General features: G+C 63.4%; 49 protein-coding genes. 23 read left to right on the top strand and 26 right to left on the bottom strand.

Annotation, left to right across the window (positions count from 1 at the left end; genetic code table 11):
• Window positions 1-108 precede the first annotated feature (108 nt).
• A complete protein-coding gene (locus FJ548_RS19795) occupies window positions 109-693 on the top strand; it encodes a hypothetical protein (protein ID WP_140761548.1) in 585 nt (194 codons plus the stop codon).
• Window positions 694-813: 120 nt separating this feature from the next.
• Window positions 814-2157, top strand: a complete 1344-nt coding sequence (locus FJ548_RS19790; protein WP_140778757.1) for a hypothetical protein — start codon at window positions 814-816, stop codon at window positions 2155-2157.
• A 327-nt stretch (window positions 2158-2484) separates the two neighbouring features.
• Here the strand turns inward: FJ548_RS19790 and FJ548_RS19785 are convergent, their stop codons facing one another.
• From FJ548_RS19785 to paoA, 3 genes are read right to left on the bottom strand one after another with little or no spacing between them, the layout of a single operon-like run.
• Entirely contained in the window at window positions 2485-4647 is a 2163-nt protein-coding gene (locus FJ548_RS19785) for a xanthine dehydrogenase family protein molybdopterin-binding subunit (RefSeq protein ID WP_140778756.1), read from the bottom strand.
• On the bottom strand, window positions 4644-5615 hold the full coding sequence (locus tag FJ548_RS19780) for a xanthine dehydrogenase family protein subunit M (RefSeq protein WP_140613155.1): 972 nt from the start codon (window positions 5613-5615) through the stop codon (window positions 4644-4646). Before FJ548_RS19780 ends, FJ548_RS19785 begins: the two co-directional genes overlap by 4 nt.
• Complete coding sequence (paoA, locus tag FJ548_RS19775; protein WP_140613144.1) at window positions 5612-6226, bottom strand: aldehyde dehydrogenase iron-sulfur subunit PaoA; 615 nt, start codon at window positions 6224-6226, stop codon at window positions 5612-5614. Before paoA ends, FJ548_RS19780 begins: the two co-directional genes overlap by 4 nt.
• Before the next feature lie 249 nt (window positions 6227-6475).
• Between paoA and FJ548_RS19770 the strand changes: the two genes are divergently transcribed.
• Together FJ548_RS19770 and FJ548_RS19765 are read left to right on the top strand one after the other, a co-directional pair.
• Window positions 6476-7069, top strand: coding sequence for a TetR/AcrR family transcriptional regulator (locus tag FJ548_RS19770; RefSeq protein WP_210240573.1), 594 nt, complete (start codon window positions 6476-6478; stop codon window positions 7067-7069).
• A gap of 108 nt (window positions 7070-7177) precedes the next feature.
• Window positions 7178-7729, top strand: a complete 552-nt coding sequence (locus FJ548_RS19765; protein ID WP_140778755.1) for a flavin reductase family protein — start codon at window positions 7178-7180, stop codon at window positions 7727-7729.
• Window positions 7730-7917: 188 nt separating this feature from the next.
• Here FJ548_RS19765 and FJ548_RS19760 read toward each other — a convergent pair whose 3' ends face one another.
• The 6 genes from FJ548_RS19760 to FJ548_RS19730 all read right to left on the bottom strand — a co-directional run bounded on the left by FJ548_RS19760 (window position 7918) and on the right by FJ548_RS19730 (window position 15934).
• Complete coding sequence (locus tag FJ548_RS19760; protein WP_140778754.1) at window positions 7918-9237, bottom strand: HlyD family type I secretion periplasmic adaptor subunit; 1320 nt, start codon at window positions 9235-9237, stop codon at window positions 7918-7920.
• Window positions 9238-9240: 3 nt separating this feature from the next.
• Window positions 9241-10989, bottom strand: coding sequence for a type I secretion system permease/ATPase (locus tag FJ548_RS19755; RefSeq protein ID WP_140778753.1), 1749 nt, complete (start codon window positions 10987-10989; stop codon window positions 9241-9243).
• Window positions 10990-11035: 46 nt separating this feature from the next.
• The gene (locus tag FJ548_RS19750) at window positions 11036-12502 is read right to left on the bottom strand and encodes a family 16 glycosylhydrolase (RefSeq protein ID WP_140778752.1); all 1467 of its coding nucleotides are present in this window, start codon (window positions 12500-12502) and stop codon (window positions 11036-11038) included.
• Between the two features lie 384 nt (window positions 12503-12886).
• Window positions 12887-13681, bottom strand: a complete 795-nt coding sequence (locus FJ548_RS19745) for an HdeD family acid-resistance protein (RefSeq protein ID WP_246678718.1) — start codon at window positions 13679-13681, stop codon at window positions 12887-12889.
• Window positions 13682-13878: 197 nt separating this feature from the next.
• Complete coding sequence (locus tag FJ548_RS19740; protein WP_140693204.1) at window positions 13879-14184, bottom strand: preprotein translocase subunit YajC; 306 nt, start codon at window positions 14182-14184, stop codon at window positions 13879-13881.
• 745 nt (window positions 14185-14929) lie between these two features.
• Complete coding sequence (locus FJ548_RS19730; protein ID WP_140778751.1) at window positions 14930-15934, bottom strand: L,D-transpeptidase; 1005 nt, start codon at window positions 15932-15934, stop codon at window positions 14930-14932.
• A gap of 447 nt (window positions 15935-16381) precedes the next feature.
• Between FJ548_RS19730 and FJ548_RS19725 the strand changes: the two genes are divergently transcribed.
• Window positions 16382-17377 (top strand): YihY/virulence factor BrkB family protein, encoded by a 996-nt coding sequence (locus FJ548_RS19725; protein ID WP_140613136.1) that lies wholly within the window; start codon window positions 16382-16384, stop codon window positions 17375-17377.
• Between the two features lie 269 nt (window positions 17378-17646).
• Here the strand turns inward: FJ548_RS19725 and FJ548_RS19720 are convergent, their stop codons facing one another.
• Window positions 17647-18102 (bottom strand): phasin, encoded by a 456-nt coding sequence (locus tag FJ548_RS19720; protein WP_140613153.1) that lies wholly within the window; start codon window positions 18100-18102, stop codon window positions 17647-17649.
• A gap of 275 nt (window positions 18103-18377) precedes the next feature.
• On the opposite strand from FJ548_RS19720, the gene FJ548_RS19715 reads away from it, so the two are divergent.
• Window positions 18378-19289, top strand: coding sequence for a hypothetical protein (locus FJ548_RS19715; RefSeq protein WP_140778762.1), 912 nt, complete (start codon window positions 18378-18380; stop codon window positions 19287-19289).
• A gap of 31 nt (window positions 19290-19320) precedes the next feature.
• Here the strand turns inward: FJ548_RS19715 and FJ548_RS19710 are convergent, their stop codons facing one another.
• Complete coding sequence (locus FJ548_RS19710; protein WP_140778750.1) at window positions 19321-19521, bottom strand: DUF2905 domain-containing protein; 201 nt, start codon at window positions 19519-19521, stop codon at window positions 19321-19323.
• An 817-nt stretch (window positions 19522-20338) separates the two neighbouring features.
• On the opposite strand from FJ548_RS19710, the gene FJ548_RS19705 reads away from it, so the two are divergent.
• The 4 genes from FJ548_RS19705 to FJ548_RS19690 all read left to right on the top strand — a co-directional run bounded on the left by FJ548_RS19705 (window position 20339) and on the right by FJ548_RS19690 (window position 24091).
• Window positions 20339-21835 (top strand): aldehyde dehydrogenase family protein, encoded by a 1497-nt coding sequence (locus FJ548_RS19705; protein ID WP_140778749.1) that lies wholly within the window; start codon window positions 20339-20341, stop codon window positions 21833-21835.
• Window positions 21836-21997: 162 nt separating this feature from the next.
• Window positions 21998-22273 carry a hypothetical protein gene (locus FJ548_RS19700; protein ID WP_140778761.1) on the top strand — a complete coding sequence of 92 codons (276 nt, stop codon included), beginning with the start codon at window positions 21998-22000 and terminating at the stop codon, window positions 22271-22273.
• Window positions 22274-22369: 96 nt separating this feature from the next.
• Window positions 22370-23392: an LLM class flavin-dependent oxidoreductase gene (locus FJ548_RS19695; RefSeq protein ID WP_140778748.1), complete on the top strand. Its 1023-nt coding sequence runs from the start codon at window positions 22370-22372 to the stop codon at window positions 23390-23392.
• 51 nt (window positions 23393-23443) lie between these two features.
• Window positions 23444-24091 carry a ThuA domain-containing protein gene (locus FJ548_RS19690; protein ID WP_140778747.1) on the top strand — a complete coding sequence of 216 codons (648 nt, stop codon included), beginning with the start codon at window positions 23444-23446 and terminating at the stop codon, window positions 24089-24091.
• Window positions 24092-24380: 289 nt separating this feature from the next.
• Here FJ548_RS19690 and FJ548_RS19685 read toward each other — a convergent pair whose 3' ends face one another.
• Window positions 24381-26408, bottom strand: a complete 2028-nt coding sequence (locus FJ548_RS19685; RefSeq protein ID WP_140778746.1) for an amidase — start codon at window positions 26406-26408, stop codon at window positions 24381-24383.
• 148 nt (window positions 26409-26556) lie between these two features.
• Window positions 26557-27465 (bottom strand): LysR substrate-binding domain-containing protein, encoded by a 909-nt coding sequence (locus FJ548_RS19680; protein WP_140778745.1) that lies wholly within the window; start codon window positions 27463-27465, stop codon window positions 26557-26559.
• Between the two features lie 82 nt (window positions 27466-27547).
• Here FJ548_RS19680 and FJ548_RS19675 point away from each other — a divergent pair, with 82 nt between their 5' ends.
• From FJ548_RS19675 to FJ548_RS19665, 3 genes are all read left to right on the top strand, one after another.
• Window positions 27548-28378, top strand: coding sequence for a class I SAM-dependent methyltransferase (locus tag FJ548_RS19675; protein WP_140778744.1), 831 nt, complete (start codon window positions 27548-27550; stop codon window positions 28376-28378).
• Window positions 28379-28391: 13 nt separating this feature from the next.
• Entirely contained in the window at window positions 28392-28901 is a 510-nt protein-coding gene (locus FJ548_RS19670; RefSeq protein WP_140693180.1) for a hypothetical protein, read from the top strand.
• 69 nt (window positions 28902-28970) lie between these two features.
• Window positions 28971-29165: a hypothetical protein gene (locus tag FJ548_RS19665; protein WP_140778743.1), complete on the top strand. Its 195-nt coding sequence runs from the start codon at window positions 28971-28973 to the stop codon at window positions 29163-29165.
• Window positions 29166-29198: 33 nt separating this feature from the next.
• Here FJ548_RS19665 and FJ548_RS19660 read toward each other — a convergent pair whose 3' ends face one another.
• From FJ548_RS19660 to FJ548_RS19650, 3 genes are all read right to left on the bottom strand, one after another.
• Complete coding sequence (locus tag FJ548_RS19660) at window positions 29199-30413, bottom strand: alpha-D-ribose 1-methylphosphonate 5-triphosphate diphosphatase (protein WP_140778742.1); 1215 nt, start codon at window positions 30411-30413, stop codon at window positions 29199-29201.
• Window positions 30414-30544: 131 nt separating this feature from the next.
• Entirely contained in the window at window positions 30545-31549 is a 1005-nt protein-coding gene (locus tag FJ548_RS19655) for an NADP-dependent oxidoreductase (protein ID WP_140778741.1), read from the bottom strand.
• Window positions 31550-31863: 314 nt separating this feature from the next.
• The gene (locus FJ548_RS19650) at window positions 31864-32586 is read right to left on the bottom strand and encodes an alpha/beta hydrolase (protein WP_140778760.1); all 723 of its coding nucleotides are present in this window, start codon (window positions 32584-32586) and stop codon (window positions 31864-31866) included.
• A 290-nt stretch (window positions 32587-32876) separates the two neighbouring features.
• Between FJ548_RS19650 and FJ548_RS19645 the strand changes: the two genes are divergently transcribed.
• A complete protein-coding gene (locus tag FJ548_RS19645; RefSeq protein WP_140778740.1) occupies window positions 32877-34418 on the top strand; it encodes a winged helix-turn-helix domain-containing tetratricopeptide repeat protein in 1542 nt (513 codons plus the stop codon).
• Between the two features lie 138 nt (window positions 34419-34556).
• On the opposite strand, the gene FJ548_RS19640 is transcribed toward FJ548_RS19645, so the two are convergent.
• The 3 genes from FJ548_RS19640 to FJ548_RS19630 all read right to left on the bottom strand — a co-directional run bounded on the left by FJ548_RS19640 (window position 34557) and on the right by FJ548_RS19630 (window position 39062).
• Window positions 34557-36791 (bottom strand): mechanosensitive ion channel family protein, encoded by a 2235-nt coding sequence (locus tag FJ548_RS19640; RefSeq protein WP_140778739.1) that lies wholly within the window; start codon window positions 36789-36791, stop codon window positions 34557-34559.
• A gap of 314 nt (window positions 36792-37105) precedes the next feature.
• Complete coding sequence (locus FJ548_RS19635) at window positions 37106-38254, bottom strand: amidohydrolase (protein WP_140778738.1); 1149 nt, start codon at window positions 38252-38254, stop codon at window positions 37106-37108.
• A 364-nt stretch (window positions 38255-38618) separates the two neighbouring features.
• Window positions 38619-39062: an SRPBCC family protein gene (locus FJ548_RS19630; protein WP_140778737.1), complete on the bottom strand. Its 444-nt coding sequence runs from the start codon at window positions 39060-39062 to the stop codon at window positions 38619-38621.
• Between the two features lie 269 nt (window positions 39063-39331).
• On the opposite strand from FJ548_RS19630, the gene FJ548_RS19625 reads away from it, so the two are divergent.
• The 4 genes from FJ548_RS19625 to FJ548_RS19610 all read left to right on the top strand — a co-directional run bounded on the left by FJ548_RS19625 (window position 39332) and on the right by FJ548_RS19610 (window position 43349).
• On the top strand, window positions 39332-40192 hold the full coding sequence (locus FJ548_RS19625; protein WP_140613545.1) for a xanthine dehydrogenase family protein subunit M: 861 nt from the start codon (window positions 39332-39334) through the stop codon (window positions 40190-40192).
• A complete protein-coding gene (locus FJ548_RS19620; RefSeq protein ID WP_140613544.1) occupies window positions 40192-40668 on the top strand; it encodes a (2Fe-2S)-binding protein in 477 nt (158 codons plus the stop codon). The genes FJ548_RS19625 and FJ548_RS19620 overlap by 1 nt, the downstream gene beginning before the upstream one ends.
• A 2-nt stretch (window positions 40669-40670) precedes the next feature.
• Window positions 40671-42935, top strand: a complete 2265-nt coding sequence (locus FJ548_RS19615) for a xanthine dehydrogenase family protein molybdopterin-binding subunit (RefSeq protein WP_140778736.1) — start codon at window positions 40671-40673, stop codon at window positions 42933-42935.
• 168 nt (window positions 42936-43103) lie between these two features.
• The gene (locus FJ548_RS19610) at window positions 43104-43349 is read left to right on the top strand and encodes a MoaD/ThiS family protein (protein ID WP_140778735.1); all 246 of its coding nucleotides are present in this window, start codon (window positions 43104-43106) and stop codon (window positions 43347-43349) included.
• Between the two features lie 10 nt (window positions 43350-43359).
• Here the strand turns inward: FJ548_RS19610 and FJ548_RS19605 are convergent, their stop codons facing one another.
• The 3 genes from FJ548_RS19605 to FJ548_RS19590 all read right to left on the bottom strand — a co-directional run bounded on the left by FJ548_RS19605 (window position 43360) and on the right by FJ548_RS19590 (window position 48062).
• Window positions 43360-43881 carry a hypothetical protein gene (locus tag FJ548_RS19605; protein ID WP_140778734.1) on the bottom strand — a complete coding sequence of 174 codons (522 nt, stop codon included), beginning with the start codon at window positions 43879-43881 and terminating at the stop codon, window positions 43360-43362.
• A 360-nt stretch (window positions 43882-44241) separates the two neighbouring features.
• A complete protein-coding gene (locus FJ548_RS19595; protein ID WP_140778733.1) occupies window positions 44242-44934 on the bottom strand; it encodes a hypothetical protein in 693 nt (230 codons plus the stop codon).
• Window positions 44931-48062: an N-6 DNA methylase gene (locus FJ548_RS19590; RefSeq protein WP_181168851.1), complete on the bottom strand. Its 3132-nt coding sequence runs from the start codon at window positions 48060-48062 to the stop codon at window positions 44931-44933. The genes FJ548_RS19595 and FJ548_RS19590 overlap by 4 nt, the downstream gene beginning before the upstream one ends.
• Window positions 48063-48243: 181 nt before the next feature.
• Here FJ548_RS19590 and FJ548_RS19585 point away from each other — a divergent pair, with 181 nt between their 5' ends.
• Window positions 48244-49092 (top strand): WYL domain-containing protein, encoded by an 849-nt coding sequence (locus FJ548_RS19585; RefSeq protein WP_181168850.1) that lies wholly within the window; start codon window positions 48244-48246, stop codon window positions 49090-49092.
• Between the two features lie 339 nt (window positions 49093-49431).
• Here the strand turns inward: FJ548_RS19585 and FJ548_RS19575 are convergent, their stop codons facing one another.
• A complete protein-coding gene (locus FJ548_RS19575) occupies window positions 49432-50403 on the bottom strand; it encodes an ornithine cyclodeaminase family protein (RefSeq protein ID WP_140778730.1) in 972 nt (323 codons plus the stop codon).
• Window positions 50404-50925: 522 nt separating this feature from the next.
• Complete coding sequence (locus FJ548_RS19565; RefSeq protein WP_246678716.1) at window positions 50926-52800, bottom strand: GGDEF domain-containing phosphodiesterase; 1875 nt, start codon at window positions 52798-52800, stop codon at window positions 50926-50928.
• 324 nt (window positions 52801-53124) lie between these two features.
• Between FJ548_RS19565 and FJ548_RS29930 the strand changes: the two genes are divergently transcribed.
• Window positions 53125-53289: a hypothetical protein gene (locus tag FJ548_RS29930; RefSeq protein WP_181168849.1), complete on the top strand. Its 165-nt coding sequence runs from the start codon at window positions 53125-53127 to the stop codon at window positions 53287-53289.
• A 304-nt stretch (window positions 53290-53593) separates the two neighbouring features.
• Window positions 53594-54034 (top strand): hypothetical protein, encoded by a 441-nt coding sequence (locus FJ548_RS19560; RefSeq protein WP_140778727.1) that lies wholly within the window; start codon window positions 53594-53596, stop codon window positions 54032-54034.
• Between the two features lie 16 nt (window positions 54035-54050).
• On the opposite strand, the gene FJ548_RS19555 is transcribed toward FJ548_RS19560, so the two are convergent.
• Both FJ548_RS19555 and FJ548_RS19550 read right to left on the bottom strand, forming a co-directional pair.
• A complete protein-coding gene (locus FJ548_RS19555) occupies window positions 54051-54587 on the bottom strand; it encodes a hypothetical protein (protein ID WP_140778726.1) in 537 nt (178 codons plus the stop codon).
• Complete coding sequence (locus FJ548_RS19550) at window positions 54584-55417, bottom strand: SPFH domain-containing protein (RefSeq protein ID WP_140611881.1); 834 nt, start codon at window positions 55415-55417, stop codon at window positions 54584-54586. Before FJ548_RS19550 ends, FJ548_RS19555 begins: the two co-directional genes overlap by 4 nt.
• Before the next feature lie 96 nt (window positions 55418-55513).
• Between FJ548_RS19550 and FJ548_RS19545 the strand changes: the two genes are divergently transcribed.
• Both FJ548_RS19545 and FJ548_RS19540 read left to right on the top strand, forming a co-directional pair.
• Entirely contained in the window at window positions 55514-56161 is a 648-nt protein-coding gene (locus tag FJ548_RS19545; protein ID WP_140778725.1) for a hypothetical protein, read from the top strand.
• 156 nt (window positions 56162-56317) lie between these two features.
• The gene (locus FJ548_RS19540) at window positions 56318-56737 is read left to right on the top strand and encodes a DOPA 4,5-dioxygenase family protein (RefSeq protein ID WP_140778724.1); all 420 of its coding nucleotides are present in this window, start codon (window positions 56318-56320) and stop codon (window positions 56735-56737) included.
• The last annotated feature ends 35 nt before the right edge of the window (window positions 56738-56772 follow it).

Below are 56772 nucleotides of genomic sequence, written 5' to 3'. Positions count from 1 at the left end.
TTTGCGATAGTTTTCGTAGGCAGGCAAGGGTCCAGCTATCTCCAAGGGCTGATAGACTCCCATCCAGACGCGACGTGCGAAGGTGAATTGTTCTCGCCGACGGCACGCTTGCTGGCTGACGTGCTCAGGCGACGCACCATATCGTTCAGGAACTCCCGCCAGAAAGACGCCGCGACTTACCTTGAGAAAAGGCTGCACAGGAAGAACAGCGACGTCATCGGATTCAAGATGCCATATCTCTCGCTGATAGAACATCCTGATGCGAGGGACGCGTTTAAGACTTTTGGGTACAGGATTATCCGCCTTTCTCGCGAGAATCTCCTGGATCAGTACATTTCGTACAAGCTTGCGACTATCAATGGTGCCTGGAGGTCTGATCGCGGCTCAATGACCGTCAACTGCTTCACTGCGGAGCCGGCAGATGTGGAAGAAGCGTTCAAACGATGGACCGAATGGAATTTGGAGCTCTCAAGGATGGTAGAGACTCTGCCCAATCTGCATGTTACTTACGAGGAGTTGGTAGACGGGCCAGGTGTGTCTCGCTCGCTGGAGTTCCTCAATTTGCGCCAAGTTTCGCTCCATAGTCCGTTCAGGAGGCAGCGGTCCGGTACCCAATCTGAAATCATCAAGAACTATGCCCAGTTGAAGGAGCATTTTGCCCGGACAGAATGGGTAAGTCATTTCGTTGGATGAGTGCTGTTCCGAACGCTGCCTGTTATGGGATCGAGAGCGACGAGCGCGGGGTTTGGCCTCGCTACGGACCTCCGCCCCGAGCCCTCGAAGACCATTCGGCGGCCGTATGAGCGCGCGGCAATGACCGAACTCTCCGGCGTGCTTAGGAGAGCGAAGCTGCCTTCCATGTTGAGGGCCAGCGGAGCGGCGGCGGCCGGCCGAATAGCAATACTGGCAGCCGGACTAGGCAGCTCGCTTCTTCTCCCCCTCGCCTTACCGCAAGACAAGGTTGGCATCTACTTCATCGCTCAGATTCTCACAGCCGGGTTCGCAATTCTGGCGATGATGGGTCTTACGTTCACGGCGCCGGCACTGGTTTCGGCCGCCGCGGCGCGAGGCGATTTCGGACGTGCGCGTGACGCCATCATGCGGATCCAAGGAATCGTCGGCGGGTTTGGCCTCATAGTCGCGTGCGCCTTTTGGCTTGCAGACCGGTGGATTCCCTCAGGGGCAAACGTCACGGCTTGGAGCGGAGTGCTGGCAATAGTTGCGCTGCAAATTCCGTGCGCCGCACTTGGAGCAGTCCAGGTGGAATTGCTCAGAGCAATTCACTCGATCAGGAGTTCGGCGTTTCTTATGGCGTTTCCGAGCACCGCGGTTGCCCTCTTTCTAGCTTTCGCCCTAACCACTCGACTGCAACCAAGCTTGCATCAGGTGCTCCTTTGCAGTTTTGCTGGATACGCAATTGCCGCGGGGGTTGGAGCGTTCAGCATTTCCTCGTCGTGCCGGCGCTGGAGCCAAGTGGCCAAAGAGCCCATTGGCGCTGGAGCGATCATCCGCCGGACCCTGCCCAATCTGGCGACAACGTTAGTATTGTTTGGGTTGTCTCAGGTGGACATGATCCTGTTGACGCTGCTCAGCAGTCTACAGGAGATCGCGCAATACGGCATCGCCCTACGGATTTCGACAGTGCTCATAATGCCGCTGAGCATAGCCAATTCGGCCTTTGCGCCCTCAGCCGTTCACCTTTGGACACTCGACGATCGTACAGGACTCCAGAAGGCGCTGCGGCTCCTGGTCTCAGTGGCGACCCTGCTGACTTTTCTCATGTATGCCGGCCTCGCGGTGCTCGGCTACACCTTGGTCCATCTTTGGAATCCACATTATGAAAACTCTCTTTGGCTCGCCCTGATCCTGGGCGCCGGTCAACTAGGGCATGTTCTCGGCGGTTCATCGGGCATTTTGCTGATGGTTCTGGGCGACGAAAAAGTCGCCTTCCGTATCACTCTCGTCACAGGTGTAGCGACAGTTGCTCTATGTAGCGTCGGCATTTTGGTCGGAGGACCTTATTTGCTCGCCGCCGCAGCGGCCGCGTGCAACGTGCTTCAGGTCTTCTTCTTCGCGAGGCGGGTTCGGGAAAGATTCAAGGTAGACGCTACATTCAAGTCGCTCTTTCGTAAAAAAGTCCCAACATCAGAGGTCTAGCCAGACAGTTTCTGACGTGATGTTTGCGTCAACGTTCTGAGCATCGGACGGCAAGGCGTCCTTTCGGGCTCCGACTCCGATAATACCAATGCTCTTTTATCTGCTCCTTCGTTGGTCTTGGGCCTGATTTGCTTGAGGATCGGCAGAGGCCTGGCGGCGGGCCGGGGCGCTACGCCAAACCTGCTCACCCACAGTGCCGCAACGATCATCCAGCCGATATTGATTTGTGCGCGGCGGGCCGAGCTTGCGGCCCGCCGCCGATCCGGCGCAGGATCCGCAGTCCCCGCGCCTAGCGCTCCTCGTCCGGTTGCTTTGGCCGCTGAGTGGTCACGCTGCCGTCCTCATCGGCGGAAGTCCCGGGAGCAGCTTGGCCAGGGTGATCGGAAAATCCCGGACTCGTATCCCGGTGGCGTTGAATACCGCGTTGCTGACCGCCGCTCCCGTGCCGCAGACTCCAAGTTCCCCAACGCCCTTGATGCCGAGATGGTTGGCGTGTTCGTCATAGTCGTCGAGCAGCACCGTCTCGATGGCCGGAATATCGGCGTGCACCGGCATCAGATATTCGGCGAGATCGCCGTTCACCCAATTGCCGTGGCGCCGATCAACATGGGCGGCCTCGTGCAGTGCCGAGCCGACGCCCCAGATCATGCCGCCCATCAACTGCGAGCGCGCCGTCTTGGCGTTGATAATGCGGCCCGCCGCGAACACGCCGGTCATGCGCCGCAAACGGATTTCGCCGGTTGCGACATCGACAAGGACTTCCGCGAACGCCGCGCCATAGGTGTTCTGGGAATAATTCTTGAAGTTCGGATCGTCGGCTTGGCCAATAGTTTGTCCTGTGGCTTCAAGGCCTTGTGGAAACCAGCGGCCGACATCGGCGAGGATGTCGTTGGGAACGGCCCCCGGACCAGCAGCTTCGGCGATCTTGTTCCTGATCTCTTGGCAGGCCCGGTCGACCGCGATCGACAGGTTGGACGCTCCCCAGGAGCCGCCGGCGCCGGCGCTCGGCGGAAAATCCGAATGCGCCAGTTGTGCCGTCACCAGATTCACGCCGATCCCCAACGCTTCCGCCGCGATTTGGCAGGCGATGGTGTACGTGCCGGTGCCGATGTCGGGCGTGTCGGAGCGCACGATCACACGGCCGTCCGGCTCGATGCGGACGATGGCGCCCGTCGGCCCCTGAAAATGCATTCGGATTCCCGCCGCCATGCCGTAGCCGACCAGATGATTTCCCTCGCGACGGCTACCTGGCGTCTTCGGCCGCTGGTCCCAGCCGAAGCGCTTGGCACCTTCGCGAAGGCAGTCCGCGAGCCGCCGTCCGTTCAGCGGCACGCCCAGCTCAGGATCGGTCGCGGTGTCGTTCTTGAGCCGCAATTCCACGGGATCGATATCGAGCGCATAGGCCAGCTCGTCCATTGCGGTTTCGAAGGCCAGCAGGCCCGGCAGTTCGCCGGGGCCGCGCACCGCTTCAGCCGCTTTGAGATCGAGATTGGTGATCGAGTGCCGAGTCAGGCGGTTCGGCGCGGCATAGAGCGAGCGCGCCACTGTCGCGGCCTGCTCGATCCACGGTTCCCCTTCAGTCGCCTGAAGATTGACGTCGTGTCCGAGGCCGGTGAGTTGGCCGTCCGGTGTCGCCGCCAGGCGCACGCGGTGGATCATTTCTGGCCGATGCCCGGTGAGGGTGAAGACCTGCCGGCGCGTTAAGGCGACCTTGACCGGGTGGGCCAGCGCGCGCGCGGCCAGCGCCGCGAGAACGGCCTCGGCGTGGAGATAAAGCTTGGAGCCGAACCCACCGCCGACAAAGGCCGCGTCGACGGTCACCTGATCGGCCGTCAATCCCAGCGTTTCGGCAAGGGCGATGCGATTTTGCGCGACGGTCTGCGTCGCCAGATAGACGGTGAGATGGTTGTCGCGCCAGTCGGCGAGACAGGCATGCGGCTCCATCGGCTGCGAGAAGTGGTATGGCGTCGTGTAGGTCTGGTCGACGGTCACCGGTCCGGCCGACATCGCTGCCTCCAGGTCACCGAAGCGCGTCTCGCCCGGAAGGCCGATGCTGAGGGTCGCTTGCGGTTCTGCCCGATCGGCGTGAGTGGCAAGATCGAAGGCGCCGTCTTCATGCGTATAGGTCACTTTCACAAGATCCGCGGCGGCGCGAGCTTGTTCGAAGGTGTCCGCGACGACAAACGCCACCGGCTCGCCAAAATACGCGATCCGGTCGCTGGTCAGCTGCGGATGCGGCCGGTCGAAGATCGTCGGCTTGTTGACGAACGCCCCCTGTTTGGGAACGTTTCGATGGGTCAGCACCAGGCGCACGCCAAGTGCCATTTCGGCTTCCGCGGTGTCGATGTGGGTGATCTTGCCCTTTCCGATCGCCGCGCCGCGGATGAAACCGTAGAACGGTTGGCCCGGGTCCTGCCGCTCGTAGGAATACACAGCGCGCCCGGTGACTTTTAGCGGGCCGTCGATGCGGTTGATGCCGGGGCCGATCATCTGGAAGCTCCTTCGCGTGCGTGTTCGAGAGTAGCCGAGAGTGTCCGTCGGACGAGCGGCAGCTTGTAGGCGTTCTGTCCGGTTGGCCTGGCGCCGGCGAGCACAATGTCGGCGATCGAGTCGGCGTCGGCGACGGTCCGCTCGGCCTGTTCGACGCGCCAAGGCTTGTGTGCGAGACCGCCGAAGGCAAGCCGGTCGACGGTGAGGTGGCCCTCCTCGACCTTGGCAATCAACGCCACCGAGACCGTGGCGAACGCGTATGACGCGCGTTCACGGACCTTGCGATAAAGCTGCACGCCACCGCGTGGTTTCGGCAGCGTCACCGCGGTGATCAACTCGCCCGGCTCCAGTACGGTCTCGATATGCGGCGTATTGCCCGGCAGGCGATGGAAGTCGGCAATCGGAATGCTGCGCGTTGCCCCTCCTGGCGCCGCAGTTTCCACGGCCGCGTCCAGCACCCGCATGGCGACAGCCATGTCTGAAGGATGCGTCGCGATGCAAGCTTCGCTGGCGCCGAGAATAGCGTGATTGGCGTTGAGCCCCCCGATCGCGGCGCAGCCCATGCCCGGCGAGCGTTTGTTGCATGGCATATCGGTGTCGTAGAAAAAGGGGCACCGTGTTCGTTGCAGCAAATTGCCGGCAGTTGTCGCCTTGTTGCGGAGCTGCCCGGAGGCGCCGGAGACAATCGCCCTGGACAGCACGCCGTAATCCCCGCGGATCCGAGGATCGGCAGCAAGATCGGTGTTGCGGACAAGCGCGCCGATGCGCAGGCCGCCCTGGTCGGTTGGCTCAATCCGATCGAGGCCGATGTTGTTGACGTCGACAAGATGCGTGGGCGTTTCGATCTGGAGCTTCATCAGATCCAGCAGATTGGTGCCGCCGGCAATGAATTTTGAGCCAGGAGTACGCGCCGCCGCGGCCGCGGCCTCGGCCGCGCTGGCCGGGCGTTCGTAGGTGAAGGCTTTCATGGCCGTCCTCCTGCAACCGTGTGGATCGCTTCGATGATGTTGGGATATGCGGCGCAGCGGCAAATGTTGCCGCTCATGCGTTCACGGATTTCCGTTTCGTTCAGCACGACTGGTGCAGTGAGATCGGCCGTGACATGGCTTGGAATGCTGGCTGCGGCTTCGTTCAGCATTGCCACCGCCGAACAGATCTGCCCCGGCGTGCAGTAGCCGCACTGAAAGCCGTCGTGATCGACGAAGGCGGCCTGCATCGGATGCATCCGATCGGGCGTGCCCAGTCCCTCGACGGTCGTGATCGCGTCGCCCTCATGCATGACGGCGAGGGTGAGGCAGCTGTTGATACGCTGCCCATTGACCAGGACGGTACAGGCGCCGCACTGGCCCTGGTCGCAACCCTTCTTGCTCCCCGTAAGATGCAAGTGTTCGCGCAGGGCGTCGAGCAGCGTCGTGCGGGGATCAAGCTCGAGCGCGTGAATTTCGCCGTTGACCCGAAGCTCCACCGAGTATCGCTTGGATGTGCCGCTTTGGTTACCCGCAATGTGGGTCGGTGAATTGTCCGCAGCCGCCGAACTCGGCTGTTTGCGACCGCGTGTCCGCATATGAACTGAAGCCATGCATCGTCCTCCGTTCAGGACGGTCAGACCGCAGCACCTGCTTCATTCACCAGGATCTGCGGAGACCGCGCTTTGCCCAGGTAGCCCGTTGCAAAAGCTACGATACGTAGCGTACACTTGTCAACCACGATACGTAGCGTACACTTATCAAGCCGATTCGGGGGTTTGGGCGGGATCAGAGGCGCGAGTCTGCTGCTTGCTTTGGCCAGACGGACCGCATGGGAAGCGACGATGCAAAGGAATGTTCGATTGGAAACGGCGAAGGTCGCGCATCCGCGCCAGCGCGGCGCGGATGCGACGGCGGCGATTCTGCGCGCCGCGCTGGACCTGGGCGAAGAGGTAGGATTCGACGCCCTGACGATTGAAGGCATCGCGGAAAGGACTGGCGTAGCCAAGACGACCATCTACCGCCGATGGCCGAATGTCTCGGCAATCGTGATGGATGCGTTTCTCACCGAAGTGACAAAGGCGGCGCCAATCCAGGAGAAGGCGACTGCGCGCGCGAGCTTTGCGGCGTCCATGAAACTGCTGGCACGGGCTTACCGCGGTAAGCAGGGCAGGATCATGCGGCCGCTGCTGGGCCGTGCGCAAACCGATGAAAGGCTGCTGGATGCCGTAAAGATGCGTTGGGTCGAGCCGCGGCGGCGGATTGCCCGCGAGATCGTTCGGCGCGGCATGGCGAACGGTGAACTGAGACCCGGATTGGATCCGGATGTCGTGCTCGATGCTCTATATGGCCCGATCTATCACCGGCTGCTCGTTCCACACGCCAACTCCGACATCTCCGACGCCTACATCGAGGCGGTCGTTGAGACCGTATTTGGTGGTCTGACGGCACGCTGAGCCGGCCACCCCGGTGGGGCGGCATCGCGCCTTGCCTGTCCGCGGTTGTTGTGTCGGCGTCGCGGCTAAGGATCTTGCGGGCGCCATCAAATCGCAAGGAGAACTCACATGAAGGAAATGCCCGCATCCCATGCCTACCGACTGCTCGAACCTGGCCCCATCGTCCTGGTCACGACCGCTCTAAATGGCAAACCGAACGTGATGACGATGGGCTTCCACATGATGGTCCAACACGCGCCGCCGCTGATTGGATGCGTCATCGGACCCTGGGACCATAGCTACGGAGCCTTGCGCGAAACCCGCGAATGCGTGATTGCGATCCCCACGGTCGATCTTGCCCGTACGGTCGTGGACATAGGCAACTGCTCGGGCAAGGAGGTCGACAAATTCGAGAAATTCGGGCTGTCACGCCTTCCCGCCCGGGACGTGGGGGCGCCTCTTATCGGCGAATGTCTCGCCAATATCGAGTGTCGAATTGCCGACGACAGCATGGTCGAGACCTACAACTTGTTCCTTCTCGAGGCTGTCAGGATCTGGATCGATCCCGACCGGGAGGAGCGGCGGACACTACACCACAGGGGAGATGGGTCCTTCACCGCAGACGGCGAGGTCGTCGACCTGCGCGAGCGGATGGTAAAATGGCGGGATCTTCCTGCCTGACCACCAGAAGCCTTCGCGCCTCTGCTCGCCGTTGCCGCTCGTCGATTGCGCCTTGCGAGCTCGGAGCGCGGTTCGTCTACGCGATGGTCTCGCCCTCAAACAAGATATCCCGGCGCACGGTCGAAGGCAGCGGCCGTCCGTCGCGGTCGACTTCCGAAATGGCGCCGTAGTGGCGTCCGCCGCGACGCCTACTGCTCCGTGAAGGCGCGGGCGAATGAATCGAGCATCGGCCGCGCGAGATATTCGAAGAAGGTCCGGTCACCGGTGTTGATGAAGGCCTCGACCGGTGTTCCAGGATAGAGCTGCTCGGCCCTCACGCCGGGCGGCAGGGCGTCGGCAATCTTCAGCTTGGCACGAAAATAGGGTTCGTGCGTTGCCTCGTCGATCAGCCGGTCCGCGGAAATCTGCGTCACTGTGGCTGAAACCTCGGGCGTCAGGCGCGAGTTCAAGGCGGACAATCTGAGCTTCGCCGGCTGGCCGACGCGAACCAGGTCGACGTCTCGCGGTCGCAGCCGCGCGTCGACGATCAGGCCCGATGCGGTGGGCAGGATCTCCATGATTTTCTCGCCGGGGGCGATCACGCTGCCCTTCGAGTTGTAGGTCGACGATACCACGATCCCGGCGGTCGGCGCCTTGATCGTCGTACGCTCGAGCACCGCCTCGGCCGTCCGCGTCTGTTCCCCGATATCGGCGAGCTTGGTGCGAAGCTCATCCAGCTTGGTCAACGCGTCCTCGACCCGCTGCGTCGTCAGGCGTTCGGTCTGGTCCTGGGCTTCGACGATCTGCGTCTTGGCCGAGGCGAGGTCCGCCTCCAGCGCCCCGGCCTGGCCGACGAGGTCGGCCTCGCTGCGCAGAAGCTGCGAATATTCGGTGCGGTTGGTGAGGCCCCTGTCGAGGAGGTTCGTCTTGATTTCGAGTTCTTTCTTAACCACGCCGGCCTGCTGCTGGATGGCCTGTTGCTGGGCGTTCAATCCCTGCAGCGACTCGCGATGCATGGCGACCCGTTGCGCGAGAATCGATTGCTCCGACCGGAACCGGGCGAGCCTGGCGGCGAACTCTTTCTGCTGCTCCCCGACCAGGGCTTCGAAGTCGTGCTGGAACGGCGTCGGCGCCGCCTCGGTGATCGGCGCCAGCCTGTCCAGTCCGTCGCGCTCGGCCTCCAGCCGCGCCGCGCTTGCCCTGAGGGCGATCGACTGCCGCGTCAGCCGGTTGAGCTCGGCCTGCGCGGCTGTCTTGTCGAGCAGGACCAGATCCTGGCCCTGCCGCACGCGGTCGCCTTCATGGGCCAGCAGCTTGTCCACGATGCCGCCCTCGGGATGCTGGATGAGGATGTTTCCGCCTGTCGCCGAGATCGTGCCCTGCGTGATCACCGCGCCGGACAAGGGCGCGGTCGCCGCCCAATAGCCGAAGCAGCCGACCAGCAGCGCTATCGCCGCATAGCCGGTGAGCGCGACGCGCCGGAAGTTGGTGCGTGGCTGGCCTTCCCAGGCAAGGCTTTGCGTGGTCATCGTCTACGATCCGAAGCGGGCGTTATGCGTGCGGATCATCGTGGCGAACGAGCCTGTCACCGCCGTGTTCGCCGGCGCGGGAGAGCCCTTGGCGGCGACCGGTGGCTTAAGCACGTCGCTGTGCGGGCCGAAGGCCTCGATCACGCCGCCGCGCAGCAGCATCACGCGGTCGCAGGCCATGGCGATCGAAGGCCGGTGCGTGATCACGATGGTCGTGACGCCGGCCTCGCGCGCGGCCGCGAGCATCACCTGGAGGGCGGCTTCGCCCGTGCCGTCGAGATGGGCGCTGGGCTCGTCCAGCAAAAGCAGCCGCGGATTGCCGTAAAGCGCGCGCGCCAGGCCGATGCGCTGGCGCTCGCCGCCCGATAGCGTCCGGTCCGGCGGACCGATCCTGGTCTGATAGCTGTCCGGCTGCGCTAGGATCATCTCGTGGGCCTCGGCGCGCTTGGCTGCCTCGACGATCGAGACGTCGTCCGCGTCAGGCTCGAAGCGGGCGACATTGTCCGCGATCGATCCGGGGAAGAGATCCACCTCCTGCGCGAGATAGCCGATATGCCTTCCGAGCTGGTTTTCGTCCCATGTCCTGAGGTCGGCGCCGTCGATCCTGACGAAGCCGCTGGTCGGCTGCGCGGCGCCGACGAGCAACCGCGCCAGCGTCGATTTGCCGGCGCCGCTCGGGCCCACGATGGCCACCGCTTCGCCGGCGCCAATGCGGAAGTTCAGCCGCTTGATGATGGGCGCGGCGCCCGGCCGGGCATTCGGCGCGACGAAGATCAGGTCCTCCACCGAAATCGCGCCCGACGGGTCCGGCAAGGTCAGCTTGCGGGTCTGTGCCGGATGCTCGACAAGCGCTTTTTCCAGGCGCTGCCACGCTCGCCTGGCGTCGACGATCTGCCGCCACGACCCGATCAACTGGTCGAGCGGCTGCAATGCGCGCGCCGACACCAGCGAGGACGCGAAGATCATGCCTGCGGTCATCTTGCCTCCCAGCACCAGCCATGCGCCGGCGCCCAGTATCGCAAGCTGCAGCATCATGCGCAGCGCCCGAGAAATTCCGCTGAAGATCGCATTGGCACTCGAACAGCGGTCGTGCAGGGTGAGCGCTTCCCCGACATGCCGTCCCCACACCCCTGCGGCGTTCTTAACCATGCCCATGGCGCGCAGCGTTTCGGCATTGCGAGTGAAGGCCTGCTCCGACTGGCTGGCCAGAGCCGAGCGTTCCGTGGACAGGGCATCGTTGCGGCCAATGGCGAGCTGGTTTGCGATGACCAGCACGAAGAGCACCACCGCTCCGGCGAGCGTCAGCCAGAACAGGACCGGATGGATGAGGTAGATGAGAGCGAGGAAGAGGGGAGCGAAGGGCAGGTCGAACAGCACCGCCACGCCACGTGACCTGATGAAGGAGCAGACCGAGGCGAGGTCGCGCAGCGGCGACAGGCTTGCGCCTGCATATCCAGCGCTGAGCGAGGCGGCGAACGTCCTTGCCCCCAGCCTCCTGTCGACGGTGGCCGCGACGCGCTGCGTGTAGATGGCGCGGACCGCGTCCAGGAAGCCGAGGAAGGTAAGCGCCAGGACCGCGATGGCCGACAGATAGATGAGCGTCTCAACGCTGGAGGAGGGCAGGACGCGATCATAGACTTGCAGCAGGTAGAGCGGGGTGACCAGGAGCAGGATGTTGATGAGCAGCGAGAAGAGCCCGACATCGGCGACGACGCGACGGAAAACAGGCCGCAAACCCGACTGTCCAGTCATTCCCGCACTCCCTGTCGAACCCACGGCATGGGGCTGGTCACACGCTTCAGGCCGAATGCTCGCCCGCCATGCCCAAATGGTGTGTGCTGGTCGCCGTGTGGCTGGCCAATTCGAGAGCGTGGCTTGTCGTGTCGTTCAGCGTGTAGGCGCGGATGTAGTCGATCTTCATCTCGGCCGGCGTGGCGAGATGATCCGGCGGTGTGCCGGCGGCGCCGCCGATCGCGAGATTGGCCAGCATGTACATGGGGCTGTGCATGTCGGCCGGCGTGGCTGCCTTGGCGACTTCCATGCCGTCATACGTCCAGACAAGCTCATCGGGAGTCCAAAGCACGCCATAGGTGTGGAAGCCTCCCGTATCCATCACGTTCACCGTGGACGAAACCTCCGTGTGCTGGCCCGTGGCATTCGAATGCGCCGTCATATAGAGCGTGTTCGGATCCTGGCCGCGCGCTTCCACGGCATCCAGCTCCGGAGGCCACGAGCCGTTTTCGGGAAGAAGCCAGAAGGCTGGCCAGGCCCCGGCCGTATGGGGCAACTCGGCCCGCATTTCGAAATAGCCATAAGTCTGGGAGAAGGATTCATGCGTCGTCAGCAGTCCGGATGTGTATCCGTAGTTGTTGATGAGGGGCTTGATGTCGGCGGGCGCCTGCGCCGCGGTGATGGTGAGAACTCCGCCCTGCACGCTGAACGGATGCACCGAGCTGGTCGGGGCGTAATTGGTGTTGATATACCATTGCAGCTCGCTGTTGGCGGTCAGGGTGCTTCCATTCGGTTGGCCCCACCAGAAATTGGAATTCCAGGTGCCGCTATGGCCGTTCCAGAGGCTGAGCGAGTTGAAGTCGTCATTGAAGGATAGCGTCATGCCGGACTTGTCGATCGGCAGTTCGAACTGGCTGGGCTGCAGCTTGTCGATGGTCGTGTTCTTGAACTCGAGGATCTCGCCGGATCCGAGGTTCAGCACAACATTCGGCCCCGCCTGGATCATTTTGGAGTGGATGGCATCGAACGAAGTGAAACCGTAGCCATCGAGGCGGACGGTATCGTTCGCGGCGAAATTGACGATCAGATCACTTCCATTGCCCTTCGAGACGATAAAAGTGTCGCCGCCGCCACCACCATCGATCAGGACATCGTTCCCCCGGCCGCCGTCCAGCGTCTGGCCGCCGGCCGTGGCGGTGATGATGTTGTCCAGCGCATTGCCGAACGCAAAATTGTGGGGGTTGGTGACGACGAGGTTCTCGACATTATCCGGCAGCGTGTAGCTCATCCATGTGTTGATGGTGTCGATGCCCTGCCCGGGGTGCTCGACCACCTTGTTGATCGCCGAATAGAGATAATAGATGTCATCGCCCGCACCGCCGTACATGGTGACATTGACGCCGCCGGCGCCCCAGATGGAGTCGTTGCCGGCGGTGCCATACAATACCGGCCCAGACCCGGCCGCCGAAAACCAATGGTTGGAAGCGCCGCTATAGGGGAGAGGGACGCCTAGCGCGTTGACGACGAAGCTCATGGGACAATCCTTCCTCGTGGTGCTTGGCCGCCCCGCCGCTCGATGAAAAGTTCAAGCGACCGCTTCAAGCAAACCTATAACTCACCTTATCGTTCCAACGAACAAGTAAACAGTACAGGTAAAAAATATCTTATCTTTCGGTCGGGGCTCCGTATGAATGGAATAGGCGATATCTAACGCAATTATGACGTTAGACTCGTCAATTTTACTCAATTTTACCTAATATTGTTGGTTTCTCCAAGGAAACTATACAGCCATCCGTAGATGGACGCACTTGTTGCAGCCGGGTCTTTTGATCTAAGCGGAAGGGTCGAAATCGGCTGGGTTGCCGCAGCGCCGCTCACCTGGAAGGCGGACGTCGGCTCGAGAAGTCCGCATTGTCGTTCAACTCTTCCGTATCTGCCAAGCGAGGTAAGCAGTCGCCGCGCCCACGCTGATCAGCTCTATCCCCAACAGCAGCCCAATCAGCCACATGGCCGTCAGGGGAATCCTGATCCACACTATCAGGGAAAGAAGAATCCCAATCAGTCCACTCCCCAGGACCCAACCCCAGTTGGGAAAGGGACGGATGGTGAGGGCGAAAACCACCTTCGAGATGCCCTCGATCATGAAGAAGACGATCAGCAGCAAGGTGATGGTCAGCAGGCCGTTTCCAGGATGGCGCAGAAAAAGCAGACCAATCATCACGGCAAGGATGACGGAGATGAGTTGCAACCAGAAATGAGGCACGTGGCCCGCGCCGACCAGGCTTATGCCTTGCAGGGCGCCGCTGATGATCAGCAGCCACCCGAGCAGGACCACCACGGCCACCGACGAGATCATAGGAAAGATCACGGCTAGAATTCCGGCCGTGACCAGCAGCACGCCCTCTACCAGATACCAAAGCGAGTACCGCTTGACGGTCTGCCGCATGGCCTCGCGAAAGATCTCCGCGGCGGCATCCAACGAGTTCGACTCGGCCCGCCTCCAAAAACCGTCTGTATCCACGATAGCTTCAAGCCGGTCCGCATGCGCCTTTGCAATTTTCAGGAGAGTTGCCGCCGTTTCCTGGGCTGTCCATCCGCGCGCTTGTGACGCTGCGACCAGTTCCTCGAAGGCGGGCTCCAACGCGACCTCACAGTTGACTTCCCGACCGGGGCTGTTCTCTCGCAGGATTGGCAGTTCAACCTTCGGGGACATGCAAAGGAAGTGGATCGCGGACGAAAGGTTCCGGGGCGCCTCGATAGTTGATCGGATTCTGAAAGGGGCCGGCTTATTGGCCAGCGTGGCGTCGCCCGCGGTGATCGAGCGCGGTCCTCCGCGCCTGAAATGGGTGTTCCGTTTTACGGTGCCCGCCTCGAACTCCCGGAGGTTTTTCCAACTTTCTGCCTCGCACCTCAGTCCGCTGACGTTCGGCGGTGCTTCCTCAGCCTCGTGATCGCGGACTTGTCGACGGTGACCACGCCGCCGCAGTCGATCCGCACGGTGAGCTTATTGGCTTCGCGATCAATACGGATGACGTCCCCAACAAGCACAACCTTGTCTCCGGCGCGGGTCTTGGGCGGCGGGTCGATCGCATAAGGATGGCCATACGATGGAATGCCGGCTATGGCGCGTCCGCTGGGGAGAATGCTTATGACGGTACTCGTCAGCGCGACTTCGTCACCGATCTCGTATTCCTCAGGCGTGTTGTATGGGAGCATGGTCTTCCTCCCGATGCTTTTCCCAATAATGTCGGCAAATTGAGTTGGTTGCCTGAAATCGCCTTTGTACGGTTCCGCACAGACGGGTCTTCGAAGCACTGGCTTGGCAGCGTCAATGGACAGGTGCAGCGCCTTGCCGGCCCTTGCGCACGCGTTCGCATGGAAACGGCGGACTGGGTCCGCCATCGGATTCAGTCAATGGAGTTGCGCAGGAATCGCTATGCGATCCTCTCCGCTGCAACGACAAGCACGCGTCATCTGCGCGTTTAGCTGCCAACGCTGCTCCGGTCAGTCGTCGGGCTCGAATGTCTTTGCGACGTCGTCGATCTTACGCCAGTCATTGCCGTGGCGCCGCAAAACATCCCGAGCTTGCTTGGGTGACAGGTTCGTCGTGGCGGTAAGGTGCTTAACCTCGGCGTCCTCGCCTTTCAGGGGTCGGGTGCGAGGTTGCGCATTGTCGTCAGGTGGCGGTGGCGCTTCCACCGATCGGTCTTTTTTTCGCAACGTAGACACTCCTTTAGCCCAATTAATCGGCGAACAAGGAAAAGGTTGCGGATGACGATCCGGCCCAGATCTCCCGACGTGACCCGAGACATCCGCAAAACACCTGCCGCGCCAAAAGAAGGCAACTCGGCAGATCCGGCCCGGACGCGCTGACCGGGACCGGGTCGTGATAAGTGTCGCGGAAGCCGCCGAGTTTCTGCCGCGAAACTGGCCCGCACGCACCGGCCTCAGGAACGCAAGGCTAGTGAGACCCTTCGCCGCCAGCGTCCGCCAACCCCTCCGTGAAGCTGACCTTGGTCCCCTGCTGGACCATGGAGCCGAGGTCTTCCGCATCCCAGTTGGTCAGCCGGATGCAGCCGTGCGAGAAGGTTGTGCCGATCTTGCCCGGTTCGGGCGTGCCGTGAATACCATAGCTTTCGATGGAGAGGTCGATCCAGATCGATCCCACGGGATTGTTCGGCCCGGCAGCGATGGTGAACGGGCGCCTGGTCTTGACACCCTTGAAAGCAAAATGCGGATCATAATGGTAGGTGGGGTTGTGAACCACGCGTTTGACTTCCGCCATGCCGCTTGGTGCAGGTTTCTCCTCGCTCCCGATCGAGGCAGGGTAGACCGCGAGCCATTTGCCCGAAGGATCGAGCACGCGCACCAGACGAGCGCCTTTGTCGACCTCGACGTTCGCGACAGCGGCGGGAGGGCCGTCCCGGCCAACATCCGGCACCACCAACATTGTGCCGGCCTTCCTGAAGCCGATGCCCGGATTGAGCCTTCTGAGCAATTGTTCGCTGATGTGAAAGCGCTCCGCCAGCTTCTCCACCGCGTTGCGATAGCCGAGCCTCGGTAGACGGGCCATCTTCTCCATACGGCTCGGAATGCGCTTGGTGAAGGGCCCGCGCACGTCCTTGCGCGTCACCTCATAGGTTACCAGCACAGGATTGGTGGAGGTTGCCATGAGCTTGTCCCAGGTCTCCTGAGTGAGCTTGCCATCCGACGGGAGTCCGCTCGCCGTTTGAAAGGCCCCGACTGCCTTGACGAAGTTTTCTGAAATGCGGCCGTCGATCAGGCCCGGCGAGAAGCGGGCCCGGTCCAGAAGGATTTGCGCCTTCAGCACGGCCGGATCAACGTCTTTTGGCTCGCCGGCGGCGAACTGGGCTTGATTGACGGTGGTCATGTCCAGCTTCGCCGCCCGCGCCACGCTACAGGCGAGGGCGAACGCAGCGAAGACGACAAGAAGGAGCCGGATCATCGATGTCACTCTTGGACCGCAACAGGAACCTGCTTCTATGACGCGGGTGCGGGCCCTCTGGTTCCCCTCGCGCGCAACTTCGTCGTCGGAGCTCCCCGGATGGGATTTTCTGCGCCAGCTAGCCGGCCGCCTGTTCTCCGTCGGAGATGGCGATGCCGACGGCGCCGCGAACGCCCGCCGCAGGCTTGCCGACTGGCCCACCCGATGAAGCTCCGGCCGGGGAACAAGCGGAACCCGCCCGCCCCACCGGTTGTTAGAAGCCGTGTGCGCGCGACGAGCCATGACGAACTCGATGCCGGCAAGGATAGTTTGGCCGAGGTCCGCAAGGCCATCTGGCGCTCGCCGAAGCTGTCGCGAGACAGCGCCAGGTGATCCCGTCCATAGGGACGGAACTCGATGATGCTCATGCGCGATAGCGCGGCCGATATCGGCGGCAGGTGAGGAAAGATGCCAGGCTGGGTCCGTGAAGGCTGGGTTCTGCTGAGCGAGAGCGTCAGCGGCTTCGTCAACGACAAGGCGCTGAGCCATGGCGCAGCGATGGCCTTTTACGCCGCCACCTCGCTGGCGCCGATCCTGCTCATCGTGGTGGCGATCGCCGGTCTGGTGTTTGGCCACGATGCCGCCCAGCTCGCGCTGTCGGCCCAGATATCGGGCGTGATGGGAGCACAGACTGCCGACCTCCTGCGGGCGACGATCGAAACAGCGTCGCACAAATCTTCCGGCACGCTGGCCACTATCCTCGGGCTGGTGACGCTCTTCGTCACCGCATCAGGCGTCTTCGGCGAAATGCAGCTCTCACTGAACGAGATCTGGAAGGTCGAGCCCAAGGGCGTCTCGCTTTCGCGGCTGGTGCGGGCACGGGCGGCAAGCCTCGGCCTTGTCGCTGCCCTTGGCTTCATGCTCCTGGTCTCACTGGCGGCGAGCACGGCGGTCTCGGCGCTTGGCGAGTTCATCAACGCACGCCTGCCGTTCGGCGCGCTGATCATCAGCGCCATCAACACCGTCGTTTCCTTTGTCCTGATCGCCCTGCTGTTTGCGGCAATCTACAAGGTGCTGCCGGACAGAACGCTCAAATGGCGTGACGTTGCCATCGGCTCGGTCGTCACCACGCTCCTGTTCACCGTCGGCAAGTCGCTAATCGGCTGGTACATCGGCACAAGCGCCATAGCCACGTCATACGGAGCAGCCGGCGCGCTGCTGGTCGTGCTGCTCTGGGTCTATTATTCGGCGCAGATCTTCCTGTTCGGCGCCGAGATAACGCGGGCCTACTCGGTCAGGCGCGGAAGCCGGCCGGACCTCGCGCCGGTGGTCGCTGCTGACTCCGGCAGGGACCTCGCGCGGCGCGGCCGCGGCGCGTCTGAAACCGAAGTCGTGGCGTGGATGGTCTTGAGTAGCCTCATCACCGCGCTGGTCTCGCAATTCTGGCGGGGGAGGCGCAGCTGAGAGCGGCTGCAAGGCACCGCCAAGTGCCGGCGCGTGACTGCCGTCGAAGCGTTGGATGACGATTTCCATGTAGGCCTTCGAGACCGGAAATGCCTGCGTTTGCCGTGGCCCGCCACGGTGCACGATCCCGAGGGCAATTCCAAATGCCTTCATACCCGTCGCTTCAGGGCCGGCACGGATGTTGCATCGAGCAAACTTGCCAGATGGCGGCGCTAGGCGCGGCCATCTGGATCGTTGACAAGGGTGGCGGGCCGCCTCCCGCAGGGTGGTCAGGCGACCTTGAGATCCTTGAGCGCCTTCTCGAAGGCATCTTTGACCGGTCTGGAAACGTCGGTTGCCGCCTTGGTGGTGAGCGCCTGGAATTCCTTGGCTTGCTCGACACCCATTTCGACGCGTTTACGCAGGAAGGCAGTCTGCAACTCAAAAATTTCCGACAGCGACTTGGCACGGACCAGAGTCTCGAGGTGCGAGAAGTCAGCTTCGGCATTGACACGCAGTGCGGCAATCATCTTCAGCGACAGCTCGCTGCCGGCCGATTTCGCGGTTTCGGCGGTCGACTCGAGCGCCTTCTGGGCGTCTTCAGTGCCCGACTGGAATTTGGCGAGAGCTTCTTTCGATTGCTCGACGCCCTTTTCGGCGACCGCGCGGAGCTGATCAGTAGCCTTGCCGGGATCGAATGACGGAGCTTCGACGGTTTCGGCGGTCTTGTCGGCGGTCTTGGACATTTTTCTTATCCTCTTGGTTGGCGATGGTTGTCTTGCCGCCCGGACATATTGAGGCAGATATGTGACAGTCTTGTGTGCGATGCAGCATTTTTGTTGCGGCGCATTATTTTCGACCGCTGCAAGGCCTGGTTCGCGCGGGAGAGGGCGATTTGAACGGGCATTACCTGTCAGCGTGTCGCCCCGGGGGCGCGCCCCGGCTGGCTGCCATGGAGCACGATGAACTGTCGAGCGTCGTGATGCGTTTCATACCGAGTGAGCAGCGGTGGAAGCAACTCATGGAGGATTTCAAGCGACGACGTGTGAACAAGGGAGCGGAAACGCCGGGCGCTTTCGCGGCATTTCCTTATGACCGGATGGCTGTCGAGCGGTTTCGACAGGCCTTTCCCCGGGCGAGGTGGAATGATGAACGCCGGAGCTGGTTTATTCCAGGCAAGACCGGAGCCCGCCGGTTCGACCGCTGGCTCGCGCATGAAGCCGAATTTGCGGATATATATGGCGATCTGAAGGGCCGAGATGCCTATGCCTTTGACCCGATTACGAGCCCGTACCTGGAAATCGGCGAAGATCTTCGAATTCGAACGCCTTATTCGAAGACTATCGTCGAACAGTTGCGGGCGATCCCGTGGGCACGCTGGGACGACGACCTGCGGCTTTGGCATGTGCCGTTCAGTTCCTATGAGGAGTTACGGCGCCGTTGGCACGAGATCGAGGAGGCGGCTCGACGAAATGAACCGGAGGAGAGGAGACGGCGACGGGAGGCAAAAAGGAACTCGGAAGAGCAAAAAGCCGCCCGTTTGCGCTCCGCGGAACGCAAACGGCGTCGTTATCCCTTGCCGCCTGGGGAACTGCCGCCGCTGGGCCGGCCTGTCGCAACAGCACGGTACGGAATTGTTGTCTTTACCCACATAACGGGCGAGCTTGCCGAGCAGCCGGCTGCGTTAGCGGACTTCTATCCTCACGCGGCCCACGCAGGTTTCGATCCTATATGGGGTATCTGGCGTTCGCCGACGCTATCGGAGCTCGTCGCGACCTGGCCCGCTCGTCATGAACCCGGCCCGGCGGAATACGGGCGGGGTTGGTGGCAACCAACACTTGCCGAACTCAGAACAGCCCGTCGAAACGCGCGTTCCATGGAGCGTCGAAAGGAGAGGAGAGAACTTGGTCGAGTGCCACCGGTGCGAAGATGAATTTGTTCTCCCGCGAAGGAGGCGGCTGCAGCTACCGGTTGACCAGCCACAGAATGATCGACAGCACGATGCTGATCAGGATTCCGGTGGAGATCGGGGCATAGAATGTGAAGTTCTCACGCTCGATCACAATGTCACCAGGCAATCTGCCAAGGCCGATCCGCGACAACCAGGGCCACAACAAGCCGACGGCAACCATGATGAGACCAACGATGATCAGGGTTCGCGACATGACCGCTTCCTGCCCGGGCGAAATACAAGCCGCCGGCCGAAGCGCCGAACGCGATCGACGTGGACAGCGGCATAGTTGAGGCGAAATCATCGTCGTCGGCAAGGTGGCGCGACGCGCCCATCCGCAGAATGTCGGCCCCAGCCGGCCCTGGTAAAGGCCGAGTGGGTAAAGGCCGGTCTGGCCGGGCGCTGCGACGCCCATGGTCATGCCTGACCATTGAAATCTTGCCGCTTGCGAATTGACCGAATGAGATCATCGACGCGGCCCATTGAAGCGGTCGGTGCGTGCTGCCGGACCGATCGGGCATCGAGCCGATTGTCATAAATCCGCCTCAGCAGGTCACATGCAGTCCTGGCGCGCTCCCATGTGCGGCCAACGAGCTTGCATCCTCCCAAGGTCGCGGGTTCGTCGGCAACGTGATCCCAGACGGTCCAGGTGCCAGACGGCGCGGGACGACAGCGAAATCTGGGTTGGCGGTCTTCCATGACCCTTGAACGGCCAATGCCGCTTCGAGTTCGGCTCGACATGGGAAGATGGTTAACCGCCGCGGCGTATCCCTTAGGCATCGGCATGGGCACGGACACCTGGCCGCCGGGCATGGTCTTGACATGCGGCTTGGACTGATGCTCGGCCGGGTCATGACCGGCGGTCGGATTGGTCCAAACTGGACAAATCCCGTGACAAGGTACGCGGTTTTCGGGCTACCCTTCCCGAGCCACGGCGCTTGGAAGAATGAATTGACGCCCTTTTGCTTTCCTTGTTTGAGGGCGCCGGCGCCGGGAGTAATAGTCGCCACGGAATTCGTGAGGAGGAAGAGATGACGCTGAATTTCGACCCCAGGGCGAAGGCGATCACGCTTTACCACGGCGAATTCCGGCCGATGTTCATCGGCGGCAAGTGGGTTCCGGCGCAATCCGGCCAGGAGATGCGGGCGCTCAATCCGGCGACGGGCGAAGTGCTGGCGACGGTGCCGCGCGGGGGAGCCGCGGATGTCGATGCGGCGGTCGCCGCCGCGCGCGCGGCCTTCGAAGGACCGTGGTCAAAATTCTCGCCCTACGAGCGGCAGTGCGTGCTTCTCAGGATCGCGGACCTGTTCGAGACGCATTGGGAAGAGCTCAGCGTTTCCGATACGCTCGACATGGGGCTGCCGATCACGCGCACACTCGCCAACCGCCGCCGCGTCATCGGTATGCTGCGCTTCTACGCCGGCATGGCGACCGCGCTGCACGGCGAGGCGATCGACAATTCCATTCCCGGCGAGATCGTCTCCTTCACCCGGCGCGAGCCAGTGGGTGTCGTCGGCGCGATCATCTCCTGGAATGCGCCGACCGCCGCCTCGATCTGGAAGATCGCGCCGGCGCTCGCCACAGGCTGCACCATCGTCTTGAAGCCTTCGGAGGACGCGTCGTTGACGCCATTGCTGATCGCACGGCTGATGCAGGAAGCCGGCGTGCCCGACGGTGTGGTCAACATCGTCACGGGAACGGGTGCGGAGGCCGGCGCGCGGCTGGCCGAACATCCCGACGTCAACAAGATCGTCTTCACCGGTTCGACGCTGACCGGGCAGGCGATCGCGCGGGCGGGCGTCACCAACCTCAAACGCGTTTCGCTGGAGCTTGGCGGCAAGTCGCCTGTTATCGTCTGCCGCGATGCCGACATCGACAAGGCCGTTCCGGTCGCGGCGATGGCGGTGTTCGTGCATTCGGGCCAGATCTGCATTGCCGGTTCGCGCCTGTTCGTGGCGCGCGAAATCCACGACGAATTCGTGCGCCGGGTCGCCGAGTTTGCCGGCAGACTGCGTATCGGCCATGGCATCGAGGCGGAGACCGAAATCGGGCCGCTGATCAACGCCAGGCAGGCCGGCAAGGTGGAGGGCTACATCAAGGCCGGCAGCGACGAAGGCGCCGAACTGGTCGCCGGCGGCTCGCGGCTGACGGGTGCGCCCTTTGATGGCGGCAATTTCATCGCGCCGACCGTCTTCGGTTCGGTGTCGGACAAGATGACCATCGCGCGCGAGGAAATCTTCGGGCCGGTCATCTCGGCGATGCCGTTCGATACGCTCGACGAAGCGGTGGCGCGCGCCAATGCGACGCCCTATGGGCTGGCGGCCGGCATCTTCACCACTCATCTCGGCACCGCGCACAAGCTCGCGCGCCGTATCAAGGCCGGTTCGGTCTGGGTCAACATGTATCATGCCATCGACCCGGCGGTGCCATTCGGCGGCATGAAGATGTCCGGCTACGGCCGCGAGGGCGGCATCGAGCACCTGCACGAATATCTGGAGACGAAGTCGATCTGGATCCAGACCGACTGAGGGCAGTGGCGGTCAAGTTCATCAACCGCTCCGAGAAGCCATGGCGCACCTCAACCATGCTACGGGGAAACCAGCGGCGACGCCGTCTCCCAGGAACTTTTCTTCCTCTGGCGATTTTCGATATAAGATGGAATCGGAACGGCCAGGAGGGTGTTGCCGATGATAACGACCAAACGGTTTGCGATCTCAGCTCTTGCCGTGGCCATGGCTTGTGCCATGTCCTCGTCGGCGCTCGCCGGGACCAGGCATCGCCACTATCAGCCCGAACCGGTGCATTACGTCCCCGCCGATGACGATCTCATCGACTTCCTGTTCGGTGGCCCGCGCTACTACGACCAGCAGCTGTTCACCACTGCGGCCGGCGCCTGCTCCTACCATCGGAGAGGTCCGGACGCGAATGCGCTTAACAAGATCAACGATCATCATTGCGGGAAATGATCGGCTGGCGAAGGGCCCCGGTCCGTGTTGGACGACGGTGTGTAACCCCGCGCTTTCGCCATTGAAGCACGTGCCGGTCGCATATACTTCAGGGCGATGAAAAAAATCGGTTTCCTGTCATTCGGGCACTGGACGCCCTCGTCGCAATCGCAGGTGCGTTCGGCATCGGACGCGCTGCTGCAGTCCATCGATCTCGCCGTTGCCGCCGAGCAATTGGGCGCGGACGGGGCGTATTTCCGCGTACACCATTTTGCCCGCCAGCTCGCCTCGCCATTCCCGCTGCTGGCGGCCGCCGGCGCCAAGACCAGCCGCATCGAGATCGGCACGGCGGTCATCGACATGCGCTATGAGAATCCGCTCTACATGGCCGAGGATGCGGGTGCGGCCGACATCATCGCCGGCGGGCGGCTGCAGCTTGGCATCAGCCGTGGCTCCCCCGAACAGGTGATCGACGGCTGGCGCTATTTCGGCTACGCGCCGCAGGAAGGCAAAAGCGACGCCGACATGGCGCGGCATCACGCCGAGGTCTTCCTCGACACGCTGCGCGGCGAGGGCTTCGCCCAACCCAATCCACGGCCGATGTTTCCCAATCCGCCCGGCCTTTTGCGGCTCGAGCCGCATTCGGAGGGCCTGCGCGAGCGCATCTGGTGGGGTGCGGCCACCAACGCCACTTCGGAATGGGCGGCCAGGCTCGGCATGAATTTGCAGAGCTCGACGCTCAAATTCGACGAGACCGGCAAGCCCTTCCACATCCAGCAGGCCGAGCAGATCCGTGTCTATCGCGAGGCGTGGAAGGCGGCCGGCCACCAGCACGAACCGCGCGTCTCGGTCAGCCGCAGCATCTTTGCGCTGGTCGACGACCGCGACCGTGCCTATTTCGGGCGCGGCAATGAGAGCCGCGACCAGATCGGCTTCATCGAGGAAAACACCAGGGCGATCTTCGGGCGCAGCTACGCCGCCGAGCCTGACCTGCTGATCAAGGAGTTGGCGCAGGACGAGGCGATCGCCGAGGCCGACACGCTGCTGCTCACCGTGCCCAACCAGCTCGGCGTCGACTACAACGCCCATGTCATCGAGGCGATCCTGACCCATGTCGCGCCGGCGCTCGGCTGGCGCTGACGGCCGGCGACGCGCTACCGTCGGTCCGGTGGGATCGAAGGAGGTTACCGCATGCCGAAGAAGGCCCTGATTGCCTGGGGTGGCTGGGAGGGCCACACGCCCGAACGCAGTGCCACTGTCGTGCGAGGCATGCTGGAGCGCAACGGGTTCGACGTCACACTTGCACAAGGCACCGCTGTGTTCGCCGATCCCAATCTCGGCTCTTTCGACCTGATCGTGCCGGTCATCACCATGTCGACGATCGAGAAGGCCGAATTGCAGGGCCTGACCCATGCCGTTCGCCAGGGAACCGGGCTTGGCGGCTTTCACGGTACGATGGGCGACAGTTTCCGCAACGAGCCGAACTACCAGTTCATGACCGGCGGTCAATGGGTCGCGCATCCCGGCGACATTATCGATTATCACGTGGTCATCACCCAGCCGGACGATCCGATCACAAGAGGCGTCAGCGATTTCGCCTACCGGTCGGAGCAATATTACATGCATGTCGACCCGGCCAACGAGGTGCTGGCGACGACCACCTTCACCGGCGCACATTTCCCGGGCATTGATGGCGTGGTCATGCCGGTCGTCTGGAAGCGCAGATATGGCGCGGGGAAGGTCTTCTACAGTTCGCTTGGACACACGGCGGATGAGTTCGCGGTGCCGGAGATGGCGTTGATTGTGGAGCGCGGTTTGCTGTGGGCGGCCCGAGGGTAGCCACAAGCGCCATTTGGCGCATTCATTCGTCATCCTAGGGCGTAGCAAGGAGCGAAGCGACGCGGCGCAGACCCTGGGATCCATGCCGGGAGTTTTGAGCGGTACGACGGTGGAGAAAGTTCGGTCGGTGTCGTGGAAGGCAAGTTGGCTGAACCGGCGACCGGTGCAAACGATGTTCTGGACCGATGCATTCTTAAGTCACAGTCCCGGCATGGATCCCAGGGTCTGCGCCGCGTCGCTTCGCTCCTTGCTCCGCCCTAGGATGACGAAGGCGTGGTGGCCGCTGTCCTCACCCAATCCCGCCGGTAACCGCATAGGCTCCGGCGGTGCGCCCGTGCTCCAGCCGCACCACCGCCGTGACGATGGAGCCGTACGAGCCGCGCCAGACGCTGTGGAAGCGCCGATGCTCGGCGACCGGGACGAGCGCAATCCCGTTGAAGCGCGCACCGCTGCGTTGCATCGCGATTTCCTCGCCGTTGACATGCACCTTGACGCTGGCTTTCTCCGCCTCGGCTGCTTCAACGGGCAGGTCGAGCATGACGACGATTTCGTCCTGATCGCCCAAGGCTCTGGCCTCGGCGGCCAATGCGATGGCGAGGGGAGGCGCCTCGCCGCCGCCGGTTTGGACGGGCCGGCGCGAAAACACATCGTCGGCCAGTTCCGGCGTGCGTGGCGGGCTTGTGCGGCGCCGGCTCGACCGTTCGTAGTCCCCGGCCATGCGCAGCAGCTTTTCGTCGTCATAGGCCTTGCCGGCGAAGGTCAGGCCGACCGGCATGCCGATGTCGGCCATCGTTCCCATCGGCACGGTGACGGTGGGAATGCCGAAATGGCGCCAGACCAGATTGCCGTTGGCAACCCAGGTGCCGTTGCGCCAGGCAAGTGCGGCGGATGCTTCGTTGGTGTCGGCGTCGGCCGGCCCGACATCGGCGGCCGCGGGCAGCACCACGGCGTCGATGCCTTGCGCGTCCAGCCAGTCCTCGAAGTCGATGCGCCTTGTGGTCTCCAGCCCCTTCAGCCCCTCCTCAATCGTCGGGATATCCCTGAAGGGCGTGACGCCGGATTTCGCCCGCTCGACATATTCCGACAGGTCGAAGCCGCCCTCATAACGATCGGGCAGCGTGCCCGGCGGCTGCGGAAAAATCTTCGGGCCGTCGACCGAGGCGAGATCGGGCAAAGCAGGGTCGGCATTGGCGCGCAGGAAGTCGTCCCAGCCCCAGACGCAGAGGTCCCAGAGTTCGCGGTCGGCGAAGTCTTGCGGCACCAGCCCACGTTCGACCATGGTGCGGGCGCCGGGGCGGTCACGCTCATAGTTGGAGACGACGGGAAAATCGACTTCCACCACCTCGGCGCCAAGCCGATTGAGATCGGTCGCCGCCTGCTCCCACAGCGCCAGCACCGAGGCGCGGGTTTCGATCGGCCGGTCGGCTTCTCCGTCGCGGCCGATATACATCCTGGGCACGCCGAGCCGTTTGCCCTTAAGCGATCCGGCAAGCGTCAGGTCGGTATAGCGTTGCGGCCTTGTCTCCGAACTTTTCGGCAACGCGACCCAGGGCTGCGCGCGCCAGAAATCGCCCCGCGTCACGGGATCGTCGGCAACGATGACGTCGAGCAGTTCCAGCATGTCGGGCACGCTGCGCGTATGCGGCACCACGACGTCCATGGTCGGCACCAATGGCCAGTTGCCGCGCACAGAAATGACGCCGCGCGAGGGCGTGTAGGCGACCAGCGCGTTGTTGCTGGCCGGCGCGCGGCCCGACGACCAGGTTTCCTCGCCGAGCCCAAAGGCGCAGAATGAGGCAGCCGTCGCCGTGCCCGAACCGTTGGACGAGCCCGAGGCGAAGGCGGCGGTCAGGTAGTCGGCGTTGTATGGGCTTTCGGCGCGGCCATAGACGCCACGCTGCATGCCGCCATTGGCCATGGGCGGCATGTTGGTGAGGCCGAGCAGCACCGCGCCGCCGGCCCTGAGCCGGGCGATGGTGAAGGCATCTTCATTGGCGACGAGATGCTCGAAGGCCGGCGAGCCGGAGGCCACCGTCAGGCCCTCGACCTTGTAGCTGTCCTTTGCGGTGTAGGGGATGCCGTCGAGCGGCCCGAGCGTGGCGCCATCGCGCCGCCGCCAGTCCGAAGCGGCGGCCTCCTCGAACATCGCCGGATTGAGCACCGGAACGGCGTTGAGGCTGATGCCATGGCGGTCGAAATGCGCGATGCGGCGCAAATAGGCCGCGACCAGTTCGACGCTGGTGACGACGCTGTCGTCGAGCGCGGTTCGAAGTTGGTCGATCGTCGCTTCGACAAGGTTTAGGCTGGCATCGGTCATCATTGGTCCCAGGCTGTTTTCCGCACGCCATGGATGGAGGCGGCGGCTCGTTTCGGCAAGAGCCAATCGCGTTTTGTTGCGAGCCAAGCTGGGGCAAGCCAAGATTGGGCAAGCCGAGCTGGCTCACCCGCGCACCGGAGCCCCAGCGTCACCCTTGGTGCCTCACATGGTCGATGAACGCGCGCAGTTTGGGCAGCATTTGCCGCTTTGCCGGGTAGTACAGGAAAACCCCCGACGAGTTCGCGGCGAAGGGCTTCAGCACCTCCTGCAAACGGCCGTCGGCGATCGCCGGCTTGGCGAGCGGCGCGGGCACCTGGGCAAGTCCGGCCCCCTTTAGCGCCGCCCCAAGCAGCGTTGGATAATCATGGGCGATGAGCGGCCCGGAGACGATGACCTCGACCGGTTTGTTGCCGTCGAGAAAGGGCCAGGGCGCGATCGATCCGTTCGAGCGGCGCATGCGCAGGCAGGCATGGCCGCGCAGATCCTCGATCTGTTCGGGCACCTTGCGCTGGCGCAGATAGTCGGGGCTGCCGACGACCGCGAATGGCAGCGGCGGCGTCAAGCGCACGGCGATCATGTCGGAGGCGATAAACTGGCCGGGCCGGATGCCGGCATCGAAGCCCTCGGTGGCAAGATCGACGAGTTCTCCACCCGCCACGATCTCCAGCTCGATTTCCGGATAGGCCTGGCAGAAGGAGGCGATGAGCGGCTCCAGAAGGATCGGCACGACCGATGGCGGCACCGAAAGGCGCAGCAGTCCGGTCGGGCGTTGGCCGAGATCGCGTGCGACTTCGCTTGCCGCGACCAGTTCCTCGAAGGCTGGCCCGGCGCGCGACAGGAAACGCTCGCCGGCTTCGGTCAGGCCGACGCTGCGCGTGGTGCGGATGAAGAGCGCCGCCCCGATGCGTGCCTCGAGCGTGCGGATCGCCTGGCTCATCGCCGACGGCGTCACCTTAAGCTCCGCCGCCGCCTTTCGGAAATTGCGATGGCGGGCGACGCTCAGGAAGGCCTCGACGCCATCGAGCGCGCCCTGCCTTACTGTGAAGTTCTGCTTCATGGCACATCGACATTATCGCGGATAGTCGCGGCCTGAAAGCGGTCCTATGTCTCCAGCAAGGACGAAACCAGAGGAAACCGCGATGACAGACAATCTCGACGGCGTGCGCGCCCATTACCACGCCAGCGGCCTGACCGAGCGTCTCAAGACGGCGCTGGCGGCTCTCGGACCAGAGGACCAGCGGCTCATGCCGGAGCAACTGGCCGGGCTCGACCAGTTCCACACCCGTGGACTCGCGGCGACCGCCGAACTTGCCGGCCTGACCGGGATTGGGCCGGACACAACGGTTCTGGATGTTGGATCGGGACTTGGCGGGCCGGCCCGCTTCCTGGCCGCGACTTATGGCTGCCGGGTGACCGGCGTCGACCTCAGCGAGCCGTTCGTCGAGGCGGCGGATTACCTGACCGAACGAACGGGACTGGGCGGAAAGGTGACGTTCGAGGCCGCCAGTGCGCTGGCGCTTCCCTTCGACGACGGCCAGTTCGATGTCGTGCTGCTGCAGCACGTGGCGATGAACATCGCCGACCGGGACGGGCTCTATAGCGAGATCAGGCGGGTGCTGAAGCCGGGCGGCCGGTTTGCCACCTATGACGTCGTGCTGAACGGCGGCGACCCTCACTACCCCGTTCCCTGGGCGCGCACTCCAGCGGAGAGTTTTCTGCTCACAGCGGCCGAAACGCGGACGCGGATCGAGCAGGCGGGCTTTGAACCGCTGGTGTGGCAGGACGACACCGCAACGGCCAAGGCCTGGTTCGCCCAGCTGCGGGCGTCCGGGCCGCCCGCTTTGCTCAATCTTGGCGTTGTCATGGGATCGGGTTTCGCGGGCGTTGCCGCCAACCTCGGGCGCAATCTCGGCGAGGACCGGCTGGGCATCCTGACGGCCGTCTTCGAAGCCGTTCCGGGCAAGGCCTGACAGGAGGCGTGAGATGTCACCGGCAACGATCTTTAATATCCACCTCGCCCTTGGCTACGTGCCTTGGTTGCTGTGCTTCGGCTATTATGTCTGGCCGAGGCTCAGATCGATGGACCCGATCGAGGCGCAACGCGCCATCGCCACGCTGCACAGTTTCCGTTTCTTCGGGCTGGTCTTCATCCTTCCCGGTGTCGTCGGCACCAATCTGCCCGCCGGTTTCGCGGTCTTCGCCGCCTATGCCGACTTCGCCACCGGATTGCTGGCCATGCTGGGGCTGCTCACGGTGCGGATGCGTTCAGCCTTCTGGCTGTTCGTCGTCGCCTTCAATCTGGTCGGGGCAGTCGACATCGTCGTCGACTATTACCATGGGGTTCTGCTCGGCCTTCCCGATCTGGCCGGAGAACTGGGCGCGGCTTACGCGATTCCGATCATCTATGTTCCCCTGCTGATGATCACGCATGTCGCCGCGTTCTATCTGCTGATGCGTCGGCGGCCCGAGGCGGTTCAGGGCTCCTACCCGTGATAAGTACGGGAGAGCGGCGGCCCATATCATTGAAAAACCGTGCCGAGATCCCAGCATGAGAGGGGAATCATGCCTGACCAGAATGCCCGCGCGGCCATCGGACGGCTGCTGTCCGAGAAAACCGGAGTTGCGGCTATTTCCATGAAAGAAAGCATCGCGGAGCTGACAGCAACAACCGGCACCGCGCCGACCCTCGAAAGCCTGCAGGATCTTCTGCTCGAAATGGCCGAGGTCCGGGGCATGATGGTCGTGCTCGACGTTTAGAGCAGTTCCAGTAATTGTGGAACGGCTTTCCTTTTACAGCAGTTCAAGGCCGGCGGTCGCCCGTTCAACCTGAGATTGTTGCGCATTTCGCGCCGGTGCAAGCGTGCCGTCGCCATAGATCATGCGGCCGGCGCGGAAGGTGGCGCGCACACGCGGCACGGGCTGGCGGTCAGCCACGACCAGATCGGCCAGCAGCCCGGGCTCGATGGCACCGCGGTCGGTGAGCCCCAGCGCCGCGGCCGGGTTGGCGCTTGTCAGCGCCGCCGCCGCCACGAGGCCACCGTCGCGCAGTTCCGCCAGGCCGAGAATGGCCGGCAGGATCGAGGCCGGGTGGTAATCGCTGGCCAGCATGTCGAGCAGCCCGGCCTCGTAGGCCTCGCGGGCGGAAAGATTACCCGAGTAGGATTCGCCGCGCAGCGCGTTTGGGGCGCCCATGGCGGTGTGCATGCCAAGCCTGCGGGCTTCCCGCGCCGCTTCCAGGGTTACCGGGAATTCGCTGATCATGGCGCCGAGGCCGTGGACGAGCTCCACCTTTTCCAGCGTGTCGTCATCATGCGAGGCGAGCACGATGCCACGAGCGCGCGCACGGGCTGAAAGGTCCTGCAGGGCGTTCAACACATCGCCCTGGCCCTCGCGGCCGGCCATGCGCTTGCCGACGACCTCGGATGCCGCGGCAACCGACATGCCGCGCTCCTTGGCGATGCGGGCGATGTAGAGTTCGACGTCGCGGTACTGTCCCTGTCCGGGCGTGTGATCCATCAGCGAGATCAGGTGCAGCCTGCCTGCGTCCATCAGCTTTTGCAGCATGGGAACCGCCGGGGTGAAGGTCACCTCGAAGCGGGCATGGATGCGGTGATCGACCAGCAGGTAGGACTTCATTGCGGTCATGGTGTCAATGATCGTGGTCGTATGATCTTCCGAACGCAGCACGCCGCTGGTGACGCTGGCACCGATGAAGGAGAGCGCGGCATAGGCGGTGGTGATGCCGCAGGAGGCGAGCTTCTTGTCGAGCTCGGCGATGCCGATACGCATCGGCACGTGGACGCCGATGCGCGGCTCGACTTCCCGCTCCACCATGTCGCCATGCATGTCGATGAAGCCGGGCAGCAGCAGGCGGCCGCCACCCGATATGTCGGCCTGCTCAACGGGTTCGTCGCGAATCTCGGCGATCCTGCCGTTCTCGATCCTGAGGGCGCCGCAGGCGATGACGCGGTCGTGCAGGACAATTTCGAATTCACTCAGCCACATGTCATGTCTCGTGCAAGGATGCTGTTTCAAGGCGGATTTCCCCGTCGACGAGGTCGGCGACATCGTCGGGCGATGGAAGACACCGATCATGGCGACACCAGCAGATCGCGGGGGGCAGGCGAGCCGTCAACCTATCGGATCGTGACAACCACTTTTCCCTTGGCGTGTCCGCTTTCGACATAGTCGAGCGCTTCGGCGATCTTCGCAAATGGATATGTCCGGTCGACGACAACCTTCAGTTTTCCCTGCTCGATGAGTTCGGCAAGCAGGGAGAGATCGCGGCCGCTTGGGTGCATGAAGAAATAGCGATAGCCGACGCCTCTGCGGCGGGCTCGGGCCCGGATACCGTAGCTGATGAGCCAGAGGACGGCGGAAAGAACCTTGCGGCCGCCCAGATCCCTGATAGCGGTTTGCGGTTCCGGTACGCCGGCCACCGAAACGATCATGGTTCCAGGCTTCATGATGTCGAACATCTGCTCCAGCACCTTGCCGCCGATCAGGTCAAGTCCCGCGTCAAATCTGCCTTCCACGCTGGACAGGTCCTGGACCGTATAATCGATCACCTCATCGCAGCCGAGGGAGCGCACCAACGCTTCCCCTCTCTTCGAAGCGGTCGTCGTTACATGAGCGCCGAGCCATTTGGCGATCTGAATGGCAAAGGTGCCGACCCCTCCGGCGCCGCCGGAGATGAACAGTTTCTGCCCCGGTTTGACACCGAGCAGGTCTCTCAGCGTCTGCAGGGCGGTCAGCCCGGCCAGCGGGACCGCCGCCGCGTCCGTGAAATCCAGCGTCCGAGGCATATAAGCGGCGTGGTCCTCATCGACGCATGCCTGCTCGGCGAAGGCGCCGGCGCGTTCCTTGGCGACCCGGGCAAACACAGGATCCCCCACGCGGAACCGCCCGACCTGGCTGCCAACGGCAACGACATTGCCCGCGAGTTCGTTGCCAAGCACCAGCGGCAGCCTTGGCCGCAGGATGACGCGCAGCTTTCCCTGGCGGAACTTGAAATCCACCGGGTTCAGGCCCACGGCCCGGACTTCGACGAGAAGATCGCGCGGCCCCGGCACGGGTGCCGGTACCTCCATCATCCGCGCGCTTTCCGGGCCGCCATAGCGCTTGAGAACGTATGCGTGCATAAACCTCAGCCTCTCGGCAGGAGCATGCCATGTCCTCGGATCAGCGCAAAGCTGAGCGCCAGATTTGCCGACATTGGCTTTTTGTCGAGTGACGGAGTGGCGACCCATGCGCCGTGCGGATGGCAGGTGTAAGCCCGCCATCCTCTCCAGTCACCGCCGAGGACCCGCCCCGATCCGACAAGCGCATTCACGTTCGCGCGGAACCCGGTGTGCGGCTTGCCCACCGCGGCGAGGCGGGCGTGCCCGCCGAAGTGCGTCAAGCCTGGATGTTTTTCTGCTCATGCCGCCGGTTGGATAGGTAGAAAAGAAACCGGCTAATTTCCGAGCGGCTTCGCCGTCTGGGCCGCCTCTTCGATGAGTTCGGCAACCGCACCGGGTTTCGACACGTATATGGCGTGGCTGCCCGGGACCTCGACGACGGTGGAACCGGCGCGCTTGGACATGGCGCGCTGGGCATCCGGCGGGATCATCTTGTCTTCCGTCGCCACCAGGTACCAGCTCGGCTTCACCTTCCAGGCAGGCGCGCTGACCTTGCCCTCCAGCGCGGCCACGGCCCAGGGAACCTGGGAGTCGGCCATGAAGGAAGCAAGGTCCGGGCGGACATCGGCGGCGAACGACGCGGCGAACTTGCCCCGATCGAGGAACAGGAATCCATCGACCGGCGCCAGGATCGGCGGCACCGGAGCGCTGGGCGGCGGGTTGGCGATCAGGCTCGATACGGATTCGCCTGCATCCGGCGCGAAAGCGGTGATGTAGACCACGCCCGCCACCTTGGGATCGGTGCCGGCTTCCGAAATGACGACGCCGCCATAGGAGTGGCCGACGAGGATGACGTTGCCCGATGCCGCGGCGATCGCGCGCTTGGTCACCGAGACATCGTCGGCGAGCGATGTGGTCGGGTTCTGGACGATGGTGACCTCATAGCCATCCTTCTTGAGGATGTCATAGACGCCTTCCCAGCCGGATCCATCGACAAATCCGCCATGGACCAGCACGATGGATTTCACCGGGGCGGCGATTGCGCTCGTTGCCGACATGCCCAAGGCAAGTGCGGCAGCCGAGACGAGTGCGGTTAAAGCAGTCGACATTGAAGTTTCTCCTTTGGAACCTGGTTGCGGCGGCAAGTTCATCGCGAACTCTTCACGGGCCCACGCCAGGGCTGCTTCAGCGTCCGCTGATTGAACGATCCTGCAGTGCAGGGCCGAGCAGATCCTTGGTCAGCCTCTGGCGCGCGCTGGAGAAAGGTGTCTTGAAACGGGCTCTCGCGTATTGAAGCGATGCCGAATAATCTGCGAACAATTTCCTAAGCCGCGCCAGCACCCAGAAAATGTCGAAGCAAGCAACCGCTTTTGGCCCGTTTACGCTGGACCCTTACAAGGGGACGCTGCTGCGCGAGGGAGAGCCCGTGGCGCTGGGCCGCCGGGGCATTCTGCTTTTGGATGCACTGCTCAAGCGACAGGGCGAGATCCTGACCAAGACCGAGCTGATGGACGCCGGCTGGCAGGGCAGCGTCGTCGAGGAGAGCAATCTTTCGGTGCAGATCGCGCTGCTGCGCAAGGTGCTTGGACCGATGCCGGACGGCGGGGAATGGATCGCGACGGTGCCCCGCATCGGCTATCGCTTTCTCGGGCCAGGCCTCGATGAAGCCAACAAGACGATCCAGCCGCAGACGAAGCCGTCGCTTGCCGTTCTTCCGCTCACCAGCCTCAGCACCGACATCGAACAGGAGTATTTCGCCGACGGGCTCGCCGAAGAGATCATAACGATGCTGTCGAAGCTCTCCGGGCTGGTCGTCATCGCCCGCAGCTCGAGCTTTGCGTATAAGGGAAAATCGGTCGACATCCGCACCGTCGCCAGGGATCTGGGCGTCCGCTATGTCCTGGCGGGAAGCGTGCGCAGGAGCGGCAACCGCCTGCGGATCGTCGCGCAGCTGAGCGACGGCGAGACGGGCGCGCACATATGGGCCGAAAGCTACGACCGCGAGCTGGCGGACATGTTCGCGGTCCAGGAGGAAGTGGCCCGCAAGATCGTCGGCGAACTCCACATCGCCTTGAATCCGAAGGAAGCGGCCCAATGGCCTGGAATCACCTCGGCCGGAACCACCGACATAGAGGCGTATGACTGCTTCCTGCGGGGCCGCGCGATGCAACGGGGCGCGACGCAGAATGCCGATGTCTTCAGGCGGACTGCAGAACTGTTTCGCAAGGCGATCGATCACGATCCCGCCTATGCGGCGCCCTACGCCGCGCTCGCAATGACGATGGCGCATGCCTATTACAATCGCTGGGTGAGCGACCCCGGTTGCGCGCTGGCCGAGGCCGGCAGGCTGGTCGATGAAGCCATCGATCGAGACCCGAACGACCCGTTTCCGCATGGCGTGGCCGCCTTGGTTTCGATGTACCGGAAGGATTTCGAACGCTGGGCAGCGGAGGTCGAGATGTCGCTCACGCTCAACCCGAACTTCGCGCCTTCGCTGTCGCTGCGCGGCATGCTCAACATGTATTCGGGAAAGCCCCTGGCGGCGATCGCGGACATGGAGCGGGCAATCCGCCTCGACCCGCTCTATTCGCATCTCTATCTGCACCAACTGGGAGTGGCGCACCTCATCGCCGGCAAATACGAAACCGCGGCCGCCTTGCTGCGCGAGCGCATCTTGCTGGTTCCAAAGACCGATATGAGCCGCGCCTATCTGGCGGCGGTGCTTGGTCTGCTGGACGACGATGAGGGCGCCCGCCAGGTCTGGAGCGAATTGATCGCGATCAATCCGGACTATTCGTTTGCGGAAGGCATTGGCCAGATGCCCTTCAGGGATCCGCAGGATATGGAGAGGATCAAGAGTGGGCTTCAAAGGGCGGGCCTGCCTGTTTAAGGACTAGGTCGGTTTGAAGGCCAGGGCCGGTTTGAAGCCAGGCCGGAGTGCTGCCGGCGTGGCTTGGATGGCGTTCGGCATCTCAGGAGTGTCCCCGCCGTGGGCGCTATGTGGAAGCCGCGCCGTGACCGGCAGGCGTCACGGCTTTCCTGCTTCTTGTGCCACCTTTCTTCTGCGCCGGTTGGTGTGCGACTGGGCGACGGCCATTCTCAACTCGGGTGTGATCTCCAACGGCGCATCCTCCGGTCCATGCGGGTTCTGCAGCCCCTGGACGTGAACGGTCGGGAATGGGAGTTCGATGCCCTGCTCCTTGAAGACTTGGCGAATTCGTACATAGAATTTGCGCTTCATGCCGAAGGCGCCTCCCGGTCTGGTTGTGACCTTGACCCTCAAGACGATGCCGTACTCGCCGAACTCCTGTACGCCCTGCATCTTGATCGGCGAGAGCACCCAGTGTTTGAACTCGGGATCTTCCGCCAGTTCGAGGCCGATCCGCTTGATCAGCCTGCGAGCGAAGTCGATATCGGTGTCGTAACCGACGGTGATGTTGAATTTGTCCGTGACCCAGTCACGGCTCTGGTTCTGGACCGCCCCGAGTTCGCCGAAAGGTATTGTGAACAGCGGGCCACGGTGGTGGCGCAGCTTCACCGAGCGCAGCGAAAAGCTCTCCACCGTTCCGACATAACGTCCGGATGTAATGTATTCGCCGACGCGAAACGCATCATCGAGCAGAAAAAACACGCCCGAAATGATGTCCTTGATGATGGTTTGTGCCCCAAATCCCACAGCGACGCCAACGACGCCGGCGCCGGCGATCAGCGGGCCGATCTGGATACCCACCGACGCGAGCATCATCAGCACCGCCATCACCACGATCACTGCGAGCAGAATGTTCTGGATGATCGGCAAGAGCGTGCGCAGCCGCGCCTGCTGAGGATCGAGGTTCGGGACGTCCTCCTCGCCGATGACCGCGTGCGGCGTTTCGATGCCCAGCTTTCGTTCGATCAAGGCTTTGATGATCGACCAGCCGAAATCGGCGGCAAGTGCAATGACCATGACATTGATCAAGCCGCGCAATATGAGCGTCGTCATCGTATCGCGATCTTGCATGGACTGCATGTCCAGACCCAAGACACGCGCGAGAAAGTAAGCCGCCGCCAGGATCAAGATCATCCGGATTCCGCGATCGATGGCCGCGATCGTCACCGCCGGGATCGTCGGCCGGCCAGCATCTTCCGAACCCGGCCGCAGGACGAAATTGACCCCGCGCTGCGTCAGCACGATTGCCCCGGGCAGGAAGAACGCGGCGAAGGTAAACCAGAAGAATACATCAAGACCGGCGATGCGCTGCAGGAACAGAACGACGAAATAGCAAGTCAACAACCATGTCGCTGCCGTGTGACCGCTTTGGCGCGCACCGTCCCGCTGTGTTCTTGGCCGACGCCAAACGGCAAGCAGGAAAAGCAGCAGCAGCACGAAATCGGCGCCCGTCGACAGCACCAGCATTCCATCCCGATCGATGCCGAGACCCGGCAAGAGGAAAAACGCGGCGGCGAAGAAGGCGAAGACGCCGACGATCCGGGATAGCCAATAAGTCCAATGGTCGGCTGTTTCGTTGGTGATCGGCAAGGCACGAACCTCGACAGCGTTCTCGACGTTCATGAAGGAAGGGACGAGCAAGGCCGTGACGTACATGCGCACACCCCATGTAACGACCGCAGCCATCAGAAACGTCAGGACAATCTCGCGGATGAGCATCGGCCAGTCGAACAACATGAACGCGCCGGCGCTGCCCAGCGCGAAGGAGACGATCAGCATGCTGGAATAAAGCGTGCGGCCGCCAATCTTCTTGGCTCGCCCGGTGGGGGTGTCCTTCGGCTGCGCGATGATCCAAAGACGAAATGGACGGGTGAGCTTGTACGTTGCCCAGGTGAGCGCCAGCCCGGCGGCGATGAACATCGCAATCAGCAAGAGTACGCCGGCGGATCCCTTGCTGGACATATCCTCCATGGTCGCAGCCCGAACGCGGGCGAACTGGCCTGGCAGCGAGGGCAAGGTTCCCACGATCCTTTCGATATGATGCCTGATCCGATCGAGCGTGGAGGATGCCATCGTGTTCATCCGGGCCGGTGCGGCCACGGGGTCGGACGATGCGCCGGCAGGGGGAGCGCCTGCCTGGGCAGGCGCTTGCGTCGACCCGGCGTCCTGATTTCGTTGTTCGGCCACCCAGGTCTTCACCGACGGGTCGTCGAGAAGCTCGAACAGCTGTTTGACCTTTTCAGGCGGGACACTCGCCGGCGCCTGCGCCTGCGTCGGACCAGCCAACAAAAGGGCGATTCCAAAGACGAGCGGCCTGGCAATCAGGACAAACATCGCAGTCAGATCTCCGAGACGTCGCGCCGGGCGCGTCAGAGTCCTGGCGGCCAATCGTCGAATCCTGAGTGGCATGGTGCTGTAACCTTCCGGTCAAATCGGCAAGCAACGACATCTAGTCCGCCGTTGCTCCTACCTTGAAGAAACCGATGTTGTGGTGCAAGCCTCATCGTTCCGAGCCAGACCGTTGCATGACGGTCGATGATGCGGCGGGACAGCGAGCGCGCCACCGGGTGTCTGTGTCGGTCAAGGGTGGTCGTAGTCGACCGCAACCGCGCGCGACTTGCCGCCTCGGAGGCTGAGTTAAGCCAAGCTCAGCCCAGCAGATTGCGGGCGGTGCGCATGAAAATCCTCGACCCGATCGGGATCAGGTCGTCGGGAAAATCATAGTCCGGATTGTGCAGGGCAGGGTGCTTCTCGCCGGCGCCGAGGAAGAACATGGCCGACGGGGCGCCGTGGCCGAACAGGCCGAAATCTTCCGAGGCACGCATCGGCAGGGCTTCCTGCCCGTGCGCGACACCTTCTTCGTCGAGGGCGCGCCGCAGGTGTTGCACCGCGTCCGGCGCGTTGACGCTGGCGACGAAGATCTCGTGATAGTCCCAGCAGGCAGCGAGGCGGTGGCGGGCGGCGATCTCCTTGACCAGCGCCTCTGCGGCGGCGCACAGATCCGCCATGCGCTCGTCGCGCCGCGTGCGCAGCGTTGCCCAGACTTCTGCATGGGCAGGCGCGATGCCGAACACGGCTTCGCCCATCTCGGCATGGGTGACGGTGACCATGGCGAAGTCGTCATCGGCGAAGGTCGCGCGGCCGAGCGCGGGCAAGGCCGGCATCAGCTCCGAGATCGCGGGCATCGGCGAGATGCCGGTCTCGGGCATGGAGGAATGCGCGGTCTTGCCCTCCAGCACGATGCGCATGCCGCGCGAGGCGCAGTTGACCACGCCGGGCTTCAGCCGCACCTCGCCGAACGGCACGCCGGGCAGATTGTGCAGCGAGAAGGCGAAATCCGGCGCGATCTCGCCGAAGCGCGGATCGGCGACGACGCCGGCCGCGCCATTGCCGGTCTCCTCCGCCGGCTGGAACATCAGCACGACGCGGCCGCTGGCAGGGCGCTGGCGGCCGAGCTGGCGGCCAAGCGACGCCAGGATGGCGGTGTGCCCGTCATGGCCGCACATATGCGACTTGCCGGGCACCCGCGAGGCATGCGGCACCCCTGACAGCTCCTCGATCGGCAGCGCGTCGAGTTCGGAACGGAACAGCACCGTCGGTCCGGCCTTGCCGCTGTCGTAGATGGCGGCCACGCCATGCCCGCCGAGGCCGGTCAGCACCTTGTCAGGCGCGGTATCGGCGAGGAAGGCGACGACCTCCTTGGCCGTATTTTCCTCCTCGTTCGAGATTTCCGGCTGCCGGTGCAGCTTGCGCCGCCATTCGGTCAGCTCGACAATGTCCCGGTTGGTGAGGGTCATGCTTCTTGGCCTCCGCTGCGTTCTTCGTGACATGCCGGTCACAAGGCGAGGACAATCGGCATAGGGCGCTCCCCCTCTCCGTCCGCTGCGCGGCCACCTCTCCCCCACTTTGTGAGGGCGAGGAACCAAGCCTCCCAAAGCCGCGACTTCGGAGATTGGCGTTTCCTCGCCCCCATGTAATGGGGGAGAGGTGGCCGCGCAGCGGACGGAGAGGGGCCGGCGCTGCCGTATGCGATTGCACTGCCCTTTGGCCGGAGAGGTTTCACGCGCAAGATGGTGCGGTCAAGGCCCCTGTTTGTCACCGCCCGCAGCCGTTGGCGCCGCCGATGAGGATGTCATCGTCGACAGCGCTGCACTCATCGATCTATTGATTGATCTCGGGCTCGACGAGCTTTGCCAGGTTCCGGAGCGATTCCTGCCAGCCGAGATAGCAGGCCTCGACCGGGATGACGTCTGGAATGCCGGCCTGGGTGATGTCGATCTCGGTGCCGACCGACACTTTCTTCAGGACTATCGTCACCTGCATCTCGCCGGGCAGGTTGGGATCGTCGAACCTGTCGGTGTAGCGCAGGCGCTCGCCCGGAACGAGTTCAACATACTCGCCGCCGAAGGAATGGCTGCCGCCGGTGGTGAAGTTGCGGAAGGCCATCTTGAACGTGCCGCCGACCTTTGCCTCGAGATGATCGACCGTGCAGGTGAAGGCGTTCGGCGGCAGCCATTTCGTCAGCGCATCGGCCTCGACGAAGGCGCGGTAGACCTTTTCCGGGCTGGTCGTCAGAACGCGGTGCAAACGTACGGTGCCGGGCATATTCTTTCCTTTCATCATTGCTGTTCGATGCCCCAAGGACGAGCAAGGCCTGGCCAGTCCGACATCGGCCCCGGATTTTTTTCCGAAGGCCCGCCTCCGTCGCCCGTTGGGCCTGTCCGGCTGGCGCACGCCTAACTTACGCCGGTTCGGGTGGATTTGGGACTGCATTTTGCGGCGTGTGGCCCATCGTCGCGAATGAGGAAGCGGATGGTCATTATGGGGAGACAGTTTATAACGGTCGGCGAGATCGCGACAATCAAGGGGAGACGATGCGTTACATACGTCCGCTTTCAATCGAAGATGCCGTGGGCCAATTGGCCGGATCGGCGGGGCCGGCGGCCATTCTCGCCGGCGGCAGCGACCTTCTGGTGAGGATGAAGGGCGGCTTCATCGAACCGGAGCTCATCGTCGACATCAAGGGGATCGCCGGCCTGAGCGACATCCGCGAAACGGCCGACGGCTTCAGCATCGGCGCCGCTGTTCCCTGCGCCGTGCTCGGCGAGAGCGCGGTGCTGAAGAAGGCTTGGCCTGGTGTCGTCGAAGCGGCGAAGCTGATCGGCTCCAAGCAGGTGCAGGGCCGCTGCACCATGACCGGCAATCTGTGCAACGCCTCGCCGGCGGCCGACAGCGTGCCGGCCCTGGTCGCGGCCGGCGCGAAGGCGGTGGTCGTCGGCCCGTCGGGCAAGCGCACGATTGCCGTCGAGACCGTGCCGACCGCGCCGGGCAGGACCTCGCTCGCCAAGGGCGAGATCATCGAGGCGATCCTGCTCGGCAAGCGCGCGCCGCATTCGGGCGATGCGTATCTGCGGTTCATTCCGCGCACCGAGATGGACATCGCCGTGGTCAGCGCCGGCGTCAACCTGACGCTGGACGAAGCGGGCGTCGTGACGGCGGCCCGCGTGGCGATCGGCGCCGCCGCGCCGACCGTGTTGCTGGTGGAAGAAGGGGCCGAGGCCCTGGTCGGCCGCAAGCTCGACGAAGCGGCACTCGAGCGGCTGGCCAAGGTCTGCTCCGGCGCCTGCCGCCCCATCGACGACAAGAGGGGCACCATCGAATTCAGACGGAAGGTTGCGGGCGTGCTGGCTAGGCGGGCCGCCATGACCGCCTATGCACGTGCAGGAGGCAAATGATGGCTGGCATAGCAGTTTCAACGACCATCAATGGCGACACGATCGAATATCTGTGCCAGCCCGACGAGACGCTGCTGGACGTGCTGCGCGACCGGCTCGGCCTGACCGGCGCCAAGGAAGGCTGCGGCACCGGCGATTGCGGCGCCTGCAGCGTCATTCTCGACGACCGGCTGGTGTGCTCCTGCCTGGTGCTCGGCGCCGAAGCCGGGGGCCGGCGCATCGAGACCGTCGAGGGCATGGCGCATGGCGATCAGCTGCATCCCTTGCAGCAGAAGTTCCTGGAGCACGCGGCGCTGCAATGCGGCATCTGCACGCCGGGCTTCCTGATCGCGGCCAAGGACCTGCTCGCCAAGAACCCCGACCCGACCGAGGAGGAAATCCGCTTCGGCCTGGCCGGCAATCTCTGCCGCTGCACCGGCTATGACAAGATCGTGCGCGCCGTCCAGGACGCGGCAAGCGTGATGAAGGGAGCCTGAAGATGAATTTCGATCCGCGTTATTCGGGGCGCAGTTTCAAATCCGTCGGCACGCGCCCCGTCCGCCCCGACGGCGTCGACAAGGTGACCGGCCGCGCCCGCTATGGGGCGGACTTCAACATGGCCGGCCAGCTGGTCGGGCGCATCCTGCGCAGCCCGCACGCCCATGCGAAAATCCGCAAGATCGACACCTCCAAGGCCGAGAAGCTGAACGGCGTGAAGGCGGTGATCACCGCCGCCGACCTGCCCGATCTCACCGATGGCGATGCCGCCATGTACGACATCCTCGACAATTGCATGGCGCGCACCAAGGCGCTCTATGACGGCCATGCGGTGGCCGCGGTCGCCGCTGTCGATGCCCGCACGGCAAGGCAGGCGTTGAAGCTGATCGAGGTCGACTACGAGCCGCTGCCGCATGTCACCGACGTCGACGAGGCGATGGCGCATCATGCGCCGCTGATCAACGACACGATCTTCACCGAGGGGCTGGAGGAGAAGCCGGTCAAGCCATCCAACGTCACCAAGCGCAGCCAGTTCGGCCATGGCGACGTGCATGAGGGTTTCGCGCATGCCGACTTCATCGTCGAGCGCTCGTTCAAGACCGAGCAGACGCACCAGGGCTATATCGAGCCGCATGCCTGCGTGGCGAGCGTCAGCTCCGACGGCACCGCCGACCTGTGGGTCTGCACGCAGGGGCATTTCGTCTACCGCCAGCACTGCGCGCAATTGCTGGGCATGGAAGCCTCGAAGCTGCGCGTGACCTCCTCGGAGATCGGCGGCGGCTTCGGCGGCAAGACCCATGTCTGGGCCGAGCCGGTGGCGCTGGCTTTGTCGCGCAAGGCTGGACGGCCGGTGAAGCTGGTCATGACCCGCGACGAGGTGTTCCGCGCCTCGGGGCCAACCAGCGCCACCTCGATCGACGTCAAGATCGGCGCCCGCAAGGATGGCACCATCACCGCGGCGGAAGCGACGCTGCGCTACACCAGCGGCCCCTATGCCGGCAGCTGGGCCGAGGTCGGCGCCATGACGGCGTTTGCCTGCTACAAGCTCGATAACGTCAAGACGGTGGGCTACGAAGTGCTGGTCAACCGCCCGAAGACCGCGGCCTATCGCGCGCCGTCGGCACCGATGGCCGCGTTCGCGGTGGAAAGCGCCGTCGACGAGCTGGCCAAGGAGATCGGCATCGACCCGGTCGAGTTCCGCATCAGGAACGCCGCCCAGGAAGGCACGCGCTCCTCCTACGGCCCGGTCTACGGCCCGATCGGCATCGGCCCGACGCTGGAAGCGGCCAAGGACCATGCGCACATGAAGGCGCCGCTCAAGGAGAACCAGGGGCGCGGCATGGCCTGCGGCTTCTGGTTCAATTTCGGCGGCCAGACCTGCACCGACCTGAACATCGGCATGGACGGTTCGGTGTCGCTCGCCGTCGGCACCGTCGATGTCGGCGGTTCGCGCGCGTCGCTGTCGCTGGTGGCGGCGGAGGAGCTCGGCATCGACTACAGCCAGGTCAAGGCCATCGTCGCCGACACGTCCAGTCTTGGTTACAACGACATGACCGACGGCAGCCGGGGCACGTTCTCGTCCTCCATGGCGACGATCTCGGCCGCCCGCAACGCGATCAGGATCCTGCGCGAGCGCGCCGCGCAGATGTGGGACATTCCCGTCGACGACGTCGTCTGGGAAAAGGGCCACGCGCTGGCCAGGGGCGAGAAATACGGCAACCTCGCCGCGCTCTCGCTGAAGGAGGTCGCCGCCCAATCCGGCAAGACCGGCGGGCCGATCGCCGGCCATAGCGAGCTCGTCGCCGACGGCGCCGGCGTCTCCTTCGCCACCCATATCTGCGACGTGGAGGTGGACCCCGAGACGGGCGCCACCAGGGTCATCCGCTACACGGTGGTGCAGGATGCCGGCAAGGCGGTGCACCCGACCTATGTCGAGGGCCAGTACCAGGGCGGTGCCGCGCAAGGCATCGGCTGGGCGCTCAACGAGGAGTATATCTACGGCAAGGACGGACGGCTGCAGAACGCCGGCTTCCTCGACTACCGCATTCCGGTGTGCTCCGACCTGCCGATGATCGACACGCAGATCCTGGAAATCCCCAACCCCAACCACCCCTATGGCGTGCGCGGCGTCGGCGAAACCTCGATCGTGCCGCCGCTGGCGGCGATCGCCAACGCGGTCTCGAACGCGGCCGGCGTGCGCATGACCCACATCCCGATGTCGCCGCCGCGCATCCTGGCGGCGATCGAGGCGGAACGGGAAGGCTGAGATATCCAACGCTGAGGTCAAGGTGTGTTGAGATTCAAGTCAGGACGAGTCGAGAACGACGGCTTGCGGGAACCGGAGCGGAGCGTACTTTTCGTACGTGAGCACCGGAAGCGCAGGAAGCCTTCGTTCGCAGGCCGGCCTGACTTGAATATCGGCACACCTTAAGCGATGGTCGAAGTCACGCTTTGGGGCGCGCTCGGCCAACTCGCCGGCGGCAAGAGCAAGGTCGAGGTAGAGGCCAAGGATATCAGGGAGCTGTTCAGGAAACTGGCCGAACAGTATCCCGGCTTCGAGCCGTGGATAGACCGTGGGATTGCCGTGGCGATCGACGGGGTGATCTATCGCGATACGTGGGGGAAGGAACTGCCGCCGGGGGCGGAGATATTTCTGCTGCCGAGGTTGACTGGGGGATGAGTTCCCAAATTCACTCGTAAAACCGCGACCGTGGGTTGAAGCCACGCAGCTTTCCAAAATGCCGTCGCAACCAGAACTGCTTGAGCTTCCGCATAAAGCGGCCACTAGTTCTTGCCCGCTTTGGCACAGCCGGCTTGCCGAGCTTGACATCGCGGAGATAACTTATGGCTCGATGATAGCGGATCGGGGCGTGATCGTCGAAGGTGATGTAGATGACGTCACCAATCTTTTCCCAAACCACTGCAATGCTCTTTGACGGAGCAAACTTAGCATGTCGAATGCCGTTTCCGTTGTGCCTCAACATTTGGCCTCGGCTCGGCAATGGATCGAACGTCATTTCATCAATGCGTTGCGCAATATTAGGCCTGCGCCGGTATAAGTCAGCCTTGACAATGTCCCCGCCATCTTTGTCCTCAATCTCCTCTATGATGGCCTGAAGGATTTCGAAGTGCTGCGGATTTTGACGCTCCAGATTTCGGAGCCATCGCTTGGCGTAAGCGCGATTGCTATACGTAATTCTCGACTGTGCCATGCGGCTCGACCTTCTTCCTAGGCACCTATCGTCTTATGTGGAAGCAGGGACCGTCAACTGCACGGTGGAATTGGTCTGCGAAACACATGGTCTGCGAGCAGTCGTTGATCGACCGTGGCATCGCGGTGGCGATCGACGGGTGATCTATCGGGATACGTGGGGGAAGGAGTTGCCACCGAGGGCGGAAATATTCCTGCCGCCGACCTGGCTGGGGAGGGAATGACTGCGCGGACGCACGCTGAAACCTTGGTCCGCAACGAAAATACATCTGCATCACACGTCAGCGGGACCGGAGGGATGCGCGGGGTGGTCTCAACTGGCAGTTCGGGCGCGGACAGTTGGGCGAAGATTTGGCGAGGGTCAGATCGTTTCGGGTGACGAAGTTGGATGCGGTGAGATCGACACGAAGATGTGCGCCAACCGTATTGGCGCCGACTGAGTGCGAAGATGCAGTGAATCGAAGCTGGCGGTTGTCGGCGCGAGGGTCGACGGTGCGATCCGGTGCATCCCGTTCTCGGCCTTGCACTTGAGTGGCTCCACATGACTGTCGATGATCGCTTCGACGTGAGTTGCGGTTTCGGTTGAGCCTGGGCGCAAGAAGGCCCACATCGCGCCCTCGGCAGACCGCGGCCCGTATCTGCCGTCCACGAATCGGATCATGCCATCGGTTACGTAAGCTTTTGCTGGCCGCCCGTTGCCGATCACTTTGCACTCGACGATGAAGTTCGGTGATCCCGACAGCCGCCATTCAATATCGGAGCGGCCGATTATCGAGCGCTTGCCATCGGGACGGAGATCATAGCGCTTGAGTTCGGCGAAAAACTCGCCGTGGAAGGGCTGCTTGCCCTCCTGTTGCTGTGCGTCAAGATAGGCGGCGAGGCCTTCGGTGAGCGCCGGTTCGTCACGGCTCGCAAAGGGTTCGCCAATGCCGGAATACAAGGCTTCATATTCCTGCCATTTCGCGACGAGATAGCTTAGGATCTCAGACGCAGGCGGGCGTCGAACGAGATAAGTCCAGTCGGAATTAGCCCCCAGTCCCGCCAATTGCATCACGCGTGCGCCCGCTCCTTCGGTACACTCTGCAACTGCAACGCCAAGCGGTTGGCGTCCTCGACGGCACAGCGGCGCATCCAGAATCGTGATACCAGTGGTTTGATGAGGAAAATGCGATTACCGTCTACGACTGCCATATCCGGTATCGTCAATAAATTCTCAGCCGGGCGCTCGGTCACCCGCTTAAGCGCGCTTGCGAGTATTTCAATTATGCTGTCATCCTCGAACCGATCGGCGATGGCGCTGTCACCAAGCGTCAGAACCGTCGCCCCCAGGGGAACGCTGCGGCCGGTCCAGGTCGCGACCCGGATCTCACCGGTGCCGCCAGTGGCATTACGCCATTCGTAAAGGGTCTTGCACAGTGCCTCGGCATAGCCTTGCATCAGCTGCATTGAGGGCGCTTGGCGCAATGGTTTCATGAGCGACTGGTGTCGTAAGCTGGTCGGCTGCAGCGCGGCGCCGGCAAGCGTGGACAGCTCTTCGATCATCGCGATTTCATCGGGTGTCAGCCGGAAGTAGGCATAGACCAACTCGTTGGCCCGATATTGGATCGTGCTCCAGCGATGCGGCTGGAGAAGTTCTTCCTCGGCCTCGACCGTCGTTAGGAGGTGATCGACCTGTGTCATGATCGATTCGGCCTCGTCGGGTGCCGGATGCCGTTCGATCGGCCAGAACGGCCAATCCATCGCTTCGCGCACATGAAGCTTCGGCCGCTCCGAGGCGACGCTGCTGCTCAGAAGGAGCAGCAGCCACAAGCCCATGGGTGAGCGCAGATAGGCGGTAAGGAACCGCGCGGTAAGCCGCCCCCGTTCGGTATCCGGCGCTGACAAAACGGCGAGCGAATGCTGGTAAGAGAAGGGAATCTCCGCATAGACGGCCTTAACGCCGTCCTCGGGGTGAGCACCGTCGGTCCACAGTACGCGCGGGCCCCGGAACAGCCGCTCTTCGGGAGCGCGAGCGATCCGGTCGAGAGGGAAGGACCGCAAGCTCTTTTCCGGCACGAACGGGAGATCCCTGGGCAGCGAGGTCGCTGGCAGGAATTTCTCGAGGGCCATCCAGTCCGGGACCTCCTGGTACCAGGATTCCGGAGGCCTGCGGACATCCTCGTCCTTGGCATGAAAGCCCTTGGCATCGTGCCAGCCCGCAGCAGTCAGGTCGCGGATGCTGCCACGGCGCCATAAGCGCTGCAGTAGCGCGATATCGGCGTCCGACCCCCAATAGCGGACCGCCAATTGCGCATCGTCGCTGAGGAGTGCAGTCGCTGACAAGTCCGCCCGGTCCCCGCCATGGACGGCTAGCCGACCGAAGGCGAGCGAGATATCTGTCTTCGGCGTCCAATATTCGAAACTCTCCCGCTCAACGCTGGTAAACCGTTCGTCGCGGGCGCGGGCCGAGGCGATCAGCACCACGAACGGATGCACCGCGTCGGCGAAGATAAGGCGGCGCATGTCCGAGAAGTTGACGATCTTTTCGATCTGGTAGCGACCCAGCAAATGCGCGCGAAAATCGCGCTGCGTCGCATCCCCCGACACGAAGGGTGTGACAGGGAGGATGAGCGCGACCCGCCCGCCCGGCTTCAGCGTGTCGGCGGCGCCGAGCGCGAAGGCCGCCGCGATCTGCCGCTTAGGCACATGGGGGATCGGCATATCCTGGCGCTGCTGCCAAGCCTCCACGGTCTTGGCTGCGGCCTCGCCCGCACGGAGCTCGCGCCACGGCGGATTAGACAGGAATATGCCGTAGCGGGTGCGGTTTGCCGCTTCGCTTGCCTCGCCGAAGAAATCACCCTGGTCGCCGCGACGGATATTATTGGCGAGCGTCGGCAGCTTGTGGCCGCCCTTGCGCAACTCGGCCAAATCGCGCGGATTAAGATCAGAGAGCAGCGCTAGATAGAGACTGAATGCCGTCAGTTGGCATGCATCTTCATCGATATCGCCGCCGAAGATGTGGTCGAGCAGAAGTTTTCGCCGTGTTGCGAAGTCGGCTTCGGCCGGTTCTCCCGCGCGGGCGTGCTTTGCCTCCAGTGCGCGGATGAGCCGTCGGAACGCCGCAGTCAGCAGCATTCCCGAGCCGCACGCGCCATCGAAGATCTTCTCCTTGAGGATGTCACGGTCGGCAAGCGCCAACTCCACGACCCAATCGGCGAGTAGCCGCGGTGTGTAATAGGCGCCTTGCTTGCGCTTCACCTTGTCGGCCGCGGCTTCGTCCGCGCTTGCGTCCTTGGAAGCGAGGAAGGTCTCGTAGATGCTGGCAATCAGCTCAATTGGGATTTGGCTGAAGTCGTAACGCCAGAAACTGGCCTGCCCCGTGCGCAGCGTCGTGCGCTCTAGGAACTGCAGGATCCAGCCAAATGCCTGATCCGACAGGTTCTCCCATCCTGTCTCGCTATCCGCGCTGGTCAGGAAGTCGCCATTGAAATCGATCCGAAGCCTTTGAATTAGCTTGCGTAAGCCCGCGCGATCGCCTTCGCTGACCAGGTCATAGAGAGGATGCACCTTGCGCAGCGAGCGGTAGGTTTCGCCGACGATTTCTCGGTCTTCAAGATAGGTGATGAAGATGAGCCGTGCCACGAGGCGCCGCGCCGCCGGTCCGTCCAAGCCGCAGGCGATGAGTTTCTCGACCAGCACTAGGATATTGTCGAGCAGCACCTTGTCGACGCGCTTGTGCGGATCGAACCAGTTGTCCCGGTTGCGGAGCGCCTCGCCGCCCAGAAGCCCGCTCACTGACCAAGCACGCCGGACTTCCTCGCGCTCAGCGATCGAGTAGCGCTGCGGCGGCGCATCGGGATTGTCGACCGACCATGCCTCGATCCATTCCGGATCGGCGACGAGTACGACACGCGCGAGGTTCTGATTCCAGAGCCGCTCGCAAAAGGCTCTCATTTCCTCACGGCGCGTGCCTGCATCCGGACTCAACCGTCGCTGATCGAGCAGGCAGACTGTCGGCACGCGGTCGATGCAGAACACTGCGTCCCCAGCCGGGCCCCGCTCCGAACTGAAGATCGCGCGCAGCTCGGGCGCAAAGGGATGGGCGTTAACTGCATCGCTGCCGTCGACAACGAACGCGCCCTCCACGCGGTCATAGCCGAGATCGTCGACCCACGGTCCAACCAGATCGCTGCGTTCTTTCATCCTGCTATTCTGACGGATGCGCATCTATCCGGCTAGTGCTCATTTAAAAAATGCTAGACTTTTTTATTTGTGTTGTCATTTTAGTTGTATGGCACGCACATCTGGCTCACAACTAGGTCTAACGCCCGGCAAACGCGGACGCCCTCGAAAGGCGGCAGGGGCGGAGCCATCAGCTGATCAAATGCGCCGATTGCGGTTCATTGAGCGGGCGGCGCTGTGGACAGGGCAGGTCGGGAGGCGTGCGGTCGCGGCAACGTTCGATGTCAGCATCAGCCACGTCACTTCGGATTTTCACCGATATCGGGAAATGGCGCCGCGGAATCTACTCTACGATGTGGCGGAAAAGTGCTTCCGGCCGACCGATTCGTTCAAGCCGCTGTTCGGGGCTGAGGATCCGTCGAGCATTCTGAGCACCATCGCCGCCTCGGTGGACCTGCCGAGCCAAGACCGCGGCCGGCTGCTCGGCTTCACGCCGCCGGTGGATGTGGTGCAGGCGCTTCCGGTGGCAATCGATCAGCCGTTGCTCGTGACAGTCTGCCGCGCGATTACCACCGGTGCATCACTCGACATCACTTATCAATCGATGGTGACACCCGAGGCCGTTGGTCGCTTGTTTACACCACATGCGCTGATCTTCACTGGGCAGCGATGGCTAGTCCGGGGACGGGATGAGCGACATAAAGCGTATCGCGACTTGGCCTTGGCGCGCATTCTCAGCGCCGCAGCCTCTCCGGAAGTCGGTGAAGATCTCCCCCGCGACGATCAATGGCATGATCGCGCGGCGTTGGAGATCACTTTGATCGACGGTCTGTCGCCCGGGCAGGTGGATGTAACCGCGCGTGAGCTCGGAATGCGCCAAATGTCCGACGGGAGCTTCGCGGTGCGGATCGAGCCGCGCCAAGCGATGATCCCCTATGTGCTCGATCATCTGCGATTGCGTCCGGCCGATCATGCCGCCCAGGCAGTCCCAATCCGGCTGCGCAATTATGGCGACATCCGGAAATTTGACCGCCCTAATGTGGCAAGCTGAGCTGGTCGACATTCTATTGCGGCCGGCCGACGGCCACTTTGTGGAGCGGTTCACTCAAGGCTGTCAGGCTGCAAGCGGCCCCAAGGCTGACAGTTGCCTTTACCACCAGCCTAATCATCCCTAAGCCCCGAGCGTCGGCTTCGTATTCACCTCCAGAGGCTCTTCTGCCTTGTCCTCCTCGCCGAGCACCGACAACCCCCGGCTGATCCAGACCGGGTCGACCAGTCGTGCCAATTGCCCAGGCGCACGCGGAGGCGTTCCCCCGGGGCGCAGCGAATTCGGCGCTGCCCGGTCTGCCCCGACGCGACGCCGGACCCAAACCGCTTCGCGCTCTCCGCCCTACGTTCCGAGCGCCCCAGCCACCTGGGCGCGCCCATAAGCCAGCGCCGCCACCGCTAGATCCCCCACAGCCAGCCCCCGGAAAACAAACGCCGTCGTCTCGCCCGGGCTCTGCTTCCCCGGAAAATCCCCGCACACCAGCCCCGTCAAATCTCCGGCAACCATGGCGGTATCCACCATCGGCTTGGCCATATTCCTCTCCTGCTCCAGGTCGTCGACGATGATGCGGTCGAAGCGGGGCATGGTTTCGGACAGCCAGGGCAGGGCCTGGTCGGTCATCACGGTGAAGCTGCCCGGCTTCAGCCAGTTGGCGTCGAGGAAGGGGGCGGGTCTGGGCACCAGGGGCACGGTCGTCACCACCATGTCGGCGCCTTCGATCGCGGCCCTTGCCGTGTCGCATGGCACTGCCTGCAGGCCTCGCGATTGCGCCATTCGGCACAGCGCGTCGCGGTTGGCGGTGCCGCGGCCGAAGGCGCGGATTTCGCGCAAGGGGAAGAGGTCGGCGAAGGCTTCGAGGTGGCCGCGCGCCTGCACGCCGCAGCCGATGAAGGCGATGGACGACGCCTCGCTTGCCGCCATGCGCCTGGCGGCGACGGCGCTCAAGGAGGCCGTGCGCTTCTCCGTCACCCAATTGCCGTCGACCAGGGCAAGCGGCAGGCCGGTCTCGGCGTCGAGCAGCGTGATCAGCGAGTTGATCGTGGGGAGGTCGCGCCCGGCGTTGCGGGGGTTGACGACCAGCGACTTGGTGGCCAGCACGGGCGGATTGGAGGCGACGCCGAGCGTGGCCATGATGTAGCGGTCGTCGCCCGGCTGCACGACCGCCTTCGGCGCGCACCAGACTTCGCCGCGCCTCTGGCCAGCGATCTGGCGTTCGATCTCGTCGACCATTTCGGACGTCGAGATCGCCAGGCGGTCGAGATACGCCGAAGACAGATAGGGCAGGGTATCGGCTTCTATTGCTTGAGTGTTCATGCGGTCTTTTTCCAATGCGGGTCGGCAAACTACCAAGCAGGTGGCCAACCGCATAGGGCGGCGCGCTTTCTCAGTATCGCGGCTTTGGCGGGGGCCTCTAATTTGTGGGCAGGCAATCGCCTACGGCCGATGCTTTCGCCTTACGAGTATCTTCCCCACGAGGGGCAGGGCAATTGCGTTGGGAGGCCGAGGCTTTCGCCCTACGAGTACCCCCCCTGACTTGCCGGGGCGAGCCACGGGTCTCGCCCGTCCTTCGGACCCCCACAAGGGGGAGAGAGACCCTCGTTGACGCTGATCCGTGGCAAATTGTGCATGTTTTGGACGTCAATGAAGGAAGTAGGGGTGCGCGCGGCAGCGTTCCCTCCCCTTTGTGGGGAGGGTTAGGGTGGGGGTCCCCTTCGCAAGAATCCATTTTGCCATAGCCATGACTTTGTGAGGACGACGAAACGCCGGCTCGCAAGCCATGTTGCCGCCGCTGAGGCAGCGGGCACAGTTGCAGGCCTCGCCCTATCGCGTCGGCACTCAGGCCGCGCTGCCGCTTTGGGGCTTGCGGCGGGAGGCCGGATCGAAGAGGGTTTCCGCGAGCGAATTGCTGGAGCGGGCGGCCTGGAAGGCGAGCGCCTCGGGTGCGGGGAGGGCCGGCGAGAAGAGGAAGCCTTGCGCGACCATGCAGTCGAGCGAGCGCAGGATCAGGCGGTCGGCGTCGGTCTCGACGCCCTCGGCCATGACCTCTATGCCCAGCGCGCGGCCGAGATCGATGACTGTCTTGACCAGCGCCTGATCCTCCACGGATTTGGCGAGGTCGCGCACGAAATGCTTGTCGATCTTGATCTTGCGGATCCGGCTGTCCTTCAGCGCGACCAGGGTCGAAAAGCCGGTGCCGAAATCGTCGAGCACGATCGATATGCCGGCGTCGGCGAGGCGGCCGACCTTTTCGTCGACCCTGTCGCGATCGACCGGCGCTTCCTCGGTGATCTCGATCTCCAGCATCGCCGCCGGCACGTTTCTCGCCTTCAACAGGTCGAGGATCATGTCGTCGACATTGCCCGCCTCGAGTTCGCGCGGCGACAGGTTCATGGCGACGCGGACATCGCGGCGGCCGGTTTTCACCAGCTCCTCGATCATGGCGCAGCAATTGCGGAACACCGTTTCCGTCAGCAGCGGCAGCAGGCCGGTCTCGCGCGCCGCGGTGACGATCTCGGGCGGGGAAATCGGCCCATGGATCGGGTGCCGCCAGCGCAGCAGCGCTTCGAACCCGACGACGGCGTTGGTGTCGAGGCGCACCAGCGGCTGGAACCATGAGCAGAGCGCGCCGGCCTCGCAGGCGCCACGCAGGTCGCGCTCGATATGGTGCTTGCGTTCGAGCGCGTGGTCCAGCCCGGCATCGAACATGCAGTGCTCGTTCCGGCCCTTGCGCTTGGCCGCGTAGAGGGCGAAATCGGCCCTGAGCAGCATCTCCGTCAGTCGCGGCCTGTCCGAGACGTAGATGCCGATCGAGGCGCCGACACGCACCGAGTTCAACGCCGGATCGGGTTGCGCGATCGCCGCGATGAGCGTGGAGGCAAGCGCGTCGGTCGCGGGCGCCGATTGGCAGGCGGGGAAGAGCAGCACGAATTCGTCGCCGCCGATGCGCGCGATCGTGGCGCCTTGCGGGGCATGGGTCTCAATGCGGCGCGCGACCTTGACCAGCAGATCGTCGCCGATGTTGTGGCCATAGGTGTCGTTGACGGATTTGAAGCCGTCGAGGTCGATCAGCATGGCCACGAACGGGCCGTCGGAAAGCCCCAGCTGGCCGATCGCCTGTTCGAGCCCGTACCGGTTGAGCAAATTCGTCAGCGGATCGCGCCTGGAATTGCGCTCCATCTCGGCGGCGAATTCCCTCGCCTCGTATTTGAGGCGGCTGGTCTCGCGGAAGCGGGCCTGTCCGATCAGCGCGCTTCTGACCATTCCGGCGAGGAAAAGCAGGACGGTGAAAGCCAGGATGTCGTTCTCGATGTCGCCTTTGGCCAGCACGCATGCGGCGGCGGCCAGAAGCGGCAGCGTCATGAAATTGAGCGCGGCCGGTGCGTATGACGCCGAGTAGGTGACCGAGCCGGCCGATAGGCCCGCAAGCACGATCAGGTAGAGCGGCGCCTGGGCCGTGGTGAAACCGTGCGCCAGCACGGCCAGGAAGGACCAGGCAATGCCGGACACCAGAGCCAATGCGCCGTAGAGGGCAAGCCGGGCGCTGACCGGCCTCGGCCCGCTCCCGGAAATGTCCGGCTGGGCGGCGGCAAGCGCCAGGCGCGCGCAATTGATGATGCTGATCGCCGCAAACCACAGCACCGCCGCCAGACCGCCGCCGGAAAGCATCTGCACAGCCAGGATCAGGGCCGACAGCACAATGCCGACAGGCATGGAAATGAAGATCCCTTTCCTCAGATCAGCGAACTGATCGCGGAGGATCCCCGTTGCCACGGCTTCGCTTTGCCCTTGGGGAGTGGGGCCAGCAAACCACCGCTCGTCATGCCTTGCCATTGCATGGTGTTAGGGCAGTGGAATGAAAATCGTGTTAAGGATTTCAGCGGTTTACGGTGCATTTCTCGAATAAAGGCAGGCGACACGCCATTCCTCGAGGCCAGGGGAGGCGCGGTGGGGTTGCCGGGCAGCAAGCCGGACCGTTGCGGCGCTTTCCGAGCGCGCTATCTGGTTCAGCGGCCGGGAAAGGGAGGCCGCGCAGCAATGAGCCGTGCAGCAGTCGCGCTTTACGTCCTGGGCATGGTGGTGATCATCGTCGGGGTCGATTTCCTGTTCCTCAGAGGCCGGTTCTGGGAACGGCTGGCCGTGAACATCGCGATCGTCTGCGTGTTCGGAGCTTTCTATCTCCTGGTGCTTCGACGCCGTTGAACCGGGCGCGTCCTCATCCCGGGCGGGGCCAGCCAGCGTGGCCAGCCCTCGATCGGCCGCGCGCATTGGCCGGGGCTGTTATCTCGACGGGTCACTAACTGGCTCGTGAAGCGTCGCCGGCTTGGCATTTTGCAGGCCAAATGGTCAGGCCGCCTTGTTTCGCGGCGGTCTTCCCAAGCCGGATTCGGGCCAAAGCCGGATTCGGGCGCTTGCTGGAACCAATGGCGGGCCAGACTGTTTAGCCTTGACTTTGATGCTGACGTGCCGGCCGACTGGATAAGCGGCGATCTTGAGGAGCTTCATCATGAACATTTCGTCCAGGGTTCGTTCCGTCGCGGTTGCCGCGATAGCCGTTGCGGGCGTGGGCTTTGCCAGCGCCGCGCATGCCGACAGCGGCACCATCCGCTTCTCCGTCTACAAGGCGGCCTTCTTCGTCGGTGGCTCCGGAGGCGAAGGCACGCTGACCTTCCATGGCCGCCGTTATCCCATCTCGATCGGCGGTGTCTCGGGCGGTCTCGCCTTCGGCGTGTCCAAGACCTATTTCCAGGGCACCGTGCGCCACATCAGGCGCGCCCGCGACGTGGCCGGGGTCTACGGCGCGGCGGGCGGCGGCGGCGCGGTCGGCAAAGGCGCCCAGGTGATCGTCATGACCAATGACAAGGGCGCCGAGCTTCAACTCACAGGCAGGCAGGTCGGGCTGCAGGTCAACGCCGATCTCAGCGGGATGAGCATTTCGCTGAGGTAGGGGCGGTTTCCCTACCTCACGACAGGAACGATTGTCGGTCGCGCAACGTCGCCGTGATGGCGGCGATGCCGTCCTCGATCTCGCGTCTGTCGGCCAGGATCGCATCGCCGGCGGCCCCTTCGACCATCGATCGCAAGAGGTCCGCCTGGCCGACGAGCACCGCGTCCTTCTCCGCCAGGGCGGCGAGCGTTGCGGCTTCCAACCGGTAGCGCTGGGTCATGCGGTCATTCTCGGGCACCGGCTGATGGCGGATCTGCCCTTCGAGCGCGCCGACCTCGCGCCCCAGCCGCTCGAGCGCCTGGGCGTTGGCGACGATGCCGGAATCGGGGAACGGATTGGCCCGCGAAGGCGGCTGGATGTTCTCGCGGCGGTACCGGCCCTCGGCCTCGTCGACGGCCGCCCGGGCGCGCGCCAGCAGCGAGCACGCCATCTGGCGCACCCGCTGGTCGTCGGCGCGGAGCTGGTTTTCCTGGCGGTAGAAGTTGTAGCCATAGCCGTAGAACAGGTTGATCCCGACCTTGGCGAGCGGTCCGACCTCGTAGAAGCGGCTCATCTTGTCGCGCCCACCTCATCGCCGAGCGGATAGAAGCCCGTGGGCTGGCCGCCAATATTGAAGGGCACGCCGGCGGCGGCGTTGGGTGCGGAAACCAAGCCTTTGTCCGCCATGCGCAACGCCAGATAATAGCGCACCGCCTCGATCGGGCTCAAGCCGATCGCCTGCAGCGAGATCAGTTCGCGCATGCGCTCGTCGCGCGGCATGATCAGGACCTTGAGGTCGTTGAGCATGATGCCGTAGACCTTGAGGAAATCGGTGAGGTGCAGCTTCACCGCCTCGCGGACATCGCTGATCCGTTCGTTGATGTTCTCCATCTTGGTGACCTGGATGATCTGGTTGATCGCCTGCTCGATGGCGGGTCCGGCATAGTCGGCGATTTCCTTCGTATCGATCACCGCGCCCGCGAAAGGCATGTGGGTGATGAGATCGAGCGCTTCCTGCTTGCTGTCGATGTGGATGTAGTAGTCGACGACATAGGACATCTCCGCCATCTCGGCGCTGGTCGCGATGCCCTCATTGCGCACCAGAAGCTTGGAACGGTTGATGTAGATGACCTCGTAGACCCAGGGCGACGATCCGCCGAAGAAACCCTGGACGACCGATCCGACCAGCGGCTTGTCCGGTGTCTGGAGCTGATATTGGCCGGTCTCGTAGACGTTGAGCACCGCGCCGCGCGATTTCAGGATGCAGAAATGGTTGCTTTCGACGGTCAGCAGCGAGCCGGAAACGATGCTCTCGTCGACGATCTTCATTGCCACGGTCCGGGTGCCGAGCGCGTCCGTGCCATCGCGCTGCAGCGACGTGATTACCTGCCTGGTGATCGCCATTTCGAATTCCCCTCCGTTGTGCCGGCACGCCCTGCGCGTGCCCAGATCCTCGCGGCGCGGCTAGCGCGGCGAACAGAGGCCCTTGCCCCTGAATGATTGCTGAAGCCGGGCGGTTCGGTCGGTGCGCTGGCGGTGGCCGGCGTCACCATCGAGCAGGTACTTGGCCCGCCGCTTGTCGCGCGCCGGCGATGCTGTCCTCGTTGGCGCAACCGCCTTCCTGATCGGCTCCATCGCCCCGGCGGAACCGAGGCCGACACCTGTCCCGACCGTGGACTCTCGAATGGCGCGGCTGACAGCCTGCCCGATCAGCTCCTGGCCGTTCTGGCCAAGGAAGTTCGAGACCAGTCCGGCAATGTCGGCTCGTATTGCCTCACCCTGAGCGTCGCCGGCAAGGTCCAGCAATGGCGAAGCGGGGCGGCCGGCCTCGGCTTGCAAGGCTCTCGCCGGGCGCCTGCTCTTGCCCAGCCGCTGCCAAAGAATGAAGGCTATGACGAGTGCAAATACAATAAACGACATTCGACCAGCCCCGCTCAGTGGTCCGCGTTGATTGCAGGATTGAAGATGATGGTACCGGACGGCACCCGTTCAGTGCGCCTTTGCGTCGCCCTGGAACGCTCCCGTCCTCAAGCACCGACAGTCGCGCCCGAAATCCTCAGGGATTACTGGCGGCTCGAACCCCCATTTCCTCCCGGCAAATTTATCCACGATATTTCTTTCCCGGACAGCGCTGTCCGGGAACTATGAATGGGCAAATGCTGGCTACTTGATAGGGTAAGTCCCAGGCGGCGGCCATACACGATATCGAGAGGTCTTCGCGGCAAGACAGGTAGGGCAGGCTCCGGCGCCGTGCTTGGGGTATAGTTCCGCCGGGCGCCGCGAACATCAAGGGAGGACATTGACGTGAACGAAGATGCCGCCAGTCCAAGACCGCTCGCCGAGATTGCCAGCTATCACGCCCATATCTACTATGACGGGCAAACCGAGCGGCAGCATGCCGAATGGCTGCGTCTTCGCATCGGGGAGCGTTTCCGTGTCCGCCTGGGCAACTGGCATGACAGACAAGTCGGCCCGCATGACCAGGCGATGTACCAGGTCTCCTTCGCCAACGAGATTTTCGCTTCACTCGTTCCGTGGCTGATGCTGAACCATCGGGGCTTGAGCATCCTCATCCACCCGAACACGACCAACCCTAGGCGCGACCATCTGGTCGATCCGATCTGGATAGGCCGGCCGCTGGTGGTGCATGGCGATATCCTGGGCGAGGATCACGAGGCGGAAGAGGCGCTGGAGCCCAACACCGAGCCGACGCTGCCGGCGTAGGCGTTTCTTGACATCGCCGCGACCTCCCTTGCCCG

This window comes from Mesorhizobium sp. B2-4-17 (assembly GCF_006441275.1).
In the GTDB taxonomy this organism is placed as follows: Bacteria; Pseudomonadota; Alphaproteobacteria; order Rhizobiales; family Rhizobiaceae; genus Mesorhizobium.
The sequence above is the reverse complement of the archived record's forward strand: the minus strand, read 5'-3'. Positions and strand labels throughout refer to the sequence as shown.

Excerpts from the sequence above, each read along its gene's own strand:
- FJ548_RS19670 (WP_140693180.1), top strand. The coding sequence starts at position 28,392 with ATGTCACCGGCAACGATCTTTAATATCCACCTCGCCCTTGGCTACGTG.
- FJ548_RS19625 (WP_140613545.1), top strand. The coding sequence starts at position 39,332 with ATGCGTTACATACGTCCGCTTTCAATCGAAGATGCCGTGGGCCAATTG.
- FJ548_RS19640 (WP_140778739.1), bottom strand. The coding sequence starts at position 36,791 with ATGTTTGTCCTGATTGCCAGGCCGCTCGTCTTTGGAATCGCCCTTTTG.
- FJ548_RS19645 (WP_140778740.1), top strand. The coding sequence starts at position 32,877 with ATGTCGAAGCAAGCAACCGCTTTTGGCCCGTTTACGCTGGACCCTTAC.
- FJ548_RS19555 (WP_140778726.1), bottom strand. The coding sequence starts at position 54,587 with ATGAGCCGCTTCTACGAGGTCGGACCGCTCGCCAAGGTCGGGATCAAC.
- FJ548_RS19630 (WP_140778737.1), bottom strand. The coding sequence starts at position 39,062 with ATGCCCGGCACCGTACGTTTGCACCGCGTTCTGACGACCAGCCCGGAA.
- FJ548_RS19665 (WP_140778743.1), top strand. The coding sequence starts at position 28,971 with ATGCCTGACCAGAATGCCCGCGCGGCCATCGGACGGCTGCTGTCCGAG.
- FJ548_RS19660 (WP_140778742.1), bottom strand. The coding sequence starts at position 30,413 with ATGTGGCTGAGTGAATTCGAAATTGTCCTGCACGACCGCGTCATCGCC.
- FJ548_RS19650 (WP_140778760.1), bottom strand. The coding sequence starts at position 32,586 with ATGTCGGCAACGAGCGCAATCGCCGCCCCGGTGAAATCCATCGTGCTG.
- FJ548_RS19780 (WP_140613155.1), bottom strand. The coding sequence starts at position 5,615 with ATGAAAGCCTTCACCTACGAACGCCCGGCCAGCGCGGCCGAGGCCGCG.
- FJ548_RS19730 (WP_140778751.1), bottom strand. The coding sequence starts at position 15,934 with ATGATCCGGCTCCTTCTTGTCGTCTTCGCTGCGTTCGCCCTCGCCTGT.
- FJ548_RS19690 (WP_140778747.1), top strand. The coding sequence starts at position 23,444 with ATGCCGAAGAAGGCCCTGATTGCCTGGGGTGGCTGGGAGGGCCACACG.
- FJ548_RS19565 (WP_246678716.1), bottom strand. The coding sequence starts at position 52,800 with ATGCCTGTCGGCATTGTGCTGTCGGCCCTGATCCTGGCTGTGCAGATG.
- FJ548_RS19590 (WP_181168851.1), bottom strand. The coding sequence starts at position 48,062 with ATGAAAGAACGCAGCGATCTGGTTGGACCGTGGGTCGACGATCTCGGC.
- FJ548_RS19685 (WP_140778746.1), bottom strand. The coding sequence starts at position 26,408 with ATGACCGATGCCAGCCTAAACCTTGTCGAAGCGACGATCGACCAACTT.
- FJ548_RS19620 (WP_140613544.1), top strand. The coding sequence starts at position 40,192 with ATGGCTGGCATAGCAGTTTCAACGACCATCAATGGCGACACGATCGAA.
- FJ548_RS19680 (WP_140778745.1), bottom strand. The coding sequence starts at position 27,465 with ATGAAGCAGAACTTCACAGTAAGGCAGGGCGCGCTCGATGGCGTCGAG.
- FJ548_RS19765 (WP_140778755.1), top strand. The coding sequence starts at position 7,178 with ATGAAGGAAATGCCCGCATCCCATGCCTACCGACTGCTCGAACCTGGC.
- FJ548_RS19560 (WP_140778727.1), top strand. The coding sequence starts at position 53,594 with ATGAACATTTCGTCCAGGGTTCGTTCCGTCGCGGTTGCCGCGATAGCC.
- FJ548_RS19785 (WP_140778756.1), bottom strand. The coding sequence starts at position 4,647 with ATGATCGGCCCCGGCATCAACCGCATCGACGGCCCGCTAAAAGTCACC.
- FJ548_RS19615 (WP_140778736.1), top strand. The coding sequence starts at position 40,671 with ATGAATTTCGATCCGCGTTATTCGGGGCGCAGTTTCAAATCCGTCGGC.
- FJ548_RS19575 (WP_140778730.1), bottom strand. The coding sequence starts at position 50,403 with ATGAACACTCAAGCAATAGAAGCCGATACCCTGCCCTATCTGTCTTCG.
- FJ548_RS19605 (WP_140778734.1), bottom strand. The coding sequence starts at position 43,881 with ATGGCACAGTCGAGAATTACGTATAGCAATCGCGCTTACGCCAAGCGA.
- FJ548_RS19750 (WP_140778752.1), bottom strand. The coding sequence starts at position 12,502 with ATGAGCTTCGTCGTCAACGCGCTAGGCGTCCCTCTCCCCTATAGCGGC.
- FJ548_RS19710 (WP_140778750.1), bottom strand. The coding sequence starts at position 19,521 with ATGTCGCGAACCCTGATCATCGTTGGTCTCATCATGGTTGCCGTCGGC.
- FJ548_RS19720 (WP_140613153.1), bottom strand. The coding sequence starts at position 18,102 with ATGTCCAAGACCGCCGACAAGACCGCCGAAACCGTCGAAGCTCCGTCA.
- FJ548_RS19745 (WP_246678718.1), bottom strand. The coding sequence starts at position 13,681 with ATGTCCCCGAAGGTTGAACTGCCAATCCTGCGAGAGAACAGCCCCGGT.
- FJ548_RS19695 (WP_140778748.1), top strand. The coding sequence starts at position 22,370 with ATGAAAAAAATCGGTTTCCTGTCATTCGGGCACTGGACGCCCTCGTCG.
- FJ548_RS19550 (WP_140611881.1), bottom strand. The coding sequence starts at position 55,417 with ATGGCGATCACCAGGCAGGTAATCACGTCGCTGCAGCGCGATGGCACG.
- FJ548_RS19740 (WP_140693204.1), bottom strand. The coding sequence starts at position 14,184 with ATGCTCCCATACAACACGCCTGAGGAATACGAGATCGGTGACGAAGTC.
- FJ548_RS19635 (WP_140778738.1), bottom strand. The coding sequence starts at position 38,254 with ATGACCCTCACCAACCGGGACATTGTCGAGCTGACCGAATGGCGGCGC.
- FJ548_RS19655 (WP_140778741.1), bottom strand. The coding sequence starts at position 31,549 with ATGCACGCATACGTTCTCAAGCGCTATGGCGGCCCGGAAAGCGCGCGG.
- FJ548_RS19755 (WP_140778753.1), bottom strand. The coding sequence starts at position 10,989 with ATGACTGGACAGTCGGGTTTGCGGCCTGTTTTCCGTCGCGTCGTCGCC.
- FJ548_RS19715 (WP_140778762.1), top strand. The coding sequence starts at position 18,378 with ATGGAGGATTTCAAGCGACGACGTGTGAACAAGGGAGCGGAAACGCCG.
- FJ548_RS19725 (WP_140613136.1), top strand. The coding sequence starts at position 16,382 with ATGCCAGGCTGGGTCCGTGAAGGCTGGGTTCTGCTGAGCGAGAGCGTC.
- FJ548_RS29930 (WP_181168849.1), top strand. The coding sequence starts at position 53,125 with ATGAGCCGTGCAGCAGTCGCGCTTTACGTCCTGGGCATGGTGGTGATC.
- FJ548_RS19705 (WP_140778749.1), top strand. The coding sequence starts at position 20,339 with ATGACGCTGAATTTCGACCCCAGGGCGAAGGCGATCACGCTTTACCAC.
- FJ548_RS19760 (WP_140778754.1), bottom strand. The coding sequence starts at position 9,237 with ATGACCACGCAAAGCCTTGCCTGGGAAGGCCAGCCACGCACCAACTTC.
- FJ548_RS19585 (WP_181168850.1), top strand. The coding sequence starts at position 48,244 with ATGCGCCGATTGCGGTTCATTGAGCGGGCGGCGCTGTGGACAGGGCAG.
- FJ548_RS19610 (WP_140778735.1), top strand. The coding sequence starts at position 43,104 with ATGGTCGAAGTCACGCTTTGGGGCGCGCTCGGCCAACTCGCCGGCGGC.
- FJ548_RS19675 (WP_140778744.1), top strand. The coding sequence starts at position 27,548 with ATGACAGACAATCTCGACGGCGTGCGCGCCCATTACCACGCCAGCGGC.
- paoA (WP_140613144.1), bottom strand. The coding sequence starts at position 6,226 with ATGGCTTCAGTTCATATGCGGACACGCGGTCGCAAACAGCCGAGTTCG.
- FJ548_RS19790 (WP_140778757.1), top strand. The coding sequence starts at position 814 with ATGACCGAACTCTCCGGCGTGCTTAGGAGAGCGAAGCTGCCTTCCATG.